The following is a 57,089-nucleotide window of genomic DNA, read 5'->3' on the forward strand; positions in this document are numbered from 1 at the left end:
CAGAAAAGTTAGTGGTCAGAAAGATTCATTTGTTAAATGTGTGTATGAATGAAGTACATGAAAAGTTACTATATGATGTAGAAGAGGATAAGAAATAAATAGAGAAATAATTTGGAGAAGGAAGAGCGAATATAGGCTCTTCTCTCTTTTGGTATACATTAATTTTCTTATGATTATAAAATCATAAGAAGAAACGTTAGAGGAGGAAGTTTTTGAAGGATGTTGATATTCAGCAAATATTAGATGAATTATGGGGGGCTACAATTTTAGATACCCAATTAAACATATTAAATGATAGTATGAAATTCATACTACAGATAATTGATGATGGAGCTATAAAGGAGATTAAATTGGAATTTATAGATGTTTCAGCATTTTACTATGTAAAAGATGATGAGAATTTAAGGTTTGAATTTTATAATAGAGAAAAAGTGGAAGCAATACAAGGTTTAATTAGTCAGGGAGAGAACAAATGGAATCAGTATTATTTAATGAATTAAATTATACGTTACAGATCGGGAAAATTCGTATGTTTATACCAGATTCTAGTTCAAAGGAATATATTATTTTTGAAGATTTAGCTGAGCTTTTAAATTTAGAGACGAATTATGATGCAATGGTGTTTATACGAAATCAAGTTAAAGAAGCTGGAATAAAAGGTAAGGTTCGTTTTGATTCAGAGAGCGATTGTGTAGAAATATATTCAACCAGTGGAAAGACGTTGTTACAAGTTACGATTTTAGTGAATGAACTTATAGACGAAGCATTTACATTTGCGAATCAAAGAGAGTATGAACAGTTTATTGGATCTTGGAAACGACCTGAAAAGCAAAAATGGAAAGTTGGAGATGTATTTTCTATCCCTTTACCAAATGAAACATATTTCTTCGGACAAATTGTTGAATTGATGGAAGACGTGTTTCCTTTATGTGTTATATTTGATTTGCATTTGAAAACAGTGCCTACGAAAGAGAGTATCGATAATGCTAACATTTTAACAGCTTTGATGCTTAATGGAATGGTATTTGACGATTATACTTTTAAGGTTATTTTCGAAATGGAAATAATGGGAGAAATAACTGAAAATACTAGGAGAAATCCAGTTCGAAATGTGACTTGGTCTACTTCTCATTTAGTAGATTTCTGTATGGAATATAAATTAGAAGAGAAACAAGAATTTGTAGAAAAGATACTTGCTAATAGAAATTTTGTAATTGAGTATAAATGAGGATAGCAATTTTTATCCGTACTATAAAGTAATATGTATTTTCTCTGGCTGAAATTATTGATCTTTATTATGAAAATCGCGAAAAAAATTTGTATGGCGAATTTGTACATGTAGGGGAATGATAAGATGAACTTTGAATTCAAAAGAGTTCAGTGTATTGAAGATAGTAATATATATCGGGTGGATAATTTTACTGACATATATGAAACGGATTTAAATAGTAATGATGATTTTAATATTGATAATTTGAATTTGATTTTTCAACAGAGGATTCATCAATTTATTATACATGTAGGTAAATCAGAAGTATTACATTTTAAAGAGGAAGTCGATTCTAAAAATATTTTCTATAAGATTTTAGATTTGGGAAAGAATAATATTTTCTTTGTTTTTGAATCTATACAAAAGAAAGAAGTACTTTATATTATCAATCTATTTTACAGTGTAAGTATAGAAAACACGTTAGCTATAATTTGTTTTGGAGAAAAGGTTCATATTGAATTTGAAAAAATAACTCAAAGTAGGATTATAGAGTATGTAATGGGAAATTGTTTTGTTCCTAAAATCACATTAGTCCCATCATCGGCGTGTGCTTTTATTCAATATGATGGTGCATTATTAACAATTGTTAGTAACAATTTAGAAATATAGAGACAGAGTAAGGAAGGATAAAGTTGTTAGAGAGAAGAGTGAGTATAAGCTTTTCTCTCTTTATATATGTCATGGTGATGTGAAAAATTGTTTTTAAGGAGGAACCATGGACACATACATTGAAATACACAAACCAGCAACGGAAAATAACGGGTATTTTCTAGTGTTAGATGAACATGATAATTTTGAAAATGATAACATCTTGAATTTGTTATCAACAATTAATAGATATATAGTTGATGTTGATACAAGCATGGAACGATTTATGGAAACAATGATGTCGAAATTTCATTTATATCTTTTAGTGAATTGTGATGGGGTTCAAGAGGAATTAACAAAGGTGCAAAATTACATTTGGGAAAAAGAATTAAAAGAGCTAAATTGGAAAAAATCTACCGTAAAGAGCACAATTTTAATCAATCATTATGATCCCGCAACTGATATTTTTGATGTGATTTCCCCAGTATGTATGGAGGGGAGTCTCATGTTTCTTTTCTCTGAAAAAGAAGTAAACGAAAATGAGTTAGAGCGCATTATAATGCATATGAAATTTGATCGGGCAAGAGTATATTTTAATAAAGAAACAATTGAACTAGCGGGGGAAATGGGGTATATAGTAGGTCATTTTGAAGATGAATATTATATAGTATCTTTATGCTCGGAAAAGCAAGTATTTGTTTGTTATGCGGAAGAACAGATTATGGATTAAAATAAAAGCTACAGAAGTTTCTACGTTGAGAATGAAAATGTACTCGGATTTTTGGGGGCGTTTTTTTACAACTTCTATATTTAGAATCACTGAGAGGATTTTCATCTATATGAAAGATATCGTATGTAAAGAGTTAGTAAGTTTTAAGTCCATTGTTGAAGCTTATCAGTTTAAAAAAATGAGTTTGGATTATAAACAAAATGTAATGTTACTTGTACAAAAGAATACGGATCAGCCTTGTATAATTTATTTGGATAAAAATAATTTACATATAAAGAGTTTCAATTTAAATGTGGATATTGATGTTGAATCTGTCCAATGTATGCAACGAATCGGAGAGAGGTGGTTGCTTATATTTAATTATGAAGGTGATAATGCAGTTATTTATAATCCAGACGGAAGTGAATATTGTAAGTTTTATGCCGGAGAAGGGATTCAAGATTGTCAGGTTGATGTGAATGAAGATATATGGGTTAGTTATTGTGATGAAGGGGTTTTCGGAGAGTGCCCAATTGGAGTAAATGGTATAGTTGCTTTTGATTCTAAAGGACAATTGATTTTTAATCATTATGATCAATATGTAGAAAGGTTTAATGTGCCTCCTATAGATGATTGTTATGCAATGAACGTTATAGATGGAGACGTTTGGCTCTATTATTATTCAGAATTTCCTTTAGTTCAAATGAAAGATAAAGAAATTCATATGTCATGGAATGAAATAAATGTAATTAAGGAAATATGGTCGGAAAGTTTTGCGGTTGCCCAAGATAAAGTAGTATTCATTACGCAAGATAAAAAGTTGGTTGTTTATGATTTAAATAATAATCATGTGCATAATATAAATCTTCGTAATGAACTGGGAGAACCGATTCAATTTGGTACTTATTATAGCCGCGGATCTGTTATGTATTTTCAGACGGACGATACGCTGTATTTTGTTGATGTACTTAATATATGAGGTGATAAAGTTGAATGAGCGTTTAGAGAGAATTAAAATCTTAAGAGAAAAGGTAGAAGAAAAGGCTACTAGACAAAAATTTTTAATATTATGTCCGTCCATAAAAAATTTCGAAGTTGTTAGTGGAGACACAATAGCTTCAGTAGTAGAGTTCTTAATTCATGAGACACCTACTCCTGTCAAAGTTACTAATGTATCAGACACTGAACATGTTATCAATGAAATAAAAGAATTTGAATGTGAATTAACTAATTTATTGTCTAAGAAGATTATTCTATGGTATGCACATGAAAACTGGGACTTTGGTGTGCATATAGAATTAGAAGATTTCATGTTATATACAAAAGAAGTATTAGATTTCATTGGGTATGATGATGTTCAAAGGAGTTTAATTTACTCTAGCCTTATTGTAGTAGATGAGTCTATGAGAAGTGGTTTTACTTTTCTAAAGAATGAGTATAATCTTGAAATAGTACTATGGAAAGAAGGTTGAAACTGTAGGACCTCATTATTATAAAACTTACCTTAGTTAGAGCTTGAGAGTATTATTGTTTGATGAGGGTGAGCTCGTTTCGATTGAATTTGTTATGAGAATTTAAAAGAGAAGGTTATATCTCAGAAGAATTTATTAAGATGAAGGTGAATAAATATATTTCATCCTTATGAAAATATGCAATTTCTAAGTTAAGAGTAAAAGTGCACCCAAATTGTTGGGTGCACTTTTTCATAACCATTATATATTCCTCTTCATCAATTCCCCAACTTGCGTCGCAACGTACTCAACATCATTATCAATTTCATCCAATACGTAAGATTCCAAAATGCCCATGACAGCTGTTCCTAAAAACTTTAAAACGATTTGTTTATCAATGTTTTTATTTAAGGATGTATTTGTGTTTAATTTTTTTTCTAGTTCACCCATGATGAACGTTAGGAACTTTTTCTGGAATGATAATGTGCTGTTGCTTCTAAATAACGATGCGAAAAATGGTTTGTGTTCTTTGAAGTATTCAAACCATATGACAGTTCCTTCTATATAGCCTTTTGTTTGTTTTATATCGCATATTTCTCTTAATTGATTTAAATGGTCGTCCACAATTTTGTCTAATAAATTGTATTTATCTAGGTAGTGTAGGTAGAAAGTTTTTCTCCCGATGTTTGCTTTTTCTGTAATGTTTTTTACTGTAATTTCATCAAAGCCATCTTCAATTAACATTTCGATAAATGCAGATTGAATAGCGTTTTGTGATTTTATAATTCTTCGATCGATTTTCTCCATATGGTGTTCCTCCGTTATTGATACACATATTTCGTTATGTGTGTATTATCACCCAAATGCGTAAATGTGGTCATTGAAACAAGTGGTTGCTCGCTTTATTATAAATATACACGTGAGTATTAACTCTCACAAGTGTAAATTAAAAATAAAGTAAGGGTGGTTTTATATATGACAGTTACGAAGAGAAATGTTCATTTTTATGCAAGAGGATTACGAATTGCAGGTATTTTAAATGTTCCTGTAGGTGCTGAGGAAAAGAAACAAAATGCAGCGATTGTTTGTGTGCATCCAGGTAGTAGCTGTAAAGAGCAAACAGCAGGATTATATGCAGAGAAATTAGCAGAACAAGGTTATGTTACGCTTGCGTTTGATGCATCGTATCAAGGTGAAAGTGAAGGTGCACCGAGATATATGGAAGAACCAGCTGCACGCGTTGAAGATATTCGCTCAGCGGTAGATTATGTAACTACTCTTCCTTATGTAGATGAAGAACGTATCGGTGTGTTAGGCGTTTGTGCGGGCGGTGGTTATGCGGTAAATGCCGCAATGACAGAGCGCCGCATTAAAGCAGTTGGCACAGTTGTTGGTGCAAATATCGGCCGATTAAATCGTGAAGCTGATCCAATTGGGGTATTAGAGGCAATTGGTAAACAACGTACTGCTGAAGCACGTGGAGCAGAGGCGATGATTACAAATTGGATTCCTAAAAATGAGGAGGAATTAAAGGCGGCAGGTATGACTGATATAGATATTGTAGAAGCAGTTGAGTACTATACAACACCGCGAGGGCAAAGTGTTAACTCTCCAAATAAGTTAAACTTTACGAGCATGGGATCGGTAATTGGATTTGATGCGTTCCATTTAACAGATACATTATTAACACAGCCGTTACAAATTATTGTCGGCAGCAAGCAAGGCGCATTCGGTTCTTATAAAGATGGTCATGAGTTGTATGAGAAAGCAGCTTCAGAGAAAAAAGATTTACTTGTTGTGGAAGGTGCGAGTCATTATGATTTATACGACCAACCAGAACCAGTAAAAATTGCAGTTGAAAAATTAACAAGTTTCTATAACGAAAATCTGTAAAAGTAATTTTGTTTTGAATTGCACCTCTAATTGTTAGGTTTGCATCTAGCAGTTAGAGGTGTTTATTGTGAAGATTGATGTGCTTAATATTTACGTTAACCGTGCATAACAAGATATAATAGAAGAAATCAAGAAGGAGGCTGGCTGTGAAAAATCTTCGTTATTTCAATATATTTACTATGTTACTTGTATATACACTACTCATGTTTTACATCGGCTGGAACGGTTGGGTTTGGCTTCATGCGGTGTTTGGCTGGGAATCTTGGGGATATTACGCTTTCGTAGTCGGATTTATTTCATATGCGTACATTCTCGTGCAAGTGTTTAAATTCTTGCCATTTCTACGAACGATAGGGTCGATTTGGTTTGCGGTCATACAATATGCGCTTATGCTGTTGCCGTTAGCAAATATTACGGTCTTTCTTTTACAGTTTACAGTGGAGAAAGAAGTGGCAATTATTTGGACAGGAACGGCCGTGTTACTTGCGTTTATCTTTATTTTTGCATATGGAGTATTCAACGCATATAGTCCAGTAGTTAGAAAGTACGAGGTGCACATACCGAAAAAAGTAGAGGGACGTAAAAGCTTACGCATTGCGATGGCTTCTGATATGCATTTCGGTAAATTATCTGGCGTGTCGCATTTAAAAAGACTTGTCCGTCATGTAAATGAGATGGAGCCTGATATTATTTTACTGCCAGGTGATATTATCGATGATCATCCAGGTGTGTTCATTCAAAAAAATATGGGACCAATTATGAAGCAAATGAAAGCTCCACTAGGCGTATATGGTGTGTTAGGAAACCACGAATATTATGGACGAGCGGTTCCTGAATTTTTACAAGAGATGGATAAGATTGATATTCGTATTCTGTTAGATGAAGTGATTACAATTGAAGATCATTTTTATCTCGTTGGAAGAAGAGATAAAACAGAGCGAGATCGTCAAAGCTTTGAAAATCTAATGAGTACGGTAGATAAATCTATGCCAGTTATCGCAATGGATCACCAACCATTTGAGTTGAAACAAGCAGCGGAGGCTGGTGTTGATTTACTATTATCCGGTCACACGCACCGCGGACAAATGGCGCCGAATCATATTGTAACGAGAAGAATGTACGAATTAGACTGGGGATACGCACAAAAAGGTGCATTCCACGCGATTGTTTCTTCTGGTTTCGGATTCTGGGGACCACCGCTTCGACTTGGAAGTAGATCTGAGATTGTGCAGGTGGAAGTTACGTTTGAATAGTGGGATAAAGAGAAAAGGGCTGATTAATAAAAATCAGTTCTTTTCTCTTTCATTTAGAAGACGCTGCTGAAATAAAGGGGGATTATAAGTGATTATATCAGATGTGCTATACGGTGAGTTTGAAGTGGATCAGGTGTTAGAAGAATTAATTGCAAGTAAGTCTATGCAAAGACTAAAAGGTATTCATCAAGGTGGAGCAAGTTATTTAGTGAACGAGAAATGGAATGTAACGCGCTTTGATCATTCAGTTGGCGTTATGTTATTAGTGAAAAAACTAGGTGGTTCAGTAGAAGAACAAATTGCAGGTTTACTGCATGATGTATCGCATACTGCTTTTTCTCATGTGATTGATTATGTTTTTGATAATATAAATGAAAGTTATCATGAAGAGATATTTAGCTCTGTTGTGAAAAAATCAGAAATTCCAGCGATTCTTTCGAAGTATGGTTATAACTATGAAGATATTTTATTAGATGATTCGAAGTGGACGTTACTCGAAAGATCAGCACCAGAATTATGTGCAGACAGAGTGGATTATACATTACGAGATATGTATACATATGGGCATATTTCGTTAGAAGAAGTTCACAGTTTTTTAGAGGATGTCATCGCAGTAGATGGGAAAATGGTTCTGCAAAGTATCGAAATGGCAGAGTGGTTTACAAAGACGTATTATAAAGAAGTAATCGATTTCTTTATGAAACCAATCAATATTTACGGAAACGATATGTTAGCTAAGATGTTAAAGTTAGCTCTTCATAAAAAGGTTATTCATGCAGATGACTTTCTTCTTGAAGATGATGAGCTTATTTCTAAATTGCAGCAATGTAATGATCCAGAAGTACATGCTTTATTAAGCAAAGTTCATCCGAATGTAAAAGCAAAAGAAGATAGAAAAGATTATGATTTGTATCAGAAAAATAAAGTCCGTCTTATTGATCCTCCGTTACTTCGTGAAGGTGAAGTTGTTTCATCGTCTGTTGTGTCGGAAAAAATAAGACAGATGAGCGAGATCGCTTATGAAAAAGCGGTGAGAGGGATGTATGTGAAAGTGATTTCGGATTAAAAAGGAGAGCATATCTTTGCTCTCCTTTTTCTCATTAATAATCAAACCAATTCCAAACCTCAATATCTCCAAGAGTCGCATAACGAACGTGGGGTGAGTTTTGTAATTTTAATAACTCTTTCGACGGGCCAGTAATGACCATGCCGTATACTTTAACGCCGTTATCTTTTACATACTGATAGCGCTTATCTAATTTTAGTTCTTTCTCAGGAATTATAGCTATTTTACTTACCGTTTCCGTATGTGTAGAAAGAATACGCATCATTTCGATAACTTTATCTTCTGGCGTTTTCTGATTCTCTGTATCACTATCTAGGAATCTTATATGTTCTGGAAAGCCTATAGCTTCTCCGCCATGTAGGATGTGGTCTTCTACATTTGTTTTTTCTTGTCCCGTATCTAAAGCGTACCATAAAGGAGTTGGAGGGAGTTCTTGTGCTTCAAATACGTTATATAAAAGTGGTTCTAGCTCCTTTAAAGTGTAAGCTTTGTCAAAAGAAATTGTTATTTCTGCAACGGTTCCTTCATGTACTTTTGCAAGTGTATCCCATACCTTTTTTGAAGATTCCTTTAAATAATCACCCTGTTCTGTTTTTGGGTGAACAAAGAAGAGCTTTGGCTGATAGAATGTATTCATCCAAGAGTTATTTAGGACATTTACAGATGATAAGAAGCTACTCGTTTCTAATGTCCCGAGTGGTATTTCTTTTTTACCGACCGTTTTTACTACATCAAAATGGCTGTTCGTACGGAAAAAAGCTTCTACACTTGTTCCACCGCCCATAACGCGGCTATTTGGCATAGTCGCTTCAAGTGCAAGAGAAGGAACACTTCTTATTTCTTCTAACCTTTTATCGTTATTAGATTGGAAATAAAAGGCGGATAATATTCCGCCGATTATATATATGACGATACAAATGGATAGGATGAAACCAAGCGTCTGTAATCGATGTTTCCACTTAATTTTCCAAAAAGGGATTTTAAGATCTTTTGGTGGTAACTTTTTCTTAACTGGCTCTGTTTTTGCGAGCAATTCATCCAAATGTGTTTCACACTCTTCGCACGTTTCTATATGACTTTCTAACTCTTCTTGTTCATCATGCGTGAGCGTTCCGTTTTCGTACTTCTCCCATAGTTTTTTAAACTCTGAACAAACCATCCGTATCACTCCTTTATGCTTTTCGTTTCTTTTCGTCCCCGGTGTAATTCAATTTTTACTTTTGCTAGTGAGAGACCGGTCATCTCTGCTATTTCTTTATATGAAAATCCGTAGTAATCTCGTAGTAACAGGACATTTCGTCTTTCAAGAGGAAGAGAAGATAAATGGTCTAACCAACTAGCAATCTCATGTTTTATAAAATAAGAGTGCTCTGTACTAGGTACGTTCGGTAAATGGAATTCTTCAACTGTCGTTGTTTTATATCTGTTTTCTTTTCGATACCAATCGATAAAGGCGTTGTAGGCAATCGTAAATAACCACGGCCTAATTTCTTCTCCTTTATAATAGTCAATATGGACGAGCATGCGGTAAAACGTTTCTTGCATGAGATCTTCCGCGTAGTGGGAATCTCCGGTAAGGGAGAGAAGATAGCGAAATAAGTCGTGCATATGCTCGGAGTAAATGTCTTCTAATGACTGTTTGCGTTTCACTACATTTCCCTCCCTTCATACATAACAACGAAATACATATAAAAAAGTTACAATTTTTTATGGAATTATAGTAAAAAACATCAAGAATTGGATAGGATTCTCTTTTATCATAATACATATAAGGCGGGTGAACAGAGATGGAAAGCTATGAAACACAAATTCAAAGGTCAATTGATTATATTGAGGAAGATGTAATGGAAAAACAGACGCTGCGTAATTTAGCACGTATTGCAGGTTTTTCTGAGTCACATTTTCATCGTGTATTTCAGGCGTTAGTAGGTGATACAGTAATGGAGTATGTTCGAAAGAGGAGGTTAGCCCGGGCAGCTTATCAACTTTCTCATACGGATGAAAAAATTATTGATATCGCATTTGAGCATGGCTTTCAATCTCACGAAACGTTCACGAGAGCCTTTAAAAAATTATTTCAAATGACACCGAGTGAATATCGAAAACAAGAAATTGAAACGCCGATGTATTACAGCGTGAATGTAAAACAAAGAAAATTAAATCCGTATTTAGGAGGCATACAAATGGAATATCGTATTGTAAATAAACCAGAATTTTTAATGGCGGGTTATGAACTGAAGACGACAAGTAAAGAAGGGAAAAACCATCAAGACATCCCAGCATTTTGGCAAGAATATTTACAAAAAGATCTTGGAACAACGATTCCGAATCGTAAAGATACGAGCCAATGGGTAGAGCTTGGATTATGTACTGATTTTAATTTAGAAACAGGAGACTTCACGTATATTATTGGAATGGAAGTTACAGACTTTGAAAATGTACCAAATGAAATTGCAAAGCGTACTTTCCCAGCGGCGACATATGCTGTATTCACAACACCGAAAGTTCCTCATGAAGAAATGGTATCGTCTATTCACCAAACGTGGAATGCAGTATTCGCAGAATGGTTCCCGCATTCAGGTTATGAACATTGCGGCGTTACAGAGTTTGAATTATACGATGAGCGTTGCCACGAAGATAAGAGTGAGTTCGCTCAAGTGGAACTTTGGATACCGGTGAAGAAAAAATAATAGATTGAAAGCGAGTCATTGAGAAATGGTTCGCTTTTTTATAAAGGAGGAAATGGGAAGATGTTCAAAAAACTAGAATGTGTATCTATACATACGAAGGATATAGAAAGATCAGTTTCTTTCTATAAAGAAATGGGAATGAAGCAAAACTAGGTTATAGAAAGAGAATTAGAAGAAGGGGGTTATTTGGACGTTAATAGGATTGAAGTTTCCAGATGCGAAAAGTTCGGAGTTAGTAATAAGCAATCATCCAGATATTAACTTTATGGAAGTCGAAGTATTAGTAGAAGATGTGCAACAAACGTATGATAGTTTAAAAGATAATAAAGATGTGAAATGGATTCGCGAACCATTTCCAACAGAATCAGGGCATGTTGCAGTAATGGAAGCACCTGATGAGAATGTGTTTGTGTTAGTAGGGAAATAGCTAAAATATGGAGATGACCTTTCATAGTGAGTTGTGAAAGGTTATTTTTACGAGTGGATTGTTAAATTTGTATTGCCTCATCTGTAATACATTTAAAAATGATAAAATAAAGTAGCAATTAAATATTGCGGGTGGAAGGTTATGCCCTTTCTTTATTTTGTGGAGAAAGGAGGTGTAATCGTATGGAATTTCTTTTGCAAATTTTGTTGGAAATCACAAAAACTATAGCTAGAGAAGGTATAGTTATGGGATTTAAGAAATTAACGACAAAAAAGCGCAAAAAGAAGACCACCCGTCTGCCTGCGAAGCGTGGGAAGTCTTCTAAGCGCAAATAAGCTTTAGTTGCAACCTTCCACCTTGCGGTAATTAGTTGCAGTGACGGGGTGTTGGAAGCACCTCGTCTACTTCATTTTATGCAAAACTTAGTTAGTTTATACTTCTATTTATAGTATAACAGTTTAGAAATGTATTTGTTAATAGTTTTATTTTTACTTTGTATAGTAGAGGAAGTAGACTGGTATTGTTGGTTTTTGTCGAAAGCTCGATATATTTTGAAAATCGCCGATATAATTTTATTTACTGTCAAACTTCCCCATAAGAAAAGACGCCACATAGCGCCTTTTCTACGAACGAAACGGAAACACAAGTATAATTGTCGTTCCTTTTCCTAGTTCGCTATTAATAGAAATCGTTCCGTTATGAGCATGGACGAGCTGTTTTGTAATAGCGAGACCAAGTCCCGTTCCGATGTTGCTTTCTTCTGTATTTGTTCCTCTATAATATCGCTCAAAGAGAAGCTCTTTCGTTTTATCATCCATTCCTCTGCCGTTATCTGAAATAGAGAGTGTAAATGAATTTTCATTTTGCGAAAGTTTTACGATGACGTTTGTCGTTTCATTATTATGTTTTACAGCGTTTACGAGTAAGTTTTCGATAATACGCTGGAACCATTTTTCTTCAATGAAATATTGAATTTTGTTTGAGCTTGGTACGAATTCAATATTTTGATTTTGAAGTGTCGGATTATTAATGAATTGCAATAATACTTTTTGGACAAATTGATTCATTTCAATGTTTACGTGCTGCGCAGGAAGACTGTTATTTTTTAATTGATACGTTAAGCTTAAGTCATCAATTAATGTCGTCATATATTGCGATTTCTCTTTCATAACGCTGCCGAATTGTTGAATGTCACGATCAGTCCAGTTGTACTGCTTTGATTCTAGTAATAATGCGTAACCATATATAGAGCTAAGTGGTGTTTTTAAGTCATGCGTGAGACCGGTAATCCATTCTTCACGTGTTTGCTGCAATACTTGTCTCATTGCATCATTTTTTTTGAGTGTAATAGAAAGGTGCTCTAGTGAATTTGTCACATCACTAAATAAGCGGAATGACCATTTTTCTTTACCAGATCGCCGGAACCTGACAGGTTTCCCTTTTTTATTAACGGGCTCTTCGTACTTTCCACCAGCTATATTTTTAAGCCAGCGCATCGCATGTAATAACGGTTTTCCAAATTTATTACCGTACCAAATAGAAAGAATGACTAAATAAACAAATACGATAAGAAGGATTAATCCGCATCCGATTAGAAACTTTTTAGCAAATACATTGTCTATTTCATCATCTGGGTAGTAGTGCTCATTTTTTGCAGTTATAACGAGAAGATGATTGCTATTTGTATCGTAAAAGCTAGACGTGTTTTCTTTGTGATTCCACGGTTCTTTTGCGTTAAGAGCAGCCTGTATGCCAGAAAATGTTTTTTTCTTTCCGTTCGGATAGGAGAATACTTCTTCGCCGCCACTATTAAAGATTTGAAGAGTAGCCTTTTCTTTAGAAAGTAACTGTTTTTCTTCTTCTGTTAATGTGAACGTATCCGCAGATACAGAAGGGTGCTTTTTTTGGATTGATTTCAGTAATACATTGCTTTTTACCGTACCGCCGTAAATAACAAGTACGTTCTTTTCTTCTAATTCAATTTCCCAATATGTAAACGTATAAGGGCTTTCTATGTGATTTTGTATATAAGAGAATAAAGATGTTTCTGTATAAGATGTTGGCACGTCACTAGGCGTATTAAAGTGATAGAGAACTTTTCCGTTTTCCTCTACAACTTGAATCCAATCATTTTTCTCTTTAATTAAGTCTTTTACTTCAGCCTTTAACGAAATTTCGCCATCTTCTGAAGAGATATATCTGGAAATCGTAAAACTATCAGAATCTGGAATGTTCGGTTCGTATGAAGTACTCGTAACAAGAAAAAATAAATAAGTGAAAGCCACTACTACAGCAATCAGTAATGTAACCAAAACAAATACGTGTTGCATGATAAACTGGATAATAAGTCGTTTATTAAAGTTCATATCGTCACCCTACTTTGTAATGAACTTATAGCCAAGTCCGCGAACAGTTTTTATATATTCTGGTTTACTTGGGTCTTGTTCAATTTTTTCACGTAGTTTTCGAATGTGGACCATAACGGTATTATCATCGCCATTATAGGCTGGTGCTCCCCAAACTTTTTCGTATATTTCTTCTTTCGAAAATACGTAGTTCGGATTCTCGCAAAAGAAGAGTAATAGCTGAAATAGCTGGGCGGAACATTCGACGATATGTCCATTTACTGTAAGTTCTGCGGAATATGGATCAATTTCAAATCTACCAAATGAACTGGATTGTGCTTTTTGTTCGTGTGGTACTGCTTGTTTCATATGTCTTCGGAGTTGTGCTTTCATACGAGCGACTACTTCAAGTGGATTAAATGGCTTCGTAATATAATCATCTGCACCGTGTGAAAATCCAGATATTTTATCTAAATCAGATGTTTTAGCTGTAAGGAAGAAAATAGGGCAATCTGTTTTCTGGCGAATGATTGGACAAATATCAAAACCAGATTGTCCAGGAAGCATAACATCTAAAATAATCAAATCGTAATCGTTTTGCTGAGTGAGAGATAAAGCTATTTCAGCGGATGTCGCAGTTGTAATATGAGAAAAACCTTCTTTTTCAAGAATGGTAGTTAGTAATTGTAAAATTGCTGTTTCATCATCAACGAGCAAAATATTTGCTTCATACATAAAAATCCCTCCTAATTTCCTCGAATATCATATCATCTTTCGGTAACTTATGGAATTTTTAAGGAAATTTTAAGGTTTTCTTTCTCAAAAAATTAAGAATCAAATGATATGATAAAAGTAACATAGGGGAGGAGATGAGTGTGAATCCGTTTCAAACGATGCGAGCTAGATATTTTTTAATTGTATTTGCACTATTAACTTTAGTTGCAAGGGTCAGTAATGAATTGATAGAAAATACATTTCATATGCAAAATTCTACTTTTATAAATATTCTTATATTCTATATCCTTCCGATTACATGGATTTTTTTTGAGTATAGAAAACACCGTGTTTCATTTTCATTATTTATTAATAAACATGAAACATTTAACCTGGTGCAAGTTTTATACATTGCACTTATGTTAGCTGTGTTTAGTTATGGATATCTTATTTTGTACATGTATAGTTTTGCATGGATTACACCGGAATTTATTATGAACGCATTACGTGAACCGGTTATTGATAGCACAGGGGGATATGTATATCAAATTATTATGGTCGTGTTCATCGCACCAATTATTGGTGAATTTGTTTTTCGGGGATTTTTACTGCAACGCTTTGCAGCAAAATGGGGAACGAGTATAGCAATCATTGTAGTAGCGATGTTGTTTGCGTTGCTACATGTTGATTTCCTAGGCGCAGTAGTATTTAGTGTTGTACTATCAATCGTATATATTCGAACAAATAGCTTACTCATGCCAATTGCTATCCACATGTTAAACAATGCATTTGTAATCGGTGCTTCTTTTTTAATAAATAAAGAAGAGATAATGAGTTTCGCAGATTTCTCAAATTATATGACGTTCTTTCCAGGACTTATTATTTTTATAATAGGATTAAATTTAGTACTCATCTTTTTATTTGTTAACCGCAAATATTGGAATAAAGAAATGCCAGCTATATATGTAGAACAAGAAGAGAGTTTTTCACATGTAGTGGGGGATAAATGAGATGAAGAAGACGATTGAAAAAATATTGAAAGACATGATAGAATCTACGTCTCTTACAGATATGTGTGATAAAAGCGTTTGTCATTGGCTTCAGCCTGTAGTAGATACGATTGTGTTTCCAGAGTATTATTTGTTCTCTAGTAATCATTTAAAAGAAAATATTATTTCTCTTCTTATTGTGCTAGGGGTTTTACTAATACTTGGTCTAATAGTAGAAGAAATGATGAAGCGCATCTTCAGAAAGAATGAAGAGAAGTATATGTGGGTTCATAAAGTATTCGAGAAAGTAATAGTGGCTTTCCTTTTGTTTTATAGTATGAAAACAATCATTTACTTTATAGCTTTGAAACATCATTGATTCTAAATTTGAAAGGGATGTATAAAAATATATGAATGAAACAATATCATCAAATAAGTTTTTTTATTTGATTTTGCTTAGTATAGTGCTGATAACGACAGTCAATGTTATTCTTCGCTGGGAAGAGGCTTATTTCTTTATGTATTTAGCACTCCATTTGTTAGGAGTATTATGTATAAGCGGTGGAGTAGTTGCTGAAAAAAAGAGTGAAGAAAGCGTTAATTATATGTGTGTGACCGGTCTTATTTTACTTTTAGCTGTGCAAGGTATTATGAAATATAGTTCTTTTTCTTTACAAGATTTTAGTTTATTAGTGGATATACTTCCTTAAGGAGAAACGTTATGTTATCTAAGAAGCAAGTAGGATACGTACTAGTTTTAATTGGATTTTTTACGCTTATTGTAACGACTTTATTTTTTCAAGACTATGAATATATAAGCTATATAAAAGGCGCTGGTTTAATATGTTGGGTTGTAAGTACGTTTCTTATCCCAGAGTATGAACCGAAGAAAGTGTCTAAAGGTAGGTAAAACTCTTCTATTTGTAGAAGAGTTTTTTTATGTAAATAAAGGGATTTCGAGCAATTCGCGTAATAAGCTTGTTCTAATTTAGCATGTACGAACTTACAATAATAATAGACAGGCAGCATAGAGGAGGGAATAGCGTGAGGAAGGTTATTGGGTGGTCGCTTTTTTTGTACGTTGGGTTTGCGTTGCTTATATATTGGTATTTATTTGGATGGAATTATGAACTTATTCCGGACATGTATAAAGGAACGAGTGCAGATCCAGAAACGTTTATGAATGCGAGAGAGCTTACGCTAAGCCAAGATTATTCGCGCGTGAAAAATTTACTGTATTTTTTAGCGACGCCTCTGGAATGGATTATATTATTATTTGTACTTGTGCTCGGTGTTTCAAGAAAGTTTGAGAAATGGTCGAAGGAAACGACGAAAATAAGTGTCCTGCAAGTTGCGATTTATTTCTTTTATTTATCACTACTCACAACAGTTCTTGCCTTGCCGATGCAATGGATTAGCCGAAAAGTGTCCGTTGATTACGGCATTTCAACGCAAAGTACACAAAGCTGGATAAAAGATCACGTTATCGATTTTTGGGTGAATTATGCGACTATGTTACTCATTGTTACTGTTTTGTTATGGCTTATCGGTAAATTTCCGAAGCGATGGTGGCTAGTAGGCTGGGCGCTTTCTGTACCATTTACAATCTTTTTAACATTTGTGCAGCCGGTCGTTATTGACCCGCTTTATAATGACTTCTCGACGCTACAAAATAAAGAATTAGAAACAAAAATTTTAGCACTTGCAGATAAAGCTGATATTCCATCTGAACACGTATATGAAGTAAATATGTCAGAGAAAACGAATTCGTTAAATGCATACGTAACGGGGCTTGGAAAAAATCTTCGCATTGTAATGTGGGATACAACGCTTAAGCAATTAAAAGATAAAGAGATTTTATTTATAATGGCCCATGAAATGGGACATTATGTTATGAAACATATATATTGGGGCGTTGCGAGTTATGTGCTGCTATCGTTTATAGGGATGTATCTCATTAGTCGTATTATAAATATGTGTATTCGAAAATGGGGGAATACGCTGCAAATTTCAAAAGCAGCATGTTTTTCAATTTTACCTTTATTTTTCTTAATTTCTTCTGTACTCTCTTTTGCATCACAGCCAGCAACAAACTATGTTTCTCGTATAGAAGAACGAGCGGCAGATCAATATGCTTTAGACATGACGAAGGACGGGAAATCTGGTGTAAAAACGTTTCAATATTTATCAAAAACGAGTTTAAGCCAAGTAAATCCGCCTGCGTTAGTGAAGTTTTTCTTATACACACATCCACCAATTTTCGAAAGAATTCATACGTTTGAACAATATGAGAAACAAAGCAAAAAGAAGTAGCTATTATGCTACTTCTTTTTTATAGAGATATAAGTTTGATATTGGGAATATTTATCATTGCTTTTTATTGTGATTTTGTAAATAATAAGCTATAAAATTCTAAAAATCTATATATAAAGGAATAAAGGTGAAAAAATGTATTTTTTACAAAATTTAAAAGTGAAATATAAATTATTATCGCTTATTTCATTAGCAGTTTTGAGCATGGTAATTATGAGCGTTGTAGCAATTAATTCTATTAATAAAATTAAGCATGATACAGGGATTGTAGTCGATGATTATCAATATTCTGCAATTTTATTAGAAGGAATGCTTCGTACACAAAATTCACTAGAATATAACTTGCTAGAATTAATTACAGCGTCACAAAATGAGGGGACAAATAAAGAAAGTATTATTGGTAATATTGAAAAGGATCTTAAAAAATATGAGTCATTATTAAAAGAGTATGATGATGGCTTTAATTTAAGTAAGCAAGAGGATGAACTGTTTCAGAAGATGAAGAAATTTTTACCAAGTTATATAGATACATATAAAAATTTGTTTGAAAAAGCGAAGGTAACAAACGAGCCACAAATGGTAAACGAATTTCAGAAGGAATTAAAACCGAAGGGGGTAGAGTTAGCTGAATATGCGGTAGATCTAGAATCGTATGTTTCAAAATTAGCTGATCAAGTATTTAAAGATTCTCAAAAAATGATAGATCGATCTGTTGTCACTTTTATCATTCTTGTAGTAGTTACTACAATCATTATATGCATAGTAAGTTATATTATTGGCAAGCTTATAGTTGCTCCTTTACAAACTGTTAGTCGTATGATGGAAAGAGCAAAAGATGGGGATTTAACTGTACATGGTGAGTATAATGCTAAAGATGAATTAGGTGTATTAGTAAGTGATTTTAATGAGATGATTACAGGGTTAAGAACAAATATGAAAAAAGTAGATAATAATATTCAGCTTTTATTCCAACATGCAGACGGAGTGGTATCTGCATCAGAAGTATCTAGCAGTGCGGCGAAGAAAATAACGATGGATATTGAAGAAGTAGCTAATGGTGCAGAGAGCCAAATGCAAGCAATGGAACAAACTGCAGGTGCGATGGAAGAGTTGACACAAGGAATGCAGAGTATAGTGAATACATCATCATCTGTAAATGAATTGTCTGCTCAGTCAGCATTAGATGCAGAGAGTGGTAATAAGTTAATGAAACAAATGATTCAACAGATGAATATAATCCAAAATTCAGTACATAGTGGTGTTAAACAAGTGGAGACTATGAAAGAACAATCAGAAGAAATTGTTAAAATCATTGATGTTATGCAAGCTATTGCCTCTCAGATTAACTTATTAGCATTAAATGCCGCAATTGAGGCTGCCCGTGCTGGAGAAAGTGGTAGAGGGTTTGCAATTGTAGCAGATGAAGTGCGGAAATTAGCGGAACAATCTAGTAATTCTGCAAAACAAATTGAGAAACTTATTACTCAAGTTATGGGAACAACGAGCAATACCGTAGATATGATGGGGAAAGTAGATAATGAGGTACAGGCAGGTACACAAGTAGTAGTGCATACAGAAAAAGTATTTGGAAAAATTACAGAAAAAGTACAGAAAGTATCTGAGCAAATTCAAACGGTATCTATGTCTACAGATGAAATTGCAGCGAGCAGTGAGGAGATTTCGGCTTCTGCAGAAGACATAGCTCAAATTTCCCAAAGATCATCTGACCGAACTGATAGGGTAAAAGAGTCTATTCAACAACAAGAAAAATCTGTTCAAGAGATTTCGGTTTCAATTGAACATATGCATAACGCAGCAGGAGAATTAAAACAAATAGTTGCCCAATTTACTCTTCAAAAGTAGTAATATATTTAAGTTTTAATATAGAGAAATTCCTCTCAATAATAAAAAAATCATCCTATATAAAAAAGGATGATTTTTTTATGGGAATTTTGTGCGGCTGTCACTCGTTATATTCTAATTTTTTACAATTTTCCGATTGTAATATATAATAATACGTAATGTTTTGGGGATTTCTCATTTGTAAAGATAGGTTATAGGAGGAGAGAAAGGGTGTTTAATAAAAAATCAATGCCGGCTATAAAAATGATCCTTTCGATGTCTATTTTCGGATCAATTGGATTTTTTTCTGTTCAAACAGGTTTACCGTCTTTTGAATTAGTATTCGTTCGTTGCATTTGTGCGACTATATTTTTAGCATTGTGTTGGCTCGTAACAGGACAGTATAAAAATGAGAAATGGAATAAAAAAGAAGTCATGCAAATATTAGCATGCGGTATATTTCTCGTTTTTAACTGGGTATTTCTATTTAAAGCGTTTGAAGTTATGTCGATTACAATTGCAATTTCAGTTTACCATCTTGCACCCATTATCGTATTAATGATTGGTAGTATTGTATTTAAAGAGAGACTTACAGTATTTGCGGTTATGTCCATTGTCATTTGCTTTATCGGTACAATTTTAGTAGCTGGAGTAGATGGAAGTCTATCGCTCGAAAAACTGATGTCGTCTGGAATGGTATGGGCACTTCTTGCAGCTTTATTTTATGCTTTTACCACTTTATTAGGGAAAGGAATTCAGCATACGAGCGCATATGCGATGACATTTTTACAAACGTTTTTAGGTATATTTTTATTGCTACCATTCGTAGATTTTGGCAAGTTTCAAGGGTTAACAGAGATGAACTGGATGATGATCACAGCGACAGGGCTTATACATACGGGATTTGTATATTATTTATTTTTTGACAGTTTAAGAGGTTTATCGACGAGATTAATTTCGGTACTAGTATTTTTAGATCCTGCAGTTGCAATCCTATTAGATACAGTCTTTACCGGGTTTAGACCGACTAGTATGCAAGTAGTAGGGATTGTTCTTATATTTGTAGGAATGGCTCTAACTTTCCGCAAGGGAAAAGAGAAGGAATTGTCGATGAAGGAAAGTGCTACTTTATAACTTTGAAAAGACGCAAATATATATCAAAACAAAAGCATATATTTAAAGATGTACCAAAAGGACATTGGGCAGAAGAGGCAATTAGTGCACTGCAATCCAATCAAGTTGTTACAGAAACTGGAAAAGGGATGTATGAATTAAATCGCCCTGTACCGAGAAAACAATATGCTCAGTTTATAAACAATGCGATTATTAATTATCATTTGAAAGAGGAGTGGAAATAGAAAAAATCATACAAAAAGGTCATTGTTGTATAACAGGGGCCTTTTTTATATGGAATAAATCGTGAAAGAAAGGCATTTTGAAAAAAAAACAAAATGAATTTTTCAAAAAAAACTTCCTTTTCTGAAGATTTGTTATATAATATAAAACATAAAATCAAATCTGTTATAAAACAGTTTAAAAAGGGGATGCTAATATGTCGACGCAAACTTCACGGGTTACATTGCCCGGAGAAATGTTGCCAGCGTACAACGAAATATTGACACCTGAGGCGCTGAGTTTTTTAAAGGAACTACATGAAAATTTCAATGAGCGCCGCATAGAACTTTTACAAAAGCGTACGGAGAAACAAAAGAGAATTGATGCAGGAGAGTTTCCGAAGTTTTTAGAAGAAACGAAGCACATACGTGAAGCGGACTGGACAATTGCCAAATTGCCAAAAGATTTAGAGGATCGCCGCGTAGAGATTACTGGACCAGTAGATAGAAAGATGGTTATTAATGCTTTAAATTCAGGAGCACATCTTTTTATGGCAGATTTTGAAGATTCGAATTCACCAACTTGGCAGAATGCAATTGAAGGTCAAATAAACTTACGAGATGCAGTACAGGGAACGATTTCACATAAAAATGAAAATGGAAAAGAATATCATCTGAATAGTAAAACAGCTGTACTAATTGTGCGTCCAAGAGGATGGCATTTAGAAGAAAAACATATGCAGGTTGAAGGGAAGAATATGTCTGGTAGCTTAGTAGATTTCGGACTTTATTTTTTCCATAATGCGAAAGCTCTTTTAGCAAAAGGAAGTGGTCCATACTTTTACTTACCGAAAATGGAAAGTCATTTAGAGGCAAGGTTATGGAATGATGTTTTCGTATTTGCTCAAAAATATATCGGTATTCCAAACGGAACGATCAAAGCAACGGTGTTATTGGAAACGATTCACGCTTCGTTTGAAATGGATGAAATTTTGTATGAGCTTAAAGATCATTCTGCTGGGTTAAATTGCGGGAGATGGGATTATATTTTCAGTTTTCTAAAGAGTTTCCGTAATCATAATGAATTTTTACTTCCAGATAGAGCGCAAGTCACGATGACGGCGCCGTTTATGCGCGCGTATTCTTTGAAAGTCATTCAAACGTGTCACCGTCGTAATGCACCAGCTATTGGAGGAATGGCGGCACAAATTCCAATTAAAAACAATCCAGAAGCGAATGAAGCAGCTTTTGAAAAAGTGCGTGCGGATAAAGAGCGCGAAGCTTTAGATGGTCATGATGGGACTTGGGTTGCCCACCCGGGACTTGTACCAGTCGCGATGGAAGTATTTAATCACATTATGAAAACACCGAATCAAATTTTTAGAAAACGTGAAGAAATACATGTTACAGAAAAGGATTTATTAGAAGTACCAGTGGGAACGATTACAGAAGAGGGACTTCGCCTAAATATTAGTGTAGGTATTCAATATATCGCATCTTGGTTAAGTGGACGGGGAGCAGCACCAATTTATAACTTAATGGAAGATGCGGCAACAGCGGAAATTTCTAGGGCACAAGTATGGCAATGGATTCGCCATGAAGGTGGAAAGCTAAATGACGGCCGTAATATTACGCTCAAATTGATGGAAGAATTAAAAGAAGAAGAATTAGCAAAAATAGAAAGAGAGATTGGTAAAGAAGCCTTTAAGAAAGGGAGATTCCAAGAGGCGACAACGTTATTTACAAATCTCGTTCGGAATGATGAATTCGTACCATTTTTAACATTACCGGGTTATAAAATTTTATAAAGTGAAACTTTGATCAGTGGGGGGAGGGGTATCCCCCATTGATTATTAGTTGAACCAATCGGACTTTTACGGGCAGTTGGCTCCCAACTAACTTCCTTGCATTCGCTGAATTTTGAGATGGGAGTCTTACAGCCCGTTAATGTGGGATAAAAAATGAAAAGGGGATGGAACAAATGAAAAACGAAAGAATCGACAAATTACAAGAGAGCTGGGAATTAGATACGCGTTGGAAAGGAATCACACGTCCATATTCGGCAGAAGATGTAATTCGCCTGCGTGGGTCAATTGATATTGAACACACGTTAGCGCGCCGCGGTGCTGAAAAGCTTTGGGCGTCGCTTCATACGGAAGATTACATTAACGCACTTGGCGCATTAACCGGAAACCAAGCGATGCAGCAAGTAAAAGCTGGTTTAAAAGCAATTTATTTAAGTGGATGGCAAGTCGCGGCTGATGCGAACCTTTCTGGACATATGTATCCAGACCAAAGTTTATATCCAGCGAACAGCGTACCTGCTGTAGTAAAACGAATTAATCAAACACTTCAACGTGCGGATCAAATCCAGCATATGGAAGGAAGCGGTGATACCGATTATTTCGTACCGATTGTAGCAGATGCAGAAGCTGGATTTGGCGGACAATTAAACGTATTTGAACTAATGAAAGGTATGATTGAAGCTGGTGCATCAGGTGTGCACTTTGAAGATCAATTATCTTCAGAGAAAAAATGTGGGCATTTAGGCGGAAAAGTATTACTACCAACGCAAACAGCGGTACGTAATTTAATTTCAGCACGCCTTGCTGCTGACGTAATGGGAGTGCCGACAATTATCGTTGCAAGAACAGATGCAGATGCAGCAGATTTAATTACGAGCGATATTGATCCGGTTGATAAAGCATTTGTTACAGGAGAAAGAACTCCAGAAGGATTTTACCGTACGAAAGCGGGTCTTGATCAAGCGATTGCACGTGGTTTAGCATACGCTCCTTATGCAGATCTCGTTTGGTGCGAAACGTCTGAACCAAATTTAGAAGATGCAAAACGATTTGCAGACGCAATTCATAAAGAGCATCCAGGGAAATTACTTGCATATAACTGTTCACCTTCATTCAACTGGAAACAAAAACTAGATGAGAAAACAATTGCGAGCTTCCAAAAAGAAATCGCATCTTACGGTTATAAGTTCCAGTTCGTAACACTAGCTGGATTCCACTCATTAAACTACGGCATGTTTGAATTAGCACGTGGCTATAAAGAGCGCGGCATGGCAGCGTACTCTGAACTACAACAAGCAGAATTCGCAGCAGAAAAACATGGCTACTCCGCAACACGTCACCAACGCGAAGTAGGAACAGGTTACTTTGATGAAGTAGCACAAGTTATTACAGGCGGTACTTCATCAACGACAGCGCTAAAAGGATCTACAGAAGAAGCACAATTTACGAAATAAAGTGAAACTTTAATCAGTGGGGGTTTTCTTCATCCCCCACTGATTATCAGTCCTCACCAATCGGACTTTAATGGGCAGCCCGACCCCCACCTAAATTCTTTGCTTTCGCTGCATTTTGAGGTGGGGGTCTTACTGCCCATTAAAGCGGGATAAAAGGAAGGGGCCCCTTTTTAAAGGGTGCCCCTTATTATTTTCTAAACGATTCGAGGAGTAAATGAAAATAATCGACTTACCAACAAAAAAGACAATAGGATTAAATCCACTCAGCTCTATGATCACGAATAAACTTCATATCTTTTTCATAATGCTTTAAATGTCCCTCATCAATCATTCTTTGAAAATTTACGTCGCCTTCTTGCGCTTTTCTGTTCATATACGTACATAACGCTTCTAGGCGTAGCAGTACCATACCTATGTAATCTTCGTCCATACTTTTTCCGTAGGAATAGACAAATAATTTCACTCTTTCTTTCGTACGATTAGCATGTTGTGCCGATTCATAATGAACTGCCTCGCCCGATTCTGTATAATACACTCTACTTAAAGGTATACAAGTATAAAGCGTATAAGCGATATCCCAAATCCTTGGGCCAGGAGCAGCAACATCGAAATCAATAATGCCTACTGGTTTCTCGTCATTAAAAATAATGTTATATATGGCAAAATCGTTATGGCATACAACCTCCATGTTATTTGGAGTAAGATCCATCGGTTTCCAATCATCTACTAACGGAAAATCACTTACCGCATCATGGTACAGGCGAAGCATCTTTGCGATTTCTTTTAAAACATCGTTAGACCGCATATATTCTTTTAACGGATAATTTCCAGCTTCTCCTTCAATAAAGGATAAAATCTCTCTATCTTTTTCATCTACCCCTAAAAACTTTGGAGCGTGATGAAATCCTTTCTTTTCTAAGTGCTGTAATAATTGATGAATTTGTGAGCTCCCAGGCTTTAATTCTCGCCGAACAGTATTTGCAGAACGATATACATTTGAGACGTTTCCCCCGGTAAGCTTTTCTTCGTTTGTATAGTTTGACATATAATCCCCTCCAATATCGCGACCGCTTGAGTATATTGTAACACCTCAGAAGAAGGGATGTAATCGTATTCAAATAATGTATGGGTTCATTTTATAGTGGATGCTGCACGTGTTAAAATCGAATATTTACGAATGTACAATCCATTTAATTTGTCAGTTATTTTCAAAAAAGATTGTACATTTTATTTTAATGTGCTATGATAATGTCAGTTGAATAGTTAAATTAAGCAATCCATATGTTATCAAGTGCCGAAAACGAACGAGAAAAAGTATGTGAGAACTAGTTTATGTTTCGTATTTGATAATGTGTGGATTCTTTTTTTAGATAGGAAAACTAAAAAAATTAAAATTTGTATTTTCTTAGGAGGAAATAATTATGGCAGTAACAGGACAAGTAAAATGGTTTAACAACGAAAAAGGATTCGGTTTCATCGAAGTTCCAGGCGAAAACGACGTATTCGTACACTTCTCTGCAATCGAAACTGACGGTTTCAAATCTCTAGAAGAAGGTCAAAAAGTTAGCTTCGAAATCGAAGACGGTAACCGTGGACCTCAAGCTAAAAACGTAATCAAACTATAATTTTATAGTTGATGATAGAAAAAAGGATGGCTGCTGCCATCCTTTTTTTATGTTGTGGAGCAAGTCTTTCCATCTTTTTTTATGTCAAAATTGATGGAAAATGAGAGATTTCTTATGATGGCGGTATTCAAAAATCATCGAGGTGAACGCATATCCGTTTCTATAGAAGAATTAGTTCTGCAGGATTATTTTCTACGTACGATTGAAGTAATAATTCGTTTTGATTTCATTGAAGAAAAACTACGTCCTTATAACTGTGAAAATAATGGTCGTCCTTTTATCATGCACATTAACGGGCAGTTGGTTTCTCCTCTCAAAATTCGGCGGGAGACCAACTGTCTGTTAACGCCCAATTGTTAAGGACTGATTAAAGTTTCACTTTATAAATGAGAAAGTATTAAGTTTATTTGGTTTTAATTTTTTTTTTACAATTCATTGTTTATTTGTTGTTCTGTCTACATCTGAAATGGGTAAATCTGCGCCATATAGGCTCTGAGTAACATCTTTTTTGTTAGTATTGTTGTTATAATTTTGTTCGTCTTGAGATGGCGTTTCTAACATTTGTTCTTGCTCTTTACTAGGGGTATTCAGAGCATCTGATGGGATGCTATTAATCTGTTGGCTTAATAGACTTTTTTTCTCCATATTATACAGCTCCTTTTTGGAATTGGATAAAAAACAAATGTAATTATAAATAATCACTTACATATTTTGTGTTTTGAAATGGAATTCTATACAAAACTTATATTGCAGATTTAACGAATTAAAAAGTTGCTAGTGATGTATAAAGTTGAAGTTCTTAATAAAAAATAAAGTAGATACAAGGACACTCGGAAGAAAATACGAAGAAGAGTAAAAGGCTTTCCAAAATGGAAGGCCTTTTACTCTTCTTTTTCAACTTTTTTCTTCGCCCGTTTCTTACATTCAGGGCATTTTGATTTACGAAAAGGCTTTGCGAAGAATAGTAGAATGAAAAATAGCCCGAATATAATGCTAGCTGAGTTTTTCACGATTACAATGCTACTATTTTTCATTTGAATCGTTGGTTGCATTTCTTTTTCTTCCATAGTGGACCTCCATATATTGGATTTTCCTTTTCATTATAGCAAAGTTAATTGTCGTAATGATGCGAAATGAAGAAGTACTTGTAAATATTTATAGGTAGTATAAAGACATTTTGTATAGCTCATTTCTTTTTAAATTGCTATATTTTTATTTGATAATTTGAAAGATGTTTGACAAATGATAAAGTATTGTAAAAAAGCGGAATCTGTAAGCCATTTCCTTTTCGTAGATGCTAAAATTATATATGCAGCTGCTAATATAAATGGAAAAAAGGAGACAGTAGAATATGGAAAGTAAAGTAGAACGCTATGTCGAAAATTATGTGGTAAATAAAAATACAATGGCCTTACTTCCTGTTATTCTAAGTGAGAAGAAAATTGTTACACGAGTTGTTGAGATGGGAGATTCCTTTTTCGTATTTCAAAAGCCCCTAGATATTATAGAAAGAAGTTGCCGCAAGCATGGATCTAGTTTCTTAGGCAGAAAAGAGGGAACGAAAGAGTTAACTCATATTACACATAAAGCACCGATTGCGATTAGCCCGACAGATCAACTTTATTTTTTCCCTACTTATTCATACTCTAGAAAAGAGTGCGCTTGGTTGTCTCATTTTTATATTGAAAGTAATAAAGAGTCAAAAGATGGAAATGTTATTGTTAGATTTATAAATGGCTTTGCTGTGAAATTAGAAATATCAAAAAGCAGTTTTGAAAATCAACTAAATCGTACAGCGAAATTGCGTACTGAATATGAAGATCGTAGGAAAAAACAAGGGAGCCCTTGTTTTAAAGAGATTGATAAAACTGAAGAATCTAGATTAAAACCAGCATACGAGAAAGTATATTTTGTGAAAGAAGAGGAAGTGTAAGAGGATGGGGAAAAATCCCCATCTTTTTTATTTGTCAGTTTTTATCGGTAAGTCGATATATTCGAGAAATCGCCAGTATAATTTCACTGACCGAGAAATTTGCCACCAAAACAAAAGGATCAATTCTAAAACTGCGAAACGTCCTGTCGAATATTGATAGATTATCATAGCATAATAATGAAGGAATTCTAATGAAAGATATGGAAACTTAATAATTACATCTCCATATGTCGTATCTACCATTTCCTCTTTCAAATAAGCAATGATACAGTAGAGGTAGTACTTAGAGTAAAGGGGTAAAGTGTAGAATGGATTTTCAGACAATCAAAGAATATTTTTCACCAGAAAATATGGATCATATTGTTGAAAGTTACAAAGCGTTCGGACCACTGCTTGGTATTGGTTTACCGATGATAGAAGCGTTGATTCCGGCATTGCCACTCATCGTATTTGTACTGGCGAATGCTGTTGCATTTGGATTTTGGCTCGGTTTTCTTTATTCTTGGCTTGGATCAGTAATGGGTGCCTTACTTGTCTTTTTCATTATCCGCCATTTTGGCCGAAGTCGTTTCTTTTCTTTTGTAAATAAGCATGAGAGAGTACGGAAGGCAATGGGATGGATTGAAAGAAAAGGATTCGCACCGATTTTCGTCATATTTTGTTTTCCGTTTACACCGTCTGCGCTTATAAACGTTGTCGCTGGTCTATCTCGCATTAGTGTAAAACAGTTTGGGCTTGCGCTCGCGTTCGGAAAGCTTGTGATGATTTTCATTTTAACGTATATCGGTCATGATTTAATGTCATTTATTCATAATCCGGTGAAATCAGTCGTTGTAGCAATTGGTATTTTTATTTTATGGTATGTCGGTAAGAAAATCGAAGTAAAATTAGAACTACATTAAGAATAGTCTTCTTTGTAAAAGAAAGCTTCATTATTAAAGGATAAGGGGAGAAACGGATGAAGAAAACTTTGAAAAAAGAAGGCATAGAGTGGATACGAACAATTTTAATTGGTGTATTATTAGCTGTATTTTTTCGAACGTTTTTCTTTTCAACGTACGTTGTAGAGGGGAAGTCAATGATGCCGACATTGCAAGATGGCAATATGCTCGTTGTAAATAAGGTGAGTTATCAAGTGGGGGACTTGAATAGGTTTGATGTTGTTGTGTTTCATGCGAATAAAAAAGAGGACTACGTAAAACGAATTATCGGTTTACCTGGAGATCAAATTGAATATAAGCACGATAAACTATATATAAACGGACAATTCATGGATGAACCTTATTTAGAGAAGTATAAGAAAGAGATAAACGGTCGACAACTAACAGGTGATTTTAAGCTAGAAGAGTTAACGAAGGAAAAAACGGTGCCACCTGGATATATTTTTGTAGTGGGTGATAACCGCCTTGGGAGCTGGGATAGTAGACACTTTGGATTTGTAAAAGCTGATACAGTTGTCGGTAAAGTTGATTTACGATATTGGCCAATTCAAGAGGTGCAAACGAATTTTTCAAAAGGTTGATATAATAGGTAGAAGTATAGAAAAAGGCAAACTACTCCGTTTGTCTTTTTTCGTGTCCTATAATACAATTATAGTAGCAAACTAACGTTCGTTATGTAAGTGAAAGGTGGGGTTACATGTCACTTCGATTTGTGATTGGTAGAGCGGGAAGTGGAAAAAGTACACTTTGTTTACACGAAGTGCAAGAAGAGTTAAAGCAACGTCCAAGAGGGGAAACAATATTATATCTTGTGCCAGAACAAATGACATTCCAAACGCAGCAGGCATTAATTAGTAGTGAGGATGTAAGAGGTTCTATTCGGGCACAAGTTTTTAGTTTTTCACGATTAGCGTGGAAGGTGCTGCAAGAAGTTGGTGGAGCGAGTCGTCTTCACATTGATGAAGCGGGCGTACATATGTTACTTCGTAAAATTGTAGAGTCTCGTAAAGATGGATTGTCGGTGTTCCAAAAAGCAGCGGAGCAAAACGGTTTCTTTGAACATCTTGGCAGTATGATTGCAGAGTTTAAACGTTACAACGTGACGCCATCGAACGTATATGAAATGTGGCAACAATTAGATGCGCATAGTAGCAGTGCCGAACAAAAACTATTAGCGAATAAAGTGTATGATTTACAACTACTATATGATGATTTTGAGCGTGCTTTAATCGGAAAATATTTAGATTCAGAAGACTATTTGCAATTACTAGTGGAAAAGCTTCCGCAGTCTGAATATGTAAATGGGGCTGAAATTTATATAGATGGATTTCATTCATTTTCACCGCAAGAGCTAGAAATTGTAAGACAGCTTATGATTTGCGGAGCGAGAGTTACGATCACGTTAACGCTAGATGAAAAAACGTTAGCGCAGCCAGTAAATGAACTAGATTTATTTTATGAAACGACGTTAACGTATGAAAAAATAAAACAAGTAGCATGTGAAGAGAAGATAGAAATTGAAAAAACAATTCCACTTATGGAACAGCCGCGTTTTCATTCGCAATCATTAGCGCATTTAGAAGCGCACTACGAAGCACGACCAAATGAAAAGTTTCACGGAGAAGCAAGTGTAACGATTAGTACAGCCGCGAATTTACGAGCGGAAGTAGAAGGTGTTGCTCGTGAAATTCGTAGGCTTGTGGCAGATGAAGACTATCGTTACCGAGATATTGCGGTTCTTCTTCGTAACGGGGAAAGTTATTACGATGTAATGCGAACGTTATTTACAGATTATAATATCCCGCATTTCATCGATGAAAAACGTCCGATGTCACATCATCCGCTAGTAGAATGCATTCGTTCTGCACTCGAGATTATTAGTGGGAATTGGCGTTATGATGCAGTGTTTCGCTGCGTGAAAACAGAGCTTTTATATCCATTAGACGTAAGAAAAGAAACGATGCGGGAAGAGATGGATGAATTTGAAAATTACTGTTTAGCGTACGGTGTACAAGGAAAGAGATGGACTTCTGAAGATCCATGGATGTATCGCCGCTATCGTTCTCTTGACGATACGGACGGGATGATGACAGACAGTGAACGTGAAATGGAAGAGAAAATAAATCGATTGCGTGACGTTGTAAGAACGCCTGTTATTCGTATGCAAAAAAGACTGAAGCGCGCGGGAACAGTTATGCAAATGTGCGAAGCTGTTTACTTATTTTTAGAAGAGCTGGACGTTCCGAAAAAACTAGAAGCATTACGTATTCGTGCAGAAGAGAGTGGAGATTTCTTATTTGCGACAGATCATGAGCAAGTATGGGAAGAGGTAATGAGCCTTCTTGATACGTTCGTTGAGATGCTTGGCGAAGAAAAAATGTCACTTTCTATGTTCACGGACGTTATGTCGACAGGTCTTGAGGCACTTCAATTTGCCAACATTCCGCCGTCATTAGATCAAGTGTTAATTGCGAATATTGATCGTTCAAGATTATCAAATGTGAAAGCAACATTTGTTATTGGCGTAAATGAGGGTGTAATTCCAGCGGCACCGATGGATGAAGGGATGCTTTCTGATGAGGAAAGAGATGTTCTTAGTGCAGCAGGTATCGAATTAGCACCAACGACGAGACAAACTTTATTAGAAGAACAGTTCGTTATGTATCAAATGGTAACGAGAGCAACTGAGAAATTATACATTTCATGCCCGCTTGCAGATGAGGAAGGGAAGACGTTACTTGCTTCTAGCTTTATTAAGAAAATAAAAAGAATGTTCCCTGATGTGAAAGATACATTTATTACGAACGACGTAAATGATTTATCACGTTCGGAACAAATTTCATATGTAGCAACGCCAGAAGTAACGCTGTCTTATGTTATGCAGCAACTTCAAACGTGGAAGCGATACGGATTTGAAGGGAATTTAGACTTTTGGTGGGATGTATATAACTTCTACGTTACTTCAGATGAATGGAAGCAAAAAAGTAGCCGCGTATTATCAAGCTTATTCTACCGAAATCGTGCGCAAAAGCTAAGTACAGCTGTAAGTAGAGATTTATACGGAGATAAAATAAAAGGAAGCGTTTCTCGTATGGAATTATTTAACCGTTGTGCGTACGCTCATTTCGCGCAGCACGGTTTATCGTTAAGAGAGCGCGACATTTTCAAACTGGATGCGCCAGATATCGGAGAATTATTCCATGCAGCGCTGAAGCGAATTGCGGACAGGTTGTTACGTGAAAACCGTACTTGGGCGGATTTATCGATAAAAGAGTGTGAGCATCTTTCGGCTGTCGTCATAGAAGAGATTGCACCGTTACTACAAAGACAAATTTTATTAAGTTCAAACCGTCATTTTTATTTAAAACAAAAACTACAACAAATCATTTTCCGCACGTCAATCATTCTTCGTGAACATGCGAAGTCGAGCGGTTTCGTACCAGTTGATTTAGAAGTTCCTTTTGGTATGGGTGGTACAGGATCACTTCCGCCGATGGAATTCTCATTACCAAATGGTGTGAAGATGGAAGTAGTTGGCCGTATTGACCGTGTTGATAAGGCAGAAGATGAAAACGGGACGTTCTTACGTATTATCGACTATAAATCAAGCTCAAAAGCGTTAGACTTAACGGAAGTGTATTACGGATTAGCACTTCAAATGTTAACGTATTTAGATGTTGTTACTTCAAATGCACATACGTGGATGAAAAAAGGCGGCACGGCATCACCGGCTGGTGTACTGTACTTCCATATTCATAACCCGATTGTTGAGATGAAAGGTGACGCATCTGAAGCGGAAATTGAGAAAGAAATTTTAAAGAAATTTAAAATGAAAGGACTCGTACTAGGAGACGCTGATGTTGTTCGTTTAATGGATAACAAACTTTCAACAGGAAGCTCTGATATTATTTCTGCTGGTCTGAAAAAAGACGGTAGCTTTAGTGCGCGTTCAAGCATTGCAAGTGAACAAGAGTTTAACGTACTGCAAAAATATGTACACCATACGTTTGAAAATATCGGAAAAGATATTACAGAAGGTGTGATCGATATTGCCCCTTATAAAAAAGGGAATAAAGCGGCGTGTACGTTCTGTAACTTCAAATCTGTTTGTCAGTTCGATGAATCGCTTGAAGATAACCAATTCCGTACGCTAAAAGATATGAAAGATAGCGAAGCAATGGAGAAAATTAGAGAGGAGGTTGGCGGAGAATGATAGAAAATTGGCCTAAAAAACCAGAAGGTAGTCAGTGGACAGATGACCAGTGGAAAGCCGTTGTAGCGAACGGACGTGATATTTTAGTCGCGGCAGCAGCTGGTTCAGGGAAAACAGCAGTATTAGTTGAACGTATTATTAAAAAGATTATAAATGAAGAAAACCCAGTCGATGTCGACCGCCTGCTCGTTGTAACATTTACGAATGCAGCGGCGCAAGAGATGAAAAACAGAATTGGGGAAGCGTTAGAAAAAGTATTAATTGATGAGCCAGGCTCTCAGCACATTAGAAAGCAGCTGAGCCTATTAAATAAAGCTTCTATTTCGACGATCCATTCATTTTGTTTACAAGTAATTAGAGGATACTATTACATGCTTGATGTCGATCCTCGTTTCCGCATTGCAAATCAAACAGAAAACGAACTATTAAAAGAAGAAGTGCTAGATGACATATTAGAAGAAGAGTACGGAATAGAAGATAATGCGATATTCTTTGAACTCGTTGATCGTTATACGAGTGACCGCAGTGACGATGATTTACAGCGTATGATTTTAGCGCTTCATACAGAATCAAGGGCGCATCCAAATCCGGAAAAATGGCTCGATAAATTAGTAGAAGCATACGACGTGGAAGGAAAGACAATTGAAGATTTAGTGTACGCTTCTTATTTATTAGAAGATGTGAGATTCCAGCTTGAAACAGCGGAACAGCATATTCGTAAAGCGACGGAACTCGCAATGCTTCCTGATGGTCCAGCGCCTCGCGTTGAAACACTGCAAGCAGATTTAGCTTTACTTGGAACGTTATCATCAGCTGCTCGTGAATCATGGACAAGCGTATATGAAGCGATGCAAAACGTATCGTGGCAAACGTTAAAGCGTATTAAGAAAAGTGATTACAATGAAGATGTTGTAAAACAAGTAGACTCTCTTCGTAATAAAGCGAAAGATGAAGTAAAGAAATTACAAGAAGAGCTATTTAGCCGCAAACCTGAAAGTTTCTTACGAGATTTTCAAGATATGCATCCTGTATTAGAAAAGCTTGTTCAACTTGTAAAAGTATTTACAGAGCGTTTCCAAGCGATGAAGCGCGATAAAGGAATGGTCGATTTCACAGATTTAGAGCATTTCTGTTTACAAATTTTAAGTGAACAAAGTGAAAATGGTGAAATGAAGCCATCTGCAGTAGCGCTTCAATATCGCAATAAATTTGCTGAAGTATTAGTTGATGAATATCAAGATACGAATTTCGTACAAGAATCGATTATTAAATTCGTAACGAAAGATTCTGAGAGTGAAGGAAACTTATTCATGGTAGGTGACGTAAAGCAGTCGATTTATCGTTTCCGACTAGCAGAACCAGGATTATTCTTAGGAAAGTATAAACGCTTCACACAAGAAGGATTAGGCGGCGGAATGAAGATTGATTTAGCAAAAAACTTCCGTAGTCGTCATGAAGTATTAGCAGGTACGAACTTTATCTTCAAACAAATTATGGGCGAAGAAGTCGGAGAAATTGACTACGATGCTGACGCTGAATTAAAGTTAGGTGCTAGCTATCCAGAAGGTGAAGATGTAGCGGCTGAACTACTATGTATTCAGCAAACGGAAGAAGAAGTGCTAGATGGTGAAGAAGGTGCCGAAGTAGAAAAAGCGCAGCTTGAAGCTCGACTTATGGCGCAGCGTATTAAAGCGATGGTTGATTCAGGTTATGAAGTGTATGACCGTAAAACGGATAGTATGCGCCCTGTACAATACCGTGACTTCGTTATTTTGCTTCGCTCTATGCCGTGGGCGCCGCAAATTATGGAAGAGTTAAAGTTGCAAGGAATTCCAGTATACGCTGATCTTGCGACTGGTTACTTTGAAGCGACAGAAGTAAATATAATGATGAACGTATTCCGCGTGATCGATAATCCGATGCAAGATATTCCGCTTGCAGCAGTGCTTCGTTCACCAATCGTTGGATTAAATGATGAAGAACTTGCAACGCTTCGTGCTCACGGGAAAAAAGGCTCGTTTTATGAAGTGATGAGCTCATTCTTAAAAGGGGCACCGCTTGAAGAAGAACAAGAACTACATGATAAATTAGAGTGGTTCTATAACTTACTACAAGGATGGCGTGAATTCGCACGCCAACAATCACTTTCTGATTTAATTTGGAAAGTGTACGGTGAGACAGGTTATTACGATTTCGTTGGTGGTTTACCAGCTGGAAAGCAAAGACAGGCAAACTTACGCGTACTATATGACCGTGCAAGACAATACGAAGCAACATCGTTTAGAGGATTATTCCGCTTCTTACGTTTTATTGAACGTATTTTAGAACGCGGTGATGATATGGGTACGGCGAGAGCTTTAGGTGAACAAGAAGACGTCGTTCGTATTATGACAATTCATAAAAGTAAAGGACTAGAGTTCCCAGTCGTATTCGTAGCTGGGTTAGGTCGCCGTTTTAACACACAAGACTTACTGAAACGTTTCTTACTGCATAAAGACTTCGGTTTCGGTTCACAATTCATTGATCCTCGTAAACGTATTAAATATACGACATTATCGCAACTTGCGATTAAACGTAAAATGAAGATGGAATTAATTGCGGAAGAAATGCGCGTATTATACGTAGCGTTAACTCGTGCAAAAGAAAAGTTAATTTTAATCGGTACGGTTAAGGATGCAAATAAGGAAATGGAAAAATGGCTTGATGCGAGAGAGCATAGTGAATGGTTATTACCAGACCATATACGTGCCGGAGCGTCTTGTTATTTAGACTGGATTGCACCTTCATTATATAGACATCGTGATAGTGAGATGCTTCTTGAATTAGGACAAGGTAGTATTCCGGCTGAAATTTATGGATACGACACTAGCTGGAAAGTAGAAGTTGTTGACGGTAGCACGTTACTCGCGCCAGAACCGGTTCAAGAAGAGAAACAAGAATTGTTAGAAGCGCTTCATGAGAAAAAAGCTGTTCCCCTGCAAAGTGAACGAAAAGAAGAAGTGTATGACAGATTAATGTGGAAGTACGGATATGAGGAAGCAACATCTCATCGTGCGAAACAATCTGTTACAGAAATAAAGAGAAATTATCAATCTGAAGAAGGTAGCGATAATGCCTTTATTAAAAAATTACGTGCACCAATTCAAACACGTCCTCGTTTTATGGAGAAAAAGGGATTAACATACGCTGAAAGAGGTACGGCAGTTCACGCTGTTATGCAGCATGTTGACTTGAAGAAGCCGATTACGGTTGAGGTTCTTCAAGAGCAAATTGCGGGAATGGTAAATAAGGAATTATTAACATTTGAACAAGCAGAAGAAATAGCAATTGAAAAAGTAATTTCATTCTTTGATAGTGACCTAGGTAAACGGGTATTAGCGGCGAAAAGTGTTGAGCGTGAAGTGCCATTTACGATGATGCTTGCAGCAGAAGAAGCATATCAAGATTGGCAAGGGAAGAGCGGGGAATCCATTCTTGTCCAAGGGGTTATTGACTGCATGATCGAAGAGGAAGACGGTATTACGTTAATCGACTTCAAAACGGATACGATTGCAGGAAAATTCCCAGGCGGATTTGATCAGGCGAAGCCAATTTTAGAAGAGCGATATAAAGTGCAGCTTTCGTTATATGCAAAAGCGCTCGAGAAAAGCTTACAACACCCTGTGAAAGAGAAATGTTTATACTTCTTTGATGGCAATCATGTTGTAAAAATCGAAGAATAGAGGAACTTAAAAATGGTAACGGAAAAAACGTTAAGAACGTGTGAAAAAGGACATGAATACTACAAAAGTAGCGATTGTCCAACTTGCCCAACCTGTGAGAACGAGAGAGCGCCGAAAGAAGGTTTTCTCGCTTTTCTTTCAGCACCAGCAAGAAGGGCACTAGAACATCATGGAATTCACACTGTAGAAAAACTCTCAAAGTATAGTGAGAAAGAAATTTTAAAGCTGCATGGTATGGGACCAGCTTCGATACCAAAGCTTAGAAAGGCTTTGGAAGAGAGTGGTTTATCATTTAAATAAAATGAAACAGTAAACAGTGGAGTTTTTAATAATATTGAATGAGATAAAAGAAAAAAGTAGGAGATATTCTCCTACTTTTTTTATGCTGTTCCAATTTGATCTTGATCGGCCACATCAGAATCAAACGTATTTGTTGCACTAACACCGTTAAACGTATTCACGACAAATCCAACATTGGAAGCTCCGGAGCCATTATAAGCTTTCGTATTTTCTTTCGGAGACACGTTATAAAAATCCCCTAAATTGAAAGAACCATTACTATTTTGAACGACGAGATTTCCAACAACGGAAGGCATACCATCCACCTACTTTACTAAGCTTTTTAATTACTATATGAATTATGGAGCGGAAGGTTCATCCGTAATATATTGACGGATTTGCATAATACGAGAGTTATTAAAAACATAATCAACATTTCCAATTTGAAAGCAGCCAGAATTTAAAAGTGTTCGTAATTCAACATCATTCACTTCGATAAAAGGACATTCATTTACAATGTTTAACTTTACATCTGTCGTTCTTTTTGGGATTGTGATGTGTTCATCTGTAAAAATTTCAAATGCATCTAAGCGACCTTCCCCTTTTATATAACAAGGGATTTCTCTGTGGACGGCAAGAGCTCTACTTTTTAATTCCATTTGATTTGCATCTCCAACTTGAAATACGGCAGCAATCCCTAAAGAAATAATAGAAACATTTTGGACAACAGACACATGATGTAACATAATTTCTCAGTCTCCTTAACCTGGAGTAGGAGGGACATCTGTAACTAACGGTACAAATGGGCCCTCTGTAACAGTTTCGAATGGTGTATCAAGAATAGAAGATAGTATGAGGAGATTTGCATCCCCAATTAAAAAGAGTGCGGACGATGATACACCGTTCATTTTAATCTGTCCGACTTTTAATTCACGATTTACAACGTTAACATTCATACATACTTACTCCTTTCGGAAATTGCCCGGTATGTGTTGAATAAAAGAGAGGAAGGCTTTGTCGATATCATGTTTCATTGCTTGAATAATGATATCTCGTAAATAATCTGGATCTGTTGAAATCCCTTCATGTGATTGCGCTTGTGATAAATAATAAGGAAGTCTATGCTCCATCTGTTTCTTTATGTCATCCACCATCATTTGTCGATACATTTCATCGAGCGGCGTTCTCTCTTCTTGTTCAAAATGGAGAATTCGATTATATGCTTCTTCATCTAAGTAACGATGCATTTCTTGAAGGATGCCTTGGTAAAAGTCTGGATTTGTGTCAGTTTCAGGGTTGACTTTCAAAGTTTCTGTATCCACTTGAAAGTCTTCAATTTGCTGTCCTTTTGCTGAAAATGGGTTTAAACCAATATTTAAAGTACCATTTAAATTCTCTACTTTTAATTGATCGAATTTGTATTCCACTTTTCCTACAGAAGAGGAGGGGCGATTTTTTAATTCGTTAAGCTCTTCTTGTAGTTGGCGCACTTGATCCTCTAAATTCAGGATGGATGCTTGTTGTATTTGAAGAGCTTGTTGAAGTTGGTGTAAGTAAGTATATATATCTTGATTCATTTTGTGAAACCTCCTTTTCAATAGGGAGGGTAAATACATTCCTGCTATATATTTATGACAAGGATGTCTTAAGAAGAACTAGTTGATGGTTTGATAGAAATAATTTGTCCTTTCGCCTGCAATGGACGAAGGGGCTCTGTAAATCCGCCAGTATTCGAGAATTTAGATAGAGCTTTAATACTTCCAGCAGTACCAATTTGGAATACAGAAGAGGTTGTAATGCTATCGATTTTAATGCTGTTAATGACGATGCTTTGGTTTACATAAAAATTCAATACAATCGCCTCCTCTAAGTTGAACCAATGATCGCTTGATCGATTACATCGGAGTCATTAACGGTCGTTGCGCTTTGATAATTGTAGACAGAAACGTTATCTCCAACATTAAAAGAGCCGGCCCCAGCGAAAGCGCGTGAATAACTAATAGGCCTAATCGCAAATACATCTCCAATATGAAAAATACCACTTGATCCAATATTGACGATACGAATATGTCCGACCATAGCTGGCATACAAAACACCTTTCGTTTTTAAAATTTTCTTTTCTACTATTGTATGGGCGTTTTCAATAAAATGTGTGTTTTTTTGAAATAAAAGAAACACACACGTTATTGCGTGTGTGTTTCGAGTGTTTGATTAGGGTGAAAATCCGTATGTACATGCCAAATTACATTTAAGAGCCTGTCCAGTTCTTGGCTACAATCCACTGTTTTTTGAGAAGTCATTCCATATCGTTCAGCAAAATAAATCATTTTTTCACGTTTTTTTTCAATCGCTTGCTCAAACATTGAAATCGGCTCCATCTCTAAATGAAATTTTTAGTATATATGTAGTACATATTATACAAAAATTCCATAAAAAAGAAACATGTTCGCTAAAAAAAGTAAAATTTCTACATTTTATGTCAAAAGTATAGGAGTAACGAATAGGGTATGAGAAGAATATTGTAAAAATTAGCGTGCATGAGAAGGTTTTTTTCTTACGGATGCGAATACATTTAAATGGTATGAGTTTTAGGATGGAGAGTGGAAATATTGCGTTTTGTAACGGCGAAAAAAGATGAAAAGGTATTTGTAGGTATTGTGGATGAAGAGGAAGAGAAGGTATTGCACTTAAGAGAAGCGCAAAGGCAAAAAGGGGAAAAGGTTACGATTCCAATCACAATGTTAGAGTGTATTGAAAAAGGAACCGAATGTTTTGAAAAAATATGTGATATTGTAAATTGGGCGAAGGAAAATGAAGGAACGGCGTATTACCCGTTAACTGAGGTGAAAATATTAGCACCAATTCCAAGGCCAAGGAAGAATATTTTGTGTGTTGGAAAAAACTATCGTGAGCATGCGATAGAAATGGGTGGAGTAGAGTCAATTCCAGAAAATATAATGATCTTTACGAAAGCGCCAACGACAGTTATTGGAATGGATGAAAAAATTAATAGTCATCCCCACGCAACGAGTGAACTAGACTATGAAGGCGAACTAGCTATCATCATCGGTAAGCGAGGGAAACAAATAAAAAAAGAAAAAGCGCTTGAGCATGTTTTTGGTTATACCATAATAAATGATATAACTGCTCGCGACATTCAAAGGAAGCATAAACAATTTTTCCTTGGAAAAAGTTTCGATACATTTTGTCCGATGGGACCATATTTAATTCATAAATCAATGGTTGAAACGCCAAATGCGTTACACATTGAAACGGTAGTAAATGGGGAAGTAAGGCAAACTTCAAATACAAATAAAATGATTTTTTCAATAGAAGAAATTATTTCAACGATAAGTAAAGGAATGACGTTAGAACCAGGAGATATTATCGCAACAGGAACGCCGTCTGGAGTCGGAAAAGGTTTCATGCCACCGAAGTTTTTGCATGCGGGTGATGAAGTGGTCGTTACAGTAGAAGGAATAGGTACTTTGCGAAATGAAGTGAAATGAAGAAAAGGGCTATCTTATTAATAGATAGCTCTTTTCTATGGTCTTGGGTGATAGAGGTAATCGATAACGGAAAAGGTATAAAGACCAATTAATGCAAGTGTACAAATGCCAAATAGCATAACTGCAAGTGCACTTTTTTCTCGTCCAAAACCAATAATAGTAAGAATAACAGCAGTCCAAAATGATGCTTTCAGTAGTGTGAATGTAGTAGAAGTCAAGTAGTGAGTAAGGAAAGTTGTGAGAAGCAGGAAGCTAAAGAATGTAACTAAAATAAAAGATGTAGCTAAATAGTTAATATGTTTGCCGTATCTTAATAACATATCACACCCCTTTGTAAATTTAAAATACAGAAAATTACAATTTTATTTTAATATAAATCAATATAAAAAGAAAGAGGTTGTCCTAACGTGTAGGACAACCTCTCTATTATTACGATAGTACAGCTTTAATTTTTTGGAATGCCCACTCTAAATCTTCTTCAGAGATTACTAGAGGTGGTGCGATACGAATTACGTTTTCATGTGTTTCTTTACATAATAGTCCAGCTGCTTTTAGTTGTTCACAGTAAGGACGAGCTGGTTCGTTTAATTCGATACCGATGAATAAACCTTTACCGCGAACCTCAGTAATCATTGGGTTATCAATCTCTTTTAATTGCCCAACTAATTTTTCTCCTAATTGAAGAGAACGCTCTGTTAATTTTTCTTCTTCTAACACTTCAAGAGCTGCGATAGAAACAGCACATGCAAGTGGATTACCACCGAATGTAGAACCGTGAGAACCTGGCTCGAATACGCCTAAAATGTCGCGGTTTGCTGCTACGCAAGAGATTGGGAATACGCCGCCACCAAGCGCTTTACCAAGTATGTACATGTCAGGAGTTACACCGTCCCAGTCACAAGCAAATACTTTACCAGTACGACCTAAGCCAGTTTGGATTTCATCTGCTACGAATAAAACGTTTTCTTTTTTACATACTTCAAGAGCTTCTTTTAAGTAACCAGCTGGCGGAATGTTAATTCCTGCTTCACCTTGGATAGGCTCTAAAATGAATGCAGCTGTGTTTGGTGTAATAGCAGCTTTTAACGCTTCTAAATCACCATAAGGAATTACAACGATACCAGGAAGCATTGGACCGAATCCACGCTTGTACTCTTCGTTTGAAGACATAGAAACAGCACCCATTGTACGTCCGTGGAAGTTATCTTCACAAACGATAATTTCAGCACGGTTTGCTTCTACTTTCTTCACATCATAAGCCCAGCGACGAGCTGTTTTAATTGCAGTCTCAACAGCCTCTGCACCTGTATTCATTGGAAGTACCATTTCTTTATTAGTTAGTTTCGCAACTTTTTCGTACCAAGGACCTAATTGATCACTATGGAAAGCACGAGAAGTTAACGTAACACGATTAGCTTGGTCAATTAAAGCGTTAATAATTTTTGGGTGACGATGACCTTGGTTTACTGCAGAATATGCACTTAATAAGTCCATATAGCGGTTTCCTTCAGGATCCTCTACCCAAACGCCTTCTGCTTTAGAAATAACGATCGGAAGTGGGTGATAGTTATTTGCTCCGTATGTGTCTGTAAGTTCGATAATATCCTTAGTTTGAATCATGATTGTTCCCCCTTTTGTTATTACAAGAAGTTTGTAAATACTCTAAATATTATATCATTTAAATGTAAAAAAGCGAAACATTTCCTGAAAATAAATGAACATGTTATCATATAGAGTGAAAAAGTGTGAAAAGAGGAGGTAAGGGATACGATGGTACATATGCATATTACAGCATGGGCGTTAGGTTTAATTTTATTCTTCGTTGCGTATTCACTTTATTCAGCAGGAAGAAAAGGTAAGGGTGTACATATGGGGCTTCGTCTTATGTACATTATCATTATTGTGACAGGTTTCATGTTGTACATGAGTATTATGAAGACAGCAACAGGTAGCATGCACATGTGGTACGGTCTAAAAATGCTAGCTGGTATTTTAGTTATCGCTGGAATGGAAATGGTTCTTGTGAAAATGAGCAAGAACAAAGCAACAGGGGCATTTTGGGGATTATTTATTGTTGCACTAGTAGCAGTATTTTACCTTGGATTGAAATTACCAATTGGCTGGAAAGTATTCTGATAATAAATAAAACCACCTTATAATCTCAAAAACTTGGGAGATAAGGTGGTTTTTTATTTTATCCTATAAATACCCGATTGGTGAAGGCTAATAATTGGTGGGGTTGCCCTATTGATTAAAGTTTCACTCTATGTCGCATCGATATGCAACTCTTCTCCGTTTACTTTCGTAAAACGAAACATATTTTTATTTGACGTAGCGTGACGAACGAAATGGTGCTGCAATGTACAAATCATCTCTTCGTTATCAAATAAAAGAATATTTACTCCTTCGCATGCTTCCTCTTTCGGTAGGAAAGATAAATAATTATGACAATACATGCAATCATATAAAGAGTAATGAAGTGATTGCAATGATTCCGTTAATAATGTAAAGACAGAGTCAGGTAACTCCTCAAGCCATTCTGTATAGCTAAGAAGTAATTTTTTTCGAATTCGTATCATTTCACCGTTTTGCAGGTGATGCTGTTCGTTAGCGATTTGTAATACATCTTGTTCATAGAAACGAGCTGGTAGCCAGTTGTTGTTATATAAAATTTCAAAGCCATCACCGGCAATATCTTCTAATAAAAATGCTTCATCATTTTCATCATCAAAGAATACCCATTCATTGTTTATATATTCTACATTACCGACTGTATGAGCGCGAGGCTGGTTATATAAAATATGGTTACGTTGTATCATACATGATTTCTCCTTTATGAAAAGTAGTTATTTCTGTTATAGACAGTTCGTGCATTCTTTATAACTAGACACATCTAGACATAGTTGGGCATACAATAAAACACGTTTTACTGAGTGAAAATGCTATTCCGTATGTGGATAGTAGGTTATCGTTAAGTTTTTCATTTTTAAATCCGCACTCTTAGGGTGGGGATTACTGCACGTTCAGGAAAAGAATTAAGATGGAAGGATGATTTATATGTGCGGGATTACAGGATGGGTGGATTATAAACGCTCATTGGAAGGGGAACGGGACGTTGTTACGAAGATGGCTGAGACGTTAGCGAAGCGTGGTCCAGATGATAATAAAGTTTGGATTAAAGGCAATGTTGCATTTGGGCATAAACGGTTAATCGTTGTTGATCCTGAGGGTGGGAAACAACCGATGACTTGTTTAAAAGATGAAACGAATTATGCAATTTGCTATAACGGTGAACTGTATAACACGGAAGATATCCGAAAGGAACTATTAAGAAGAGGATATACGTTCAAAGGTCATTCTGATACGGAAGTACTATTAGCGTCGTATATGGAATGGAAGGAAGAATGTGTCGATCATTTAAATGGTATATATGCGTTTGCTGTATGGGATGAACAGAAAGAACAAGTATTTATTGCGCGAGATCGACTAGGTGTAAAACCGCTATTTTATAAATATGATAGTGGACGATTACTATTTGGTTCAGAGTTAAAAGCGATATTATCACATCCGGATGTGAAGGCGGAAGTAACGTTAGAAGGATTATCCGAAATATTTGGACTTGGACCATCTAGAACGCCTGGTCATGGTATTTATGCTGGTATAAAAGAATTACGTCCAGGTCATGCGATGACGTTTTCAAAGAACGGTTTATGTATATGGAGATATTGGAATGTAGAAAGCAAAAAGCACGAAGACTCCTTTGAAGAAACAGTAGAGAAAACACGCTTTTTATTACAAGATGCGATTACAAGGCAGCTCGTTTCTGATGTACCACTATGCACTTTTCTATCAGGTGGTGTAGATTCGAGCGCGATTACAGCAATTGCTGCGAAAGAATATGCAAGGTCAGGAAAAGGACAATTACACACATACTCTGTTGATTATGAAGATAATGACAAATACTTTAAAGCGAATGCGTTCCAGCCAAATTCAGATGCGCCATTTATTCATTTGATGACGGAGACGTTTCAAACGATTCATCATCGCTGCGTCATTTCAAATGAACAATTAGCACAGTATTTAACAGAAGCCGTACTCGTTCGTGATTTGCCTGGTATGGCAGATATTGATTCTTCATTATTATGGTTTTGCCGTGAAATTAAACAAGATTTTGTCGTCGGTTTATCTGGGGAATGTGCAGACGAAATATTTGGTGGTTATCCGTGGTTTTATAGAGAAGATGATTTACAATCGAGTGCGTTTCCGTGGATGCGCTCTACAGAAGCGCGTGAACAATTGCTAAAGAAAGAATGGAGAAATAAATTAAATTTACAACAATATGTACAGCAGCGCTATGAAGAATCCATTCAAGAAGTTCCTATTTTAGAGGGAGAAAGTCCAATAGAAGCGAAAAGACGTCAATTATTTTATTTGAACATGGTATGGTTTATGACAACATTATTAGACAGAAAAGACCGTATGAGCATGGGGGCAAGCTTAGAAGTACGGGTTCCATTTGCAGATCACCGACTTGTCGAATACGCGTGGAATATTCCTTGGGAAATGAAAATGTATAAAAACCGCGAAAAAGGTCTATTGCGTAAAGCGTTAGAAGGATTACTTCCAAATGACATCTTATATAGAAAGAAGAGCCCATATCCGAAAACGCATAATCCGCACTATACGAACGCAGTCACAGTATGGCTACAAGATTTATTAACAGATAAAGGTTCAATTTTACACGAACTATTTGATAAAGAGCAGTTAAGTGGATTAATTGAGTCAGGCGGGAGTGCATTTCAATCGCCTTGGTTCGGTCAATTAATGACTGGCCCTCAGCTTTTAGCTCATTTAGCACAAATTCATGTTTGGTTTAAAGAGTATGGAGTAAACATTAAAGAATAGGACAAAAGCGACTTACATAAAAGTAAGTCGCTTTTTTATTAAAAGAAATTGTCAAATAAAATTCAAAATCATATTAGAAAAAATACTTATTTAGAATAATTATTTTGACGTACTTATTATTAGTTGTTATAATTGGAAACAAATGTTCTTGAAAAGGATTCTCATTTATCCCACTTTAATGTGCAGTAAGACCCCCGCCTCAAAATTCAGCGAAAGCAAAGAAGTTAGGTGGGGGTCGAGCTGCCCTTAAAAGTCCGATTGGTGAGGGTTGATTAAAGTTTCACTTTATAAAATTGAGGTGTTATATAGATGACAAAGAAAAAAATAGGTTTACTCGTAATGGCGTATGGAACGCCAGAAACATTAGATGATGTAGAAGCGTACTACACACATATTCGCCACGGTCGTAAACCTTCCGAAGAGGCACTCCAAGATTTAATCAGGCGCTATAAAGCGATTGGCGGAATTTCACCACTTGCAAAAATTACGAAAGAGCAAGCGCATAAATTAACAGATTCTATGAATAATATATTTACAGAGTATGAATTTACTTGTTATTTAGGCTTAAAACATATTGCCCCATTTATAGAAGATGCAGTAGAAGAAATGAAGAAAGATGGAATTGAGCAGGCGATTAGTATCGTATTAGCACCGCACTATTCTACATTTAGTATTAAAGCGTATAATGACCGTGCTATTCGTTTTTCGGAAGAAATCGGTGGCCCTGTTATTGAACCGATTGAACAATGGTACGATGAACCAAAATTTATTTCGTATTGGGCAGATCAAATAAAAGAAACATTTACAAAGATTGAAGATAAAGAGAAAGCAGTCGTAATTTTTTCAGCACATAGTTTGCCAGAGAAAATTATTGCGGCAGGTGACCCTTATGTAGAGCAATTGCAGCATACAGCGGATTTAATTGCAGCAGCTGCGAATATTCAAAACTATACAATTGGTTGGCAAAGTGCCGGAAATACACCTGATCCATGGATTGGACCGGATGTGCAAGATTTAACTAGAGATTTATTTGAAGACCGTGGATATGAATCTTTCGTATATTGCCCAGTTGGCTTTGTCGCAGAGCATTTAGAAGTTTTATATGACAACGATTATGAGTGTAAAGTTGTAACTGATGAAATAAATGCTGCGTATTTTAGACCAAATATGCCAAATTCACAATCTATATTTATCGATTGCTTAGCTGAAATTGTTTCCAAAAAAATGAAAGAAATAGTTGACAAGGAACTAGTTTTGAATAATAATTAGTTTGTAATGATTTTAAATAAATAATAATTACTATGAAATAAAGAGGAGGATCCCCCTAAATGAATCCAAATAATCGCTTAACAACAAATCAAGGTGCTCCAGTTGGAGATAACCAAAACTCTCGTACAGCTGGTCGCCGTGGACCGGTATTATTAGAAGACTATCATTTAGTAGAAAAACTTGCGCACTTTGATCGTGAACGTATTCCGGAGCGTGTTGTGCATGCACGTGGTGCAGGTGCTCACGGTGTATTCGTAACGAAAAACAGCATGAAGCAATATACGAAAGCAGCATTTTTACAAAATGAAGGAACTGAAACGCCTGTATTTGTTCGTTTCTCAACGGTTATTCATGGTCAAGGTTCTCCGGAAACAGCTCGTGATCCACGTGGATTCGCTGTTAAATTTTATACAGAAGAAGGAAATTATGATATCGTAGGTAACCATTTACCCGTCTTCTTCATTCGTGATGCAATTAAATTCCCTGATATGGTGCATTCTTTAAAACCAGCACCTGATACAAACATTCAAACGCCAGATCGTTATTGGGATTTCATGACGTTAAGTCCGGAATCTACACATATGATGACGTGGGTATTTTCTGATTATGGTACACCAGCTAGTTATCGTGAAATGGAAGGTTTCGGTGTCCATTCATTTAAATGGATTAATGCAGAAGGTAAAATCGTCTACATTAAATATCACTGGAAACCACAGCAAGGTGTACGTAACTTAAGTGCAAAAGAAGTGCAAGAAGTACAAGGGAAAGACTTCAACCATGCAACTCGTGACTTGTTCGATGCAATCGAAAAAGGAAATTATCCAAAGTGGGATTTACACGTACAAGTGATGCAACTAGAAGAAACGGATTCTTTAGATTTCGATCCATTAGACCCAACGAAAGTATGGCCAGAAGATCGCTTCCCATTAATTGAAGTAGGGACAATGACGTTGAATCGTAATCCGAAAAACTTCTTCGCAGAAGTAGAGCAAGTGGCATTCTCTCCAAGTGCAACTGTAAATGGTATTGAGCCATCTGAAGATAAATTATTACAAGGTCGTTTATTCTCTTACCCAGATACGCAGCGTTACCGTCTTGGTGCAAACTATTTACAAATTCCTGTAAATTGCCCATACGCAGCTGTTCATAACCAACAACGTGATGGTGCGATGCAAATCAATCAAAACCCATCTACAATCAACTACGAACCGAGCCGTCATGCTGAAAATCCAGTTGAAGACAAAGCTTACCGCGATTCAACTATGAAAGTAGAAGGCTACGTATCTCGTGAAAAAATTGACAAACCAAATGACTTTAAACAAGCAGGTGAGCGTTACCGTTCATTCTCTAAAGAAGAGCAAGACAACTTAATTGCAAACTTAACAAATGACTTAAAAGACGTAAATGAACGTACGAAATTACTAGCTGTTTGTAACTTCTTCCGTGCGGATCAAGAGTACGGTATGCGTTTAGCGCAAGCGCTAAATGTTGATATTACGCAATATGTGGGAAATGCTCCGAAATAAATAGAAAAAGACGACTGTGAAACGGTCGTCTTTTTTGTGTGAAATTACGCCGGGGTATTTTTCATTTTTTTCATGTCGGAATTTGTTGATAAATCGATATATTGAAATAACCGCTGATATGTTTGGAAAATCGTCGATATATCCGAATAATCGCCATAATACCGGGGAGGGTATGTTGAGGTGACAACTACAATAAAAAGAGATGCAATCTACTACTAATAGATTGCATCTCTTTTTTTAGTTCACTCGCTCCGTATATTCATAAGCTTTCTCCCCGTGCATCGAAATATCAAGTCCCATATGTTCTTCGTGTTCATCTACCCGAACAGGGAGGAAGAAGTTAATCGTTTTAATAATGGCGTACGTCATGATGATCGTGAATGCATATGTTGCGCCGATTGCTACAAGTTGTTTGAACAGTAAAGCGGCGTTTCCGTAAAATAATCCGTTCGCGCCATCGCTGTTTACAGTAGTAGTTGCGAATAGTCCTGTCGCAATGCCGCCCCAAGTCCCTCCGATACCGTGACATCCGAATGCATCGAGTGTATCGTCGTATCCGAATTTTGTTTTTAAGAAAAAGACCGCGCCGAAGCATAATACGCCGCCGATTGCTCCGATAAGAAGAGCGGAGAAAGGTGTAACAAACCCGCAAGCTGGTGTAATAGCGACTAAACCGGAAACGACTCCGCAAGCAGCTCCCATCGCAGTCGGTTTTGATTGAAAGAACCATTCTGAAAGCATCCAAGTTAATGCGGAGGCAGCAGCGGCTATATTTGTATTAATAAATGCGGTTAAAGCTACGTCGTTTAAAGATAATGCGCTACCGACGTTAAAACCGAACCAGCCGAACCATAGTAAACCTGCACCTAGCATCGTAAATGGTAAATGGTGAGGAGAAGGACCGTTTATATTTTTTCGTTTTCCGAGGAAAATAGCTAATACAAGGCCAGCGACACCAGATGTAATATGAACGACATTACCGCCAGCGAAGTCTAACGCACCAAGTTCTTTTAGCCACCCGCCAACGCCCCATACCCAATGAGCGACAGGATTGTAAACGATTGTTGTCCATAGAAGGATGAAAATAAGGAAAGCTGAAAATCGCATTCTTTCGGCGAATGCTCCTGAGATTAATGCGGGAGTTAAAATAGCAAACATAAGCTGGAACATCATAAATAAATTGTGAGGAATAGTAGATGAGTAGTCTGGATTTGGTGCGTAGGTAACTCCGTTTAAACCGAACCAATCGAGTGTACCGATCAGTCCGTGCCAATCTGGTCCAAATGATAAAGAATAACCAATTACAATCCATTGAATCGAAACGATAGCCATTGCGCTGTAACTATGCATTGTCGTACTGAGTACGTTTTTACTGCGAACCATGCCCCCATAAAAAAGTGCTAATCCTGGTGTCATTAACATGACCATTACTGTCGTTACAAACATAAAAACCGTATCTCCCGTATTCATTCTCTCTCCTCCTATAATGTCAGAAAAAATAACATCGATTCGTTATGTTTCATATCATATTCGAAATAAAAATAAAAATCAACTAAAAATTCAGAAAACTTTTGCTTTATGTTAGAAAACATAACATGAAATATTTTACGGGGAAAGAAATCGACGTATGCGATTCTTTTGGATAATTGGTATAATATTCTTACAATTAAAAAACATGGGGGATGCGTGTGGGGAAAATACATACTAAAAAACTGTTCATTTGTTTTTGTTTAGCTGTCGTTTTATTTGTACCAATACATACGTTTGCAAATGAAAAAAGAGAGTGGCGAGACGAAGTTATATATTCTATTATGATTGATCGTTTCAATAACGGAGAACCGAAAAATGACAAACAGTTAGAAGTTGGTAATTTAGAAGGATATCAGGGCGGAGATATAAGAGGGATTATAAAAAGACTGGATTACATAAAAGAAATGGGCTTTACCGCTGTTATGCTTTCTCCGGTTTTTGAAAGTGGAAAGTACGATGGATTAGAGGTGCGCAATTTTCAAAAGGTAAATGAACATTTCGGAACAGAAAATGATGTGAAAGAACTTGTACAAGCGGCTCACGCAAAAGGAATGAAAGTTGTACTTCAATTTCCGCTTGGAGAGAACGAAAAACAAGTCATCGACGCGATGAAATGGTGGATTAAAGAAGCAGATTTAGATGCAAGTTATGTAATACATAGTGAAAAAAAGTCGGATACTTTTTGGGATGATGTGCAAAAAGATATGCAAATGATAAAGAAAGATTTTCGTATTATGATAAAAGAAGATAGTAAATACAACGAAAAAATAGTAGATGCGTTTTCTAAAGTGAACGTATCGGTGAAAGCTCTATATGATGTGAGTAAAAAAGACGGAGAAGCCGCTACATTTTTAGATAATCAAGGTATAAAAAGATTTGCTCGTATTGCAAAAGAGAATATGAATTATCCTCCATCTCGTTTGAAACTAGCTCTTACATATTTATTAACAACACCAGGTATTCCGAATTTTTATTACGGAACTGAAATTGCATTAGATGGGGGGGATACGCCAGATAATAGACGGTTAATGGATTTTAAATCAGATGAAAAGTTTATGCAGCATATAACGAAACTTGGTGAACTTAGACAAACGAGACCATCTTTACGACGCGGTACGTTTGAGCTTCTGTACGATAAAGATGGAATGAGTGTACTAAAGAGAAAGTATAAAGATGAAGTGACAGTAGTAGCGATTAATAATACGAAAGAAACACAAAAAGTTGCTTTACCTGTAAGTGCAATTGGCGAAAAACAAGAGTTAAGAGGATTGTTAGAAGATGAAATTATAAGAGAAGAAAACGGAAAGTTTTATCTTGTTTTAAAACGTGAAGAGTCAAATGTGTATAAAGTTAACGGAGAAACAGGTGTGAATTGGCTATTTATTTCTTTAATCGTCGGTGTGAACGTATTGTTTATTGCTTTTTTACTTGCGGTTAAAAAGAGCCGGAAATGAGTCGCGTTTTTTTAGTAGTTCTTCTTCAGTCTAAGGTGGTGAGGTATTTGCGGAAAAAGAAGTGGTTCGCTATATGCTTATGTGTTTTTATCGTATTCGTAAGTTTTTATTTTTGGGACAACCGTGATGATGGGGAACTTGTTCGGTGGGGCGATAGTATTCATTCTGTTGATACGGCAGTTCTGAAGAGAAACGATATAAAATACAAAATCGAAAATGATAAAGTATACATTCCTAAAAAATCATTTGATAAAGCGATATGGTGTTGCTCTTAATAAATGTGAAATCTCGGTGGGACAGGCTAAGGAGAAAACTTTCTCCCTAGTCTGTTTTTCTGTGAAGTAAGACTCTCACCTCGAAATGAAGCTGAGCAAAGAAGTAAAAAACGATAGGAGCAACAATAATTGAAAATATACTAATTTTACATTACATTAAAGGGTGAAAAGTATTTTGTTACTCATTGAGGGCTATATTTGAGGAGGAAAAATGGAATTTTACGATTTGGGTATTACCATTAAAGAACTTAGAATAAAAAAGAATATATCACAATCTGAATTGTGTCATGGAATATGTTCACAAAGTCAAATTAGCAAAATAGAAAAAGGTATGATTTATCCATCTAGCATATTGTTATATCAATTATCTGAAAGACTTGGTATTGATCCAAACCATATTTTCGCACTAACTCAAAACAAAAAACTAAAATATGTAGAAAATGTAAAGTGTGTAATGAGAGATTGTACAAAACAAAAACAATATAATGAACTTTATGAAATAGTGAAACAAGAGAAAACCGAAAATAATTTCCGGTTAAAAGAAGATAAACAATTTCTAATATGGCATGAAGCGATTGCTATATTTTATGTGAATAAATCAATAAAAACTGCTTTAAATCTTTTAAATAGTGCACTAAACCTAACTGTAACGAATGGTGATTTTTTATCAGAAAGAGAAATAGATATTATGCAGTCGATGGCTATATTTCATTGGGCAAATAAAGAATATGAAAAGAGTATTTCTATATTAAGAAGATGTTTAACTAATTTTAATAAGTTAGATTTCCCTAGAGATAAAGAGGTTAAATTAAAAATCATTTTTAATTTAGGGAAAATGTTAGGTCATGCAAATCAACATGAAGAGGCAATAGAATACAATGATATGGGTATTAAATTAGCTATTAATCTAAATACTTTATATTTATTAGGCGAATTATACTATGGGAAAGCTTGGAACATGCTAAAGCTGAAACAATGTAATGAAGAGGATGTAGCTGATAATATGAGAAAAGCGTTATTTATCTTTGAACTAACAGAACAAGAAGATCTGATAAAAATAGTTAAAGAAAAATATTTTGAAAATCAAAATAAAAAAATCACTCATAATTTCCAATGAATATTTTATCCGGCTATTCGCCGGGCAGTAAGGCCCCTACCTCAAAATGCAGCGGAAGCAAAGAAGTTAGGTGGGGGTCGGGCTGCCCGTAAAAGCCCGATTGGGGGCTGATAATTAGTGGGGATGAAGGAAACCCCCACTGATTAAAGTTTCACTTTATTATTTTCTTTAAAAAAAGGCACCTTATGGTGTCTTTTTTATGACTTATATCATCAATTATTACAGTTCATAGGTTTCTTATACCAAGCTTTGTTGATATATTTACAATTCGTAGGTGTTGAAGTTTTAGATGTATCCCTGGGGGTAGTTATATTATTAGAACACCCTGTAATATGTAGACAGAATGTAGTTAATAAAAACCATAGTATTAATTTCTTCAAATAACCACTTCTAACTCTTTTTTAATTAACATTTTTCATAAAATAAATTCCTTACTAATTTTACATTACAGGAAAGGGTGGAAAATATTCTTATACTCATAATTTGTTACATTTGATTGGGGAGGGAGGTTTTTGTTCCAATTTTTAAAAGGGTCTTCTTCATTTATGTATAAAAATTATCCGATTGCTCGTAAGCTTAGACTTCTCTACATGTTAAAAAGAAAAACATCCTCTATACAGAGGATGTTTTTCTTTTTAGCGGTAGTTAATGAATTGTACGTCAATCGGTAAATCAGCACTACGAACTGCAGCGATAACTGCTTGTAAGTCATCACGGCTTTTCGCTGTAACACGTACTTGGTCATCTTGTACTTGTGTCTTTACTTTTAATTTCATTTCTTTAATGATGTTGTTAATTTTTTTCGCGTTATCTTTATCGATACCTTGTTGAAGTGTTGCGCGTTGGCGAACGGTGTTACCAGTCGCAGCTTCAACTTTTCCGTAATCTAAGTTCTTAATTGGAACGTTACGTTTTACAAGTTTAGAAATAAGAACGTCTTTTACTTGCTCTAATTTGAACTCGTCGTCAGAAGTTAAAACAAGTACTTCTTTTTCTAATTTAATATCACTTTTACTTCCTTTAAAGTCATATCGGTTTTGGATTTCCTTTAATGCGATGTTAATTGCGTTTGTTACTTCAGGTAATTCTACTTTCGAAACGATGTCAAAAGAACTATCTTTTGCCATAGTTAGCACCTCCAAATAAATTTCTAATCTTTTTATGTACTGTACATACTAAAGTATAGCTGAAAACGAGTCTAGACTTAAGTGTTTTCATACTTATATTCATGTAACCTCATTTTATTATAGTGAATTTTGGGCAGTTGGACAAATAAAGGAAAAATCGTGTTATAATTAACTTTTGTTTGGAATGATAAAAATATAAAAAAGTTAAAAAGTTCATTTTACCCCGCATTAACGGGCAGTAAGACTCCCACCTAAAAATTCGACTGTAGCAAAGAAGGGAGGCGGGAGATCAACTGCCCGTAAAAGCCCGATTGGTTCAACTAATAATCAGTGGGAAGGAACAAAACCCCCACTGATTAAAGTTTCACTTTATATATAGAGAAGGGAATTAAAAAATATGTACTTACAAATAGGATCGATTGAACAGGTAACTGTTTTACGCGAAACGGAAATCGGATATATGGTTGGGAATGAAGAAGAAGAAATTTTCCTACATAAAAACGAAGTGGCTGGAGAAATTGAAGAAGGCGATACGATTGATGTATTCTTATACCTTGATCACCAAAATCGTATTTCAGCAACAATGAAAGAACCAATTATTACAACGTATGATTGGAACTGGGTAAAGGTTGTAGAAGTTATTCCTAGTTTAGGTGTGTTCGTTGATATTGGTGTATCAAAAGATATACTAATCCCGGCTGATGAGTTCCCGATTTATATGCCAGTATGGCCAGAAGTTGGAGACGAATTATATTGTACGCTAAAATTAACGAATCGTGATCGTCTTATCGCTCTTCCGGCAAGAGACAGTGATATGCAAGAAATTATCGTAGATGCGACGCCATCTATGCGTAATAAAAACGTAAATGGACGTGTGTATCGTTCACTTCAAGTTGGTTCATTCATCCTAACAGATGAGCATTTCCGTGCTTTCTTACACCATACGGAAAGAAAAGAACAAGTCCGTATTGGTCAGCGCGTAACAGGACGTATTATTGATGTGAAAGATGACGGTACAATTAACATTTCACTTCTTCCTCGTAAAGAAGAAGGAATGGAAGATGATGCTGCAGTAATTTATGCATATATGGAAGAACGAGGCGGAGCAATGCCGTTTTGGGATAAGAGCCATCCAGAAGACATTAAAGAACGTTTCAATATGAGTAAAGCTGCCTTTAAGCGCGCGCTTGGTAAGTTGATGAAAGAAGAAAAGGTTTATCAAGAAGAAGGCTGGACTTACTTTAAGAAATAAAGAAAATAAAAAGCACCACCTTATATTTGTAAAATATAAGGTGGTGCTTTTTCAATTCCTTTGCTCATGCACAAGAGTAAACGTATCTTTCAACTCACTATCGTTTATTTTAATATTTGCTTTTTTCAATTCATCTTGCAATAGTTTTTTGCCGAATATAGGGTCAGAGATACGTTCTTCTTCTAAGTTTTTACGAATAGAGTCTTTCACTTCATCATAAGGCTTTAAAGCTTTTTTATCAGTTAATTTAATAATATGATAACCGTTTGGTGATGTAACGGGATTGCTAATTTGTCCAACCTTTAGTTTGTAGGCAGCTGTTTCAAATTCAGGCGCCATTTTGCCTGAATTGAAGTATCCAAGGTCTCCGCCTTTTTCTTTTGATAGTAGATCTTGTGATTCTTGTTTTGCTAATTCTTCAAATGAAGCACCAGCATCTAACTTTTTCTTTATTTCTTTCGCTTCGTTTTCATCGCTTACTAAAATATGGCTCGCTTTAATTTCTGGCTTATAGTGGTCTTTCACGTCTTTTTCTGTAATACTTTTCTTAATCGCTTCATTCATAGCAAGTTTGAACTTAATTTGATTTTTAAAATCAGCTTCATCTTTTAAACCATTGTTTTTTAATACATTTTTAAATTGGTCTCCGTATTGATTTTTCGCTTTTTCTACTTCTTTATCTACATCATCGTCAGATACTTTATATTTTTTTGTGATAACGTCTTGTGCCATCATTTCGTATAGCATGTCTTTTCCGTAACGATCTTTCAACTGTTTTTCGAAGTCGCTCTTCGTAATGGTTGAGTCTGTTGCTGTAGCAACTGTATCTGAGTCGTTTTTTTGTCCACAAGCAGATAGCATTAATATACTTAGTAGTGCGGTAATAATGAAAATATGTTTCCCTCTCATGCCAACACCTCATCCGAATATGTTATCGCTATTGTAGAATATAGAAGTGAACATGAAGTGAATTTTTAATGTTTTTTTCTGTGAAATGTAAAAAAAGTACATCAACAATACTGTTGATGTACGATGGAATCAAAGGTGATCGGTCTTTTTAGAATAGGCACGCTTACCTTGCTCTATATTCTTTTGTTCTTGCTCATTTTTTTGTGCGCGTTTTGCATTATTATCGCGTGCTTTTTTGTCGTTGTCACTCGTATGTGGCATATGTATCAACTCCATTTCTAAACGTTGTACGTTTATCATTTCCTTTTTCGTAAAGACTATGTATAGCAGTGCATTCATGAATAATAAGGGTGGATTAGAAATGGATTTGAAGTTGAATTATGCCGAACTTATAAAGAAGTTAATCGTTGTAATCATCGCAGGTTTGTTAAACGCGATTGGAATGAATTTATTTTTAACGCCAGCGAAAGTGTACGCGAGTGGATTTGCTGGATTGTCTCAATTGTTATCACAAATATTAGGTGACTTTTTATCTATTCACATATCAACAGGAGTATTGTTTAGCTTGTTTAATATTCCCGTCGTTATTTTAGCATGGAAAAAGGTTGGAAAGGCCTTTACTTTTTTTAGTTTTCTTTGCGTTATCTTTATGACTTTGTTTCTAGAAATTATCCCTGTTAGGGCGGTTTCGAACGACATCATATTAAATGCAATCTTTGGCGGGCTTATTTCAGCAATCGGGGTAGGGATTGCGTTGAAGTGGGGGGCTTCTACAGGTGGTTTAGATATAATCGCCATGATTTTATCTAAGATTAAAGACAAGCCTGTCGGTACGTATTTTTTCTTCTTTAATGCACTAATCATTATCGCTGCTGGCTATGTGTATGGATGGGAAAAAGCATTATATACTTTGGTGACTTTGTATGTGTCAACGCGAATCATCGATGCAATTCATACACGTCATGTGAAGATTACGGCATTAATTGTTACGAAGAATGGGGCGGATGTACGAAAGGCGATTCACTCACGTTTAGTGAGGGGGATTACAACTATACCGGCAACAGGCGCTTATACGAATGAAAATAAGGAAATGTTAATGATTGTTATTACTCGTTACGAGCTGTATGAATTAGAGAGGGTTATTAAGCAAGTAGACCCAGGTGCATTTACAAACGTACTGCAAACGGTTGGGGTGTTTGGTTTATTCCGAAAAGATTAAAGAGGACCAAAGCTGGTCCTCTTTTTTAATGTAAATTCGTAATGTTTTGCAGCTGCTCCTGCATTTCACGTAGCTGAACTTTTTCAGCTGTTGAAGAGTTTGCATAAGCAGAGTGCAACGCGTTTTTTGCTCTATATACG

At 35.9% G+C, this 57,089-nt stretch carries 61 protein-coding genes and 4 pseudogenes (1 of these 65 running past the window's edge); 42 read left to right on the forward strand and 23 right to left on the reverse strand.

Features of this window, described 5'->3' with window-relative positions:
• Positions 1-212: 212 nt before the first annotated feature.
• From Q9B79_RS13035 to Q9B79_RS13060, 6 genes are all read left to right on the forward strand, one after another.
• Entirely contained in the window at positions 213-500 is a 288-nt protein-coding gene (locus Q9B79_RS13035; protein WP_306184834.1) for a YxiG family protein, read from the forward strand.
• Positions 473-1,228: an Imm26 family immunity protein gene (locus Q9B79_RS13040; RefSeq protein WP_306184836.1), complete on the forward strand. Its 756-nt coding sequence runs from the start codon at positions 473-475 to the stop codon at positions 1,226-1,228. Before Q9B79_RS13035 ends, Q9B79_RS13040 begins: the two co-directional genes overlap by 28 nt.
• A 126-nt stretch (positions 1,229-1,354) precedes the next feature.
• Positions 1,355-1,879 carry a hypothetical protein gene (locus Q9B79_RS13045; protein ID WP_306184838.1) on the forward strand — a complete coding sequence of 175 codons (525 nt, stop codon included), beginning with the start codon at positions 1,355-1,357 and terminating at the stop codon, positions 1,877-1,879.
• 106 nt (positions 1,880-1,985) lie between these two features.
• Positions 1,986-2,588: a hypothetical protein gene (locus tag Q9B79_RS13050; RefSeq protein ID WP_306184840.1), complete on the forward strand. Its 603-nt coding sequence runs from the start codon at positions 1,986-1,988 to the stop codon at positions 2,586-2,588.
• A gap of 109 nt (positions 2,589-2,697) precedes the next feature.
• Positions 2,698-3,546, forward strand: coding sequence for a hypothetical protein (locus Q9B79_RS13055; RefSeq protein ID WP_306184843.1), 849 nt, complete (start codon positions 2,698-2,700; stop codon positions 3,544-3,546).
• A 10-nt stretch (positions 3,547-3,556) separates the two neighbouring features.
• Positions 3,557-4,039, forward strand: a complete 483-nt coding sequence (locus Q9B79_RS13060) for a YxiF family protein (protein ID WP_306184845.1) — start codon at positions 3,557-3,559, stop codon at positions 4,037-4,039.
• A 240-nt stretch (positions 4,040-4,279) separates the two neighbouring features.
• Here Q9B79_RS13060 and Q9B79_RS13065 read toward each other — a convergent pair whose 3' ends face one another.
• On the reverse strand, positions 4,280-4,825 hold the full coding sequence (locus Q9B79_RS13065) for a TetR/AcrR family transcriptional regulator (protein ID WP_306184847.1): 546 nt from the start codon (positions 4,823-4,825) through the stop codon (positions 4,280-4,282).
• 168 nt (positions 4,826-4,993) lie between these two features.
• On the opposite strand from Q9B79_RS13065, the gene Q9B79_RS13070 reads away from it, so the two are divergent.
• From Q9B79_RS13070 to Q9B79_RS13080, 3 genes are all read left to right on the forward strand, one after another.
• Positions 4,994-5,911 (forward strand): alpha/beta hydrolase, encoded by a 918-nt coding sequence (locus Q9B79_RS13070; protein WP_306184849.1) that lies wholly within the window; start codon positions 4,994-4,996, stop codon positions 5,909-5,911.
• Positions 5,912-6,057: 146 nt separating this feature from the next.
• Entirely contained in the window at positions 6,058-7,164 is a 1,107-nt protein-coding gene (locus tag Q9B79_RS13075; RefSeq protein WP_306184851.1) for a metallophosphoesterase, read from the forward strand.
• A gap of 88 nt (positions 7,165-7,252) precedes the next feature.
• A complete protein-coding gene (locus Q9B79_RS13080; RefSeq protein ID WP_306184853.1) occupies positions 7,253-8,230 on the forward strand; it encodes an HD domain-containing protein in 978 nt (325 codons plus the stop codon).
• 34 nt (positions 8,231-8,264) lie between these two features.
• Here the strand turns inward: Q9B79_RS13080 and Q9B79_RS13085 are convergent, their stop codons facing one another.
• The gene (locus Q9B79_RS13085) at positions 8,265-9,389 is read right to left on the reverse strand and encodes an anti-sigma factor (RefSeq protein WP_306184855.1); all 1,125 of its coding nucleotides are present in this window, start codon (positions 9,387-9,389) and stop codon (positions 8,265-8,267) included.
• A gap of 5 nt (positions 9,390-9,394) precedes the next feature.
• Complete coding sequence (locus Q9B79_RS13090) at positions 9,395-9,880, reverse strand: RNA polymerase sigma factor (protein WP_306184857.1); 486 nt, start codon at positions 9,878-9,880, stop codon at positions 9,395-9,397.
• Positions 9,881-10,017: 137 nt separating this feature from the next.
• On the opposite strand from Q9B79_RS13090, the gene Q9B79_RS13095 reads away from it, so the two are divergent.
• From Q9B79_RS13095 to Q9B79_RS13105, 4 genes and pseudogenes are all read left to right on the forward strand, one after another.
• Complete coding sequence (locus tag Q9B79_RS13095; RefSeq protein WP_306184859.1) at positions 10,018-10,920, forward strand: AraC family transcriptional regulator; 903 nt, start codon at positions 10,018-10,020, stop codon at positions 10,918-10,920.
• A 60-nt stretch (positions 10,921-10,980) separates the two neighbouring features.
• Positions 10,981-11,073 carry a VOC family protein gene (locus tag Q9B79_RS26995; RefSeq protein WP_372339546.1) on the forward strand — a complete coding sequence of 31 codons (93 nt, stop codon included), beginning with the start codon at positions 10,981-10,983 and terminating at the stop codon, positions 11,071-11,073.
• 3 nt (positions 11,074-11,076) lie between these two features.
• Positions 11,077-11,347 (forward strand): annotated as a pseudogene (locus Q9B79_RS13100) (VOC family protein).
• Between the two features lie 182 nt (positions 11,348-11,529).
• A complete protein-coding gene (locus tag Q9B79_RS13105) occupies positions 11,530-11,682 on the forward strand; it encodes a hypothetical protein (RefSeq protein ID WP_000394952.1) in 153 nt (50 codons plus the stop codon).
• Between the two features lie 288 nt (positions 11,683-11,970).
• Here Q9B79_RS13105 and Q9B79_RS13110 read toward each other — a convergent pair whose 3' ends face one another.
• Together Q9B79_RS13110 and Q9B79_RS13115 are read right to left on the reverse strand one after the other, a co-directional pair.
• Positions 11,971-13,713 (reverse strand): sensor histidine kinase, encoded by a 1,743-nt coding sequence (locus Q9B79_RS13110; RefSeq protein ID WP_306184862.1) that lies wholly within the window; start codon positions 13,711-13,713, stop codon positions 11,971-11,973.
• Positions 13,714-13,722: 9 nt separating this feature from the next.
• The gene (locus tag Q9B79_RS13115; RefSeq protein WP_306184864.1) at positions 13,723-14,427 is read right to left on the reverse strand and encodes a response regulator transcription factor; all 705 of its coding nucleotides are present in this window, start codon (positions 14,425-14,427) and stop codon (positions 13,723-13,725) included.
• Positions 14,428-14,561: 134 nt separating this feature from the next.
• Between Q9B79_RS13115 and Q9B79_RS13120 the strand changes: the two genes are divergently transcribed.
• From Q9B79_RS13120 to aceA, 11 genes and pseudogenes are all read left to right on the forward strand, one after another.
• Positions 14,562-15,416: a CPBP family intramembrane glutamic endopeptidase gene (locus Q9B79_RS13120; RefSeq protein ID WP_306184866.1), complete on the forward strand. Its 855-nt coding sequence runs from the start codon at positions 14,562-14,564 to the stop codon at positions 15,414-15,416.
• A gap of 1 nt (position 15,417) precedes the next feature.
• Entirely contained in the window at positions 15,418-15,774 is a 357-nt protein-coding gene (locus Q9B79_RS13125) for a hypothetical protein (protein WP_306184868.1), read from the forward strand.
• 31 nt (positions 15,775-15,805) lie between these two features.
• On the forward strand, positions 15,806-16,105 hold the full coding sequence (locus tag Q9B79_RS13130) for a hypothetical protein (RefSeq protein ID WP_306184869.1): 300 nt from the start codon (positions 15,806-15,808) through the stop codon (positions 16,103-16,105).
• An 11-nt stretch (positions 16,106-16,116) separates the two neighbouring features.
• Positions 16,117-16,305, forward strand: a complete 189-nt coding sequence (locus Q9B79_RS13135; RefSeq protein WP_306184871.1) for a hypothetical protein — start codon at positions 16,117-16,119, stop codon at positions 16,303-16,305.
• Between the two features lie 134 nt (positions 16,306-16,439).
• Positions 16,440-17,708 (forward strand): M48 family metallopeptidase, encoded by a 1,269-nt coding sequence (locus Q9B79_RS13140; protein WP_306184872.1) that lies wholly within the window; start codon positions 16,440-16,442, stop codon positions 17,706-17,708.
• Between the two features lie 135 nt (positions 17,709-17,843).
• A pseudogene (locus Q9B79_RS27080) lies at positions 17,844-18,623 on the forward strand (MCP four helix bundle domain-containing protein); the annotation flags it as partial.
• A 156-nt stretch (positions 18,624-18,779) separates the two neighbouring features.
• A complete protein-coding gene (locus tag Q9B79_RS27085) occupies positions 18,780-19,571 on the forward strand; it encodes a methyl-accepting chemotaxis protein (protein WP_483861658.1) in 792 nt (263 codons plus the stop codon).
• A 210-nt stretch (positions 19,572-19,781) separates the two neighbouring features.
• Positions 19,782-20,684 carry a DMT family transporter gene (locus Q9B79_RS13150; protein WP_306184875.1) on the forward strand — a complete coding sequence of 301 codons (903 nt, stop codon included), beginning with the start codon at positions 19,782-19,784 and terminating at the stop codon, positions 20,682-20,684.
• A 23-nt stretch (positions 20,685-20,707) separates the two neighbouring features.
• A pseudogene (locus tag Q9B79_RS13155) lies at positions 20,708-20,908 on the forward strand (S-layer homology domain-containing protein); the annotation flags it as partial.
• A 194-nt stretch (positions 20,909-21,102) separates the two neighbouring features.
• A complete protein-coding gene (gene aceB, locus Q9B79_RS13160) occupies positions 21,103-22,692 on the forward strand; it encodes a malate synthase A (RefSeq protein WP_306184877.1) in 1,590 nt (529 codons plus the stop codon).
• 173 nt (positions 22,693-22,865) lie between these two features.
• A complete protein-coding gene (gene aceA, locus Q9B79_RS13165; RefSeq protein ID WP_306184879.1) occupies positions 22,866-24,143 on the forward strand; it encodes an isocitrate lyase in 1,278 nt (425 codons plus the stop codon).
• A 253-nt stretch (positions 24,144-24,396) separates the two neighbouring features.
• On the opposite strand, the gene Q9B79_RS13170 is transcribed toward aceA, so the two are convergent.
• Complete coding sequence (locus Q9B79_RS13170) at positions 24,397-25,188, reverse strand: phosphotransferase (RefSeq protein WP_306184881.1); 792 nt, start codon at positions 25,186-25,188, stop codon at positions 24,397-24,399.
• A 376-nt stretch (positions 25,189-25,564) separates the two neighbouring features.
• On the opposite strand from Q9B79_RS13170, the gene cspA reads away from it, so the two are divergent.
• Positions 25,565-25,768: an RNA chaperone/antiterminator CspA gene (gene cspA, locus Q9B79_RS13175; RefSeq protein WP_000301518.1), complete on the forward strand. Its 204-nt coding sequence runs from the start codon at positions 25,565-25,567 to the stop codon at positions 25,766-25,768.
• A 114-nt stretch (positions 25,769-25,882) separates the two neighbouring features.
• Positions 25,883-26,050 (forward strand): annotated as a pseudogene (locus tag Q9B79_RS13180) (IS5/IS1182 family transposase); the annotation flags it as partial.
• A gap of 150 nt (positions 26,051-26,200) precedes the next feature.
• On the opposite strand, the gene Q9B79_RS13185 reads toward Q9B79_RS13180, so the two are convergent.
• Positions 26,201-26,413, reverse strand: coding sequence for a hypothetical protein (locus tag Q9B79_RS13185; protein ID WP_306184884.1), 213 nt, complete (start codon positions 26,411-26,413; stop codon positions 26,201-26,203).
• 236 nt (positions 26,414-26,649) lie between these two features.
• A complete protein-coding gene (locus tag Q9B79_RS13190) occupies positions 26,650-26,835 on the reverse strand; it encodes a hypothetical protein (protein WP_000391436.1) in 186 nt (61 codons plus the stop codon).
• 284 nt (positions 26,836-27,119) lie between these two features.
• Here Q9B79_RS13190 and Q9B79_RS13195 point away from each other — a divergent pair, with 284 nt between their 5' ends.
• The 6 genes from Q9B79_RS13195 (at position 27,120) to Q9B79_RS13220 (ending at position 36,877) form a co-directional block, all read left to right on the forward strand.
• Positions 27,120-27,701 carry a competence protein ComK gene (locus Q9B79_RS13195; protein WP_306184886.1) on the forward strand — a complete coding sequence of 194 codons (582 nt, stop codon included), beginning with the start codon at positions 27,120-27,122 and terminating at the stop codon, positions 27,699-27,701.
• Between the two features lie 308 nt (positions 27,702-28,009).
• A complete protein-coding gene (locus Q9B79_RS13200) occupies positions 28,010-28,603 on the forward strand; it encodes a TVP38/TMEM64 family protein (protein ID WP_306184888.1) in 594 nt (197 codons plus the stop codon).
• Between the two features lie 56 nt (positions 28,604-28,659).
• The gene (gene lepB / locus Q9B79_RS13205) at positions 28,660-29,223 is read left to right on the forward strand and encodes a signal peptidase I (RefSeq protein WP_306184890.1); all 564 of its coding nucleotides are present in this window, start codon (positions 28,660-28,662) and stop codon (positions 29,221-29,223) included.
• Between the two features lie 116 nt (positions 29,224-29,339).
• The gene (addB, locus tag Q9B79_RS13210) at positions 29,340-32,855 is read left to right on the forward strand and encodes a helicase-exonuclease AddAB subunit AddB (RefSeq protein ID WP_306184893.1); all 3,516 of its coding nucleotides are present in this window, start codon (positions 29,340-29,342) and stop codon (positions 32,853-32,855) included.
• Entirely contained in the window at positions 32,852-36,577 is a 3,726-nt protein-coding gene (gene addA, locus Q9B79_RS13215; RefSeq protein ID WP_306184895.1) for a helicase-exonuclease AddAB subunit AddA, read from the forward strand. The genes addB and addA overlap by 4 nt, the downstream gene beginning before the upstream one ends.
• 12 nt (positions 36,578-36,589) lie before the next feature.
• Positions 36,590-36,877 carry an RNA polymerase alpha subunit C-terminal domain-containing protein gene (locus Q9B79_RS13220; RefSeq protein ID WP_306184897.1) on the forward strand — a complete coding sequence of 96 codons (288 nt, stop codon included), beginning with the start codon at positions 36,590-36,592 and terminating at the stop codon, positions 36,875-36,877.
• Between the two features lie 80 nt (positions 36,878-36,957).
• On the opposite strand, the gene gerPF is transcribed toward Q9B79_RS13220, so the two are convergent.
• From gerPF to Q9B79_RS13255, 7 genes are all read right to left on the reverse strand, one after another.
• Positions 36,958-37,173, reverse strand: a complete 216-nt coding sequence (gene gerPF, locus Q9B79_RS13225) for a spore germination protein GerPF (RefSeq protein WP_001141566.1) — start codon at positions 37,171-37,173, stop codon at positions 36,958-36,960.
• Positions 37,174-37,215: 42 nt separating this feature from the next.
• A complete protein-coding gene (locus Q9B79_RS13230; RefSeq protein ID WP_087951644.1) occupies positions 37,216-37,602 on the reverse strand; it encodes a spore germination protein GerPE in 387 nt (128 codons plus the stop codon).
• A gap of 15 nt (positions 37,603-37,617) precedes the next feature.
• Positions 37,618-37,812, reverse strand: a complete 195-nt coding sequence (gerPD, locus tag Q9B79_RS13235) for a spore germination protein GerPD (RefSeq protein WP_001102342.1) — start codon at positions 37,810-37,812, stop codon at positions 37,618-37,620.
• Positions 37,813-37,818: 6 nt separating this feature from the next.
• Entirely contained in the window at positions 37,819-38,433 is a 615-nt protein-coding gene (gene gerPC, locus Q9B79_RS13240; RefSeq protein ID WP_306184902.1) for a spore germination protein GerPC, read from the reverse strand.
• Positions 38,434-38,501: 68 nt separating this feature from the next.
• Positions 38,502-38,708: a spore germination protein GerPB gene (gerPB, locus tag Q9B79_RS13245; protein WP_001012516.1), complete on the reverse strand. Its 207-nt coding sequence runs from the start codon at positions 38,706-38,708 to the stop codon at positions 38,502-38,504.
• Positions 38,709-38,722: 14 nt separating this feature from the next.
• Positions 38,723-38,944, reverse strand: a complete 222-nt coding sequence (gene gerPA / locus Q9B79_RS13250) for a spore germination protein GerPA (RefSeq protein WP_001111187.1) — start codon at positions 38,942-38,944, stop codon at positions 38,723-38,725.
• Between the two features lie 96 nt (positions 38,945-39,040).
• Positions 39,041-39,220 (reverse strand): aspartyl-phosphate phosphatase Spo0E family protein, encoded by a 180-nt coding sequence (locus tag Q9B79_RS13255; protein WP_000462846.1) that lies wholly within the window; start codon positions 39,218-39,220, stop codon positions 39,041-39,043.
• A 246-nt stretch (positions 39,221-39,466) separates the two neighbouring features.
• On the opposite strand from Q9B79_RS13255, the gene Q9B79_RS13260 reads away from it, so the two are divergent.
• Positions 39,467-40,366 (forward strand): fumarylacetoacetate hydrolase family protein, encoded by a 900-nt coding sequence (locus Q9B79_RS13260; RefSeq protein WP_306184907.1) that lies wholly within the window; start codon positions 39,467-39,469, stop codon positions 40,364-40,366.
• A 35-nt stretch (positions 40,367-40,401) separates the two neighbouring features.
• Here the strand turns inward: Q9B79_RS13260 and Q9B79_RS13265 are convergent, their stop codons facing one another.
• Positions 40,402-40,686 carry a hypothetical protein gene (locus tag Q9B79_RS13265; protein ID WP_306184909.1) on the reverse strand — a complete coding sequence of 95 codons (285 nt, stop codon included), beginning with the start codon at positions 40,684-40,686 and terminating at the stop codon, positions 40,402-40,404.
• Between the two features lie 109 nt (positions 40,687-40,795).
• Entirely contained in the window at positions 40,796-41,986 is a 1,191-nt protein-coding gene (gene rocD, locus Q9B79_RS13270; RefSeq protein ID WP_306184911.1) for an ornithine aminotransferase, read from the reverse strand.
• Between the two features lie 150 nt (positions 41,987-42,136).
• Between rocD and Q9B79_RS13275 the strand changes: the two genes are divergently transcribed.
• The gene (locus Q9B79_RS13275; protein WP_098669835.1) at positions 42,137-42,502 is read left to right on the forward strand and encodes a YisL family protein; all 366 of its coding nucleotides are present in this window, start codon (positions 42,137-42,139) and stop codon (positions 42,500-42,502) included.
• A 128-nt stretch (positions 42,503-42,630) separates the two neighbouring features.
• On the opposite strand, the gene Q9B79_RS13280 is transcribed toward Q9B79_RS13275, so the two are convergent.
• Positions 42,631-43,185, reverse strand: coding sequence for a DUF2777 domain-containing protein (locus Q9B79_RS13280; RefSeq protein ID WP_000616069.1), 555 nt, complete (start codon positions 43,183-43,185; stop codon positions 42,631-42,633).
• A 238-nt stretch (positions 43,186-43,423) separates the two neighbouring features.
• Here Q9B79_RS13280 and asnB point away from each other — a divergent pair, with 238 nt between their 5' ends.
• The 3 genes from asnB to katB all read left to right on the forward strand — a co-directional run bounded on the left by asnB (position 43,424) and on the right by katB (position 48,066).
• Positions 43,424-45,271, forward strand: coding sequence for an asparagine synthase (glutamine-hydrolyzing) (gene asnB, locus Q9B79_RS13285; RefSeq protein ID WP_306184915.1), 1,848 nt, complete (start codon positions 43,424-43,426; stop codon positions 45,269-45,271).
• Between the two features lie 309 nt (positions 45,272-45,580).
• Complete coding sequence (gene hemH / locus Q9B79_RS13290; RefSeq protein WP_306184917.1) at positions 45,581-46,540, forward strand: ferrochelatase; 960 nt, start codon at positions 45,581-45,583, stop codon at positions 46,538-46,540.
• Positions 46,541-46,599: 59 nt separating this feature from the next.
• Positions 46,600-48,066 carry a catalase KatB gene (katB, locus tag Q9B79_RS13295; protein ID WP_061656769.1) on the forward strand — a complete coding sequence of 489 codons (1,467 nt, stop codon included), beginning with the start codon at positions 46,600-46,602 and terminating at the stop codon, positions 48,064-48,066.
• 237 nt (positions 48,067-48,303) lie between these two features.
• On the opposite strand, the gene Q9B79_RS13300 is transcribed toward katB, so the two are convergent.
• On the reverse strand, positions 48,304-49,536 hold the full coding sequence (locus tag Q9B79_RS13300) for an ammonium transporter (RefSeq protein WP_306184919.1): 1,233 nt from the start codon (positions 49,534-49,536) through the stop codon (positions 48,304-48,306).
• A gap of 212 nt (positions 49,537-49,748) precedes the next feature.
• Here Q9B79_RS13300 and Q9B79_RS13305 point away from each other — a divergent pair, with 212 nt between their 5' ends.
• From Q9B79_RS13305 to Q9B79_RS13315, 3 genes are all read left to right on the forward strand, one after another.
• Positions 49,749-51,050 (forward strand): alpha-amylase family glycosyl hydrolase, encoded by a 1,302-nt coding sequence (locus Q9B79_RS13305; RefSeq protein ID WP_306184920.1) that lies wholly within the window; start codon positions 49,749-49,751, stop codon positions 51,048-51,050.
• A 47-nt stretch (positions 51,051-51,097) separates the two neighbouring features.
• Entirely contained in the window at positions 51,098-51,325 is a 228-nt protein-coding gene (locus Q9B79_RS13310; RefSeq protein WP_306184921.1) for a hypothetical protein, read from the forward strand.
• Positions 51,326-51,536: 211 nt separating this feature from the next.
• Positions 51,537-52,442, forward strand: a complete 906-nt coding sequence (locus Q9B79_RS13315) for a helix-turn-helix domain-containing protein (protein ID WP_306184923.1) — start codon at positions 51,537-51,539, stop codon at positions 52,440-52,442.
• A 635-nt stretch (positions 52,443-53,077) separates the two neighbouring features.
• Here Q9B79_RS13315 and Q9B79_RS13320 read toward each other — a convergent pair.
• A complete protein-coding gene (locus Q9B79_RS13320) occupies positions 53,078-53,569 on the reverse strand; it encodes a YajQ family cyclic di-GMP-binding protein (protein WP_001040149.1) in 492 nt (163 codons plus the stop codon).
• Positions 53,570-53,966: 397 nt separating this feature from the next.
• Here Q9B79_RS13320 and Q9B79_RS13325 point away from each other — a divergent pair, with 397 nt between their 5' ends.
• A complete protein-coding gene (locus Q9B79_RS13325; RefSeq protein WP_000281260.1) occupies positions 53,967-54,821 on the forward strand; it encodes a CvfB family protein in 855 nt (284 codons plus the stop codon).
• A gap of 51 nt (positions 54,822-54,872) precedes the next feature.
• On the opposite strand, the gene prsA is transcribed toward Q9B79_RS13325, so the two are convergent.
• Positions 54,873-55,730: a peptidylprolyl isomerase PrsA gene (gene prsA / locus Q9B79_RS13330; RefSeq protein ID WP_306184927.1), complete on the reverse strand. Its 858-nt coding sequence runs from the start codon at positions 55,728-55,730 to the stop codon at positions 54,873-54,875.
• A gap of 129 nt (positions 55,731-55,859) precedes the next feature.
• The gene (locus tag Q9B79_RS13335) at positions 55,860-55,991 is read right to left on the reverse strand and encodes a DUF3941 domain-containing protein (protein ID WP_001120845.1); all 132 of its coding nucleotides are present in this window, start codon (positions 55,989-55,991) and stop codon (positions 55,860-55,862) included.
• 100 nt (positions 55,992-56,091) lie between these two features.
• On the opposite strand from Q9B79_RS13335, the gene Q9B79_RS13340 reads away from it, so the two are divergent.
• Complete coding sequence (locus tag Q9B79_RS13340; protein WP_000364426.1) at positions 56,092-56,949, forward strand: YitT family protein; 858 nt, start codon at positions 56,092-56,094, stop codon at positions 56,947-56,949.
• Between the two features lie 25 nt (positions 56,950-56,974).
• Here the strand turns inward: Q9B79_RS13340 and Q9B79_RS13345 are convergent, their stop codons facing one another.
• Positions 56,975-57,089, reverse strand: the 3' portion of a protein-coding gene (locus Q9B79_RS13345) for a DUF3813 domain-containing protein (RefSeq protein ID WP_000527393.1). Its footprint extends 83 nt past the window's final position; 115 of the gene's 198 nt are visible here — the last part of the coding sequence; its start codon lies off the right edge, out of view — the gene reads right to left on this strand; it ends in the stop codon at positions 56,975-56,977.

It is taken from the genome of Bacillus sp. MHSD_36 (assembly GCF_030757775.1).
In the GTDB taxonomy this organism is placed as follows: Bacteria; Bacillota; Bacilli; order Bacillales; family Bacillaceae_G; genus Bacillus_A.

Coding starts and splice junctions, on each gene's coding strand:
- Q9B79_RS13115 (WP_306184864.1), bottom strand. CDS start 14,427: ATGTATGAAGCAAATATTTTGCTCGTTGATGATGAAACAGCAATTTTA.
- Q9B79_RS13085 (WP_306184855.1), bottom strand. CDS start 9,389: ATGGTTTGTTCAGAGTTTAAAAAACTATGGGAGAAGTACGAAAACGGA.
- Q9B79_RS13185 (WP_306184884.1), bottom strand. CDS start 26,413: ATGGAGAAAAAAAGTCTATTAAGCCAACAGATTAATAGCATCCCATCA.
- Q9B79_RS27085 (WP_483861658.1), top strand. CDS start 18,780: ATGCAAGCAATGGAACAAACTGCAGGTGCGATGGAAGAGTTGACACAA.
- Q9B79_RS26995 (WP_372339546.1), top strand. CDS start 10,981: ATGTTCAAAAAACTAGAATGTGTATCTATACATACGAAGGATATAGAA.
- Q9B79_RS13325 (WP_000281260.1), top strand. CDS start 53,967: ATGTACTTACAAATAGGATCGATTGAACAGGTAACTGTTTTACGCGAA.
- katB (WP_061656769.1), top strand. CDS start 46,600: ATGAATCCAAATAATCGCTTAACAACAAATCAAGGTGCTCCAGTTGGA.
- Q9B79_RS13265 (WP_306184909.1), bottom strand. CDS start 40,686: ATGTTATTAAGATACGGCAAACATATTAACTATTTAGCTACATCTTTT.
- cspA (WP_000301518.1), top strand. CDS start 25,565: ATGGCAGTAACAGGACAAGTAAAATGGTTTAACAACGAAAAAGGATTC.
- asnB (WP_306184915.1), top strand. CDS start 43,424: ATGTGCGGGATTACAGGATGGGTGGATTATAAACGCTCATTGGAAGGG.
- Q9B79_RS13170 (WP_306184881.1), bottom strand. CDS start 25,188: ATGTCAAACTATACAAACGAAGAAAAGCTTACCGGGGGAAACGTCTCA.
- gerPA (WP_001111187.1), bottom strand. CDS start 38,944: ATGCCAGCTATGGTCGGACATATTCGTATCGTCAATATTGGATCAAGT.
- addA (WP_306184895.1), top strand. CDS start 32,852: ATGATAGAAAATTGGCCTAAAAAACCAGAAGGTAGTCAGTGGACAGAT.
- Q9B79_RS13300 (WP_306184919.1), bottom strand. CDS start 49,536: ATGAATACGGGAGATACGGTTTTTATGTTTGTAACGACAGTAATGGTC.
- Q9B79_RS13040 (WP_306184836.1), top strand. CDS start 473: ATGGAATCAGTATTATTTAATGAATTAAATTATACGTTACAGATCGGG.
- Q9B79_RS13275 (WP_098669835.1), top strand. CDS start 42,137: ATGGTACATATGCATATTACAGCATGGGCGTTAGGTTTAATTTTATTC.
- rocD (WP_306184911.1), bottom strand. CDS start 41,986: ATGATTCAAACTAAGGATATTATCGAACTTACAGACACATACGGAGCA.
- Q9B79_RS13055 (WP_306184843.1), top strand. CDS start 2,698: ATGAAAGATATCGTATGTAAAGAGTTAGTAAGTTTTAAGTCCATTGTT.
- Q9B79_RS13320 (WP_001040149.1), bottom strand. CDS start 53,569: ATGGCAAAAGATAGTTCTTTTGACATCGTTTCGAAAGTAGAATTACCT.
- Q9B79_RS13135 (WP_306184871.1), top strand. CDS start 16,117: ATGTTATCTAAGAAGCAAGTAGGATACGTACTAGTTTTAATTGGATTT.
- Q9B79_RS13065 (WP_306184847.1), bottom strand. CDS start 4,825: ATGGAGAAAATCGATCGAAGAATTATAAAATCACAAAACGCTATTCAA.
- gerPF (WP_001141566.1), bottom strand. CDS start 37,173: ATGCCTTCCGTTGTTGGAAATCTCGTCGTTCAAAATAGTAATGGTTCT.
- Q9B79_RS13120 (WP_306184866.1), top strand. CDS start 14,562: ATGAGTGTGAATCCGTTTCAAACGATGCGAGCTAGATATTTTTTAATT.
- Q9B79_RS13125 (WP_306184868.1), top strand. CDS start 15,418: ATGAAGAAGACGATTGAAAAAATATTGAAAGACATGATAGAATCTACG.
- gerPC (WP_306184902.1), bottom strand. CDS start 38,433: ATGAATCAAGATATATATACTTACTTACACCAACTTCAACAAGCTCTT.
- Q9B79_RS13315 (WP_306184923.1), top strand. CDS start 51,537: ATGGAATTTTACGATTTGGGTATTACCATTAAAGAACTTAGAATAAAA.
- addB (WP_306184893.1), top strand. CDS start 29,340: ATGTCACTTCGATTTGTGATTGGTAGAGCGGGAAGTGGAAAAAGTACA.
- Q9B79_RS13200 (WP_306184888.1), top strand. CDS start 28,010: ATGGATTTTCAGACAATCAAAGAATATTTTTCACCAGAAAATATGGAT.
- Q9B79_RS13130 (WP_306184869.1), top strand. CDS start 15,806: ATGAATGAAACAATATCATCAAATAAGTTTTTTTATTTGATTTTGCTT.
- Q9B79_RS13255 (WP_000462846.1), bottom strand. CDS start 39,220: ATGTTTGAGCAAGCGATTGAAAAAAAACGTGAAAAAATGATTTATTTT.
- Q9B79_RS13110 (WP_306184862.1), bottom strand. CDS start 13,713: ATGAACTTTAATAAACGACTTATTATCCAGTTTATCATGCAACACGTA.
- hemH (WP_306184917.1), top strand. CDS start 45,581: ATGACAAAGAAAAAAATAGGTTTACTCGTAATGGCGTATGGAACGCCA.
- prsA (WP_306184927.1), bottom strand. CDS start 55,730: ATGAGAGGGAAACATATTTTCATTATTACCGCACTACTAAGTATATTA.
- Q9B79_RS13335 (WP_001120845.1), bottom strand. CDS start 55,991: ATGCCACATACGAGTGACAACGACAAAAAAGCACGCGATAATAATGCA.
- Q9B79_RS13305 (WP_306184920.1), top strand. CDS start 49,749: ATGCGTGTGGGGAAAATACATACTAAAAAACTGTTCATTTGTTTTTGT.
- Q9B79_RS13050 (WP_306184840.1), top strand. CDS start 1,986: ATGGACACATACATTGAAATACACAAACCAGCAACGGAAAATAACGGG.
- Q9B79_RS13105 (WP_000394952.1), top strand. CDS start 11,530: ATGGAATTTCTTTTGCAAATTTTGTTGGAAATCACAAAAACTATAGCT.
- aceA (WP_306184879.1), top strand. CDS start 22,866: ATGAAAAACGAAAGAATCGACAAATTACAAGAGAGCTGGGAATTAGAT.
- Q9B79_RS13070 (WP_306184849.1), top strand. CDS start 4,994: ATGACAGTTACGAAGAGAAATGTTCATTTTTATGCAAGAGGATTACGA.
- Q9B79_RS13220 (WP_306184897.1), top strand. CDS start 36,590: ATGGTAACGGAAAAAACGTTAAGAACGTGTGAAAAAGGACATGAATAC.
- Q9B79_RS13280 (WP_000616069.1), bottom strand. CDS start 43,185: ATGATACAACGTAACCATATTTTATATAACCAGCCTCGCGCTCATACA.
- Q9B79_RS13045 (WP_306184838.1), top strand. CDS start 1,355: ATGAACTTTGAATTCAAAAGAGTTCAGTGTATTGAAGATAGTAATATA.
- Q9B79_RS13095 (WP_306184859.1), top strand. CDS start 10,018: ATGGAAAGCTATGAAACACAAATTCAAAGGTCAATTGATTATATTGAG.
- Q9B79_RS13230 (WP_087951644.1), bottom strand. CDS start 37,602: ATGTTACATCATGTGTCTGTTGTCCAAAATGTTTCTATTATTTCTTTA.
- aceB (WP_306184877.1), top strand. CDS start 21,103: ATGTCGACGCAAACTTCACGGGTTACATTGCCCGGAGAAATGTTGCCA.
- lepB (WP_306184890.1), top strand. CDS start 28,660: ATGAAGAAAACTTTGAAAAAAGAAGGCATAGAGTGGATACGAACAATT.
- gerPD (WP_001102342.1), bottom strand. CDS start 37,812: ATGAATGTTAACGTTGTAAATCGTGAATTAAAAGTCGGACAGATTAAA.
- Q9B79_RS13190 (WP_000391436.1), bottom strand. CDS start 26,835: ATGGAAGAAAAAGAAATGCAACCAACGATTCAAATGAAAAATAGTAGC.
- Q9B79_RS13195 (WP_306184886.1), top strand. CDS start 27,120: ATGGAAAGTAAAGTAGAACGCTATGTCGAAAATTATGTGGTAAATAAA.
- Q9B79_RS13340 (WP_000364426.1), top strand. CDS start 56,092: ATGGATTTGAAGTTGAATTATGCCGAACTTATAAAGAAGTTAATCGTT.